This is a genomic window from Actinophytocola sp., from assembly GCF_036002505.1.
Classification (GTDB): domain Bacteria; phylum Actinomycetota; class Actinomycetes; order Mycobacteriales; family Pseudonocardiaceae; genus DASYTH01.
The window spans coordinates 1-57,671 of the sequence record NZ_DASYTH010000292.1 but is presented as its reverse complement, the minus strand read 5'-3'; the positions used below and the strand labels follow the sequence as shown (position 1 = coordinate 57,671).

Annotated in this window: 42 protein-coding genes and 1 pseudogene (1 of these 43 running past the window's edge); 22 read left to right on the top strand and 21 right to left on the bottom strand. The window is 70.0% G+C overall.

The genetic code is table 11. The features are described from left to right. Both VGR06_RS25465 and VGR06_RS25460 read right to left on the bottom strand, forming a co-directional pair. Positions 1 to 4,564 carry the 5' portion of an AAA domain-containing protein gene (locus VGR06_RS25465; RefSeq protein ID WP_327561644.1) on the bottom strand. It extends 938 nt beyond the left edge of the window, so only the first 4,564 of its 5,502 coding nucleotides appear in the window; it begins with the start codon at positions 4,562 to 4,564; the stop codon falls past the left edge of the window. A 218-nt stretch (positions 4,565 to 4,782) separates the two neighbouring features. Continuing rightward, on the bottom strand, positions 4,783 to 7,548 hold the full coding sequence (locus tag VGR06_RS25460) for an RICIN domain-containing protein (protein ID WP_327561643.1): 2,766 nt from the start codon (positions 7,546 to 7,548) through the stop codon (positions 4,783 to 4,785). Between the two features lie 89 nt (positions 7,549 to 7,637). Between VGR06_RS25460 and VGR06_RS44030 the strand changes: the two are divergent. From VGR06_RS44030 to VGR06_RS25450, 3 genes and pseudogenes are all read left to right on the top strand, one after another. Further along, a pseudogene (locus VGR06_RS44030) lies at positions 7,638 to 9,209 on the top strand (glycoside hydrolase family 127 protein); the annotation flags it as partial. A 274-nt stretch (positions 9,210 to 9,483) separates the two neighbouring features. Next, positions 9,484 to 10,164 (top strand): LamG domain-containing protein, encoded by a 681-nt coding sequence (locus tag VGR06_RS44025; RefSeq protein ID WP_414637330.1) that lies wholly within the window; start codon positions 9,484 to 9,486, stop codon positions 10,162 to 10,164. Positions 10,165 to 10,175: 11 nt separating this feature from the next. Further along, positions 10,176 to 11,804, top strand: coding sequence for an NPCBM/NEW2 domain-containing protein (locus VGR06_RS25450; RefSeq protein ID WP_327561641.1), 1,629 nt, complete (start codon positions 10,176 to 10,178; stop codon positions 11,802 to 11,804). A 57-nt stretch (positions 11,805 to 11,861) separates the two neighbouring features. Here VGR06_RS25450 and VGR06_RS25445 read toward each other — a convergent pair whose 3' ends face one another. Beyond that, positions 11,862 to 12,722, bottom strand: coding sequence for a U32 family peptidase (locus VGR06_RS25445; protein ID WP_327561640.1), 861 nt, complete (start codon positions 12,720 to 12,722; stop codon positions 11,862 to 11,864). A 153-nt stretch (positions 12,723 to 12,875) separates the two neighbouring features. On the opposite strand from VGR06_RS25445, the gene VGR06_RS25440 reads away from it, so the two are divergent. The 11 genes from VGR06_RS25440 (at position 12,876) to VGR06_RS25390 (ending at position 29,944) form a co-directional block, all read left to right on the top strand. Continuing rightward, positions 12,876 to 13,637 (top strand): IclR family transcriptional regulator, encoded by a 762-nt coding sequence (locus tag VGR06_RS25440; RefSeq protein ID WP_414637328.1) that lies wholly within the window; start codon positions 12,876 to 12,878, stop codon positions 13,635 to 13,637. Further along, on the top strand, positions 13,634 to 14,746 hold the full coding sequence (locus VGR06_RS25435) for an aldose epimerase family protein (RefSeq protein ID WP_327561638.1): 1,113 nt from the start codon (positions 13,634 to 13,636) through the stop codon (positions 14,744 to 14,746). The genes VGR06_RS25440 and VGR06_RS25435 overlap by 4 nt, the downstream gene beginning before the upstream one ends. A gap of 180 nt (positions 14,747 to 14,926) precedes the next feature. After that, positions 14,927 to 15,937: a LacI family DNA-binding transcriptional regulator gene (locus VGR06_RS25430; protein WP_327561637.1), complete on the top strand. Its 1,011-nt coding sequence runs from the start codon at positions 14,927 to 14,929 to the stop codon at positions 15,935 to 15,937. A gap of 214 nt (positions 15,938 to 16,151) precedes the next feature. Further along, positions 16,152 to 17,411, top strand: a complete 1,260-nt coding sequence (locus tag VGR06_RS25425; RefSeq protein WP_327561636.1) for an ABC transporter substrate-binding protein — start codon at positions 16,152 to 16,154, stop codon at positions 17,409 to 17,411. A 4-nt stretch (positions 17,412 to 17,415) separates the two neighbouring features. Further along, positions 17,416 to 18,378 carry a sugar ABC transporter permease gene (locus tag VGR06_RS25420; RefSeq protein ID WP_327561635.1) on the top strand — a complete coding sequence of 321 codons (963 nt, stop codon included), beginning with the start codon at positions 17,416 to 17,418 and terminating at the stop codon, positions 18,376 to 18,378. A gap of 3 nt (positions 18,379 to 18,381) precedes the next feature. Further along, entirely contained in the window at positions 18,382 to 19,236 is an 855-nt protein-coding gene (locus tag VGR06_RS25415; RefSeq protein ID WP_327561634.1) for a carbohydrate ABC transporter permease, read from the top strand. Continuing rightward, positions 19,233 to 21,560, top strand: a complete 2,328-nt coding sequence (gene yicI, locus VGR06_RS25410; protein WP_327561633.1) for an alpha-xylosidase — start codon at positions 19,233 to 19,235, stop codon at positions 21,558 to 21,560. The genes VGR06_RS25415 and yicI overlap by 4 nt, the downstream gene beginning before the upstream one ends. A gap of 230 nt (positions 21,561 to 21,790) precedes the next feature. After that, entirely contained in the window at positions 21,791 to 24,799 is a 3,009-nt protein-coding gene (locus VGR06_RS25405; protein WP_327561632.1) for a glycoside hydrolase family 3 C-terminal domain-containing protein, read from the top strand. Between the two features lie 17 nt (positions 24,800 to 24,816). After that, positions 24,817 to 25,575: a GH12 family glycosyl hydrolase domain-containing protein gene (locus VGR06_RS25400; protein WP_327561631.1), complete on the top strand. Its 759-nt coding sequence runs from the start codon at positions 24,817 to 24,819 to the stop codon at positions 25,573 to 25,575. Positions 25,576 to 25,595: 20 nt separating this feature from the next. Beyond that, on the top strand, positions 25,596 to 28,445 hold the full coding sequence (locus VGR06_RS25395) for a beta-galactosidase (protein ID WP_327561630.1): 2,850 nt from the start codon (positions 25,596 to 25,598) through the stop codon (positions 28,443 to 28,445). After that, a complete protein-coding gene (locus tag VGR06_RS25390) occupies positions 28,445 to 29,944 on the top strand; it encodes an alpha-L-fucosidase (protein ID WP_327561629.1) in 1,500 nt (499 codons plus the stop codon). The genes VGR06_RS25395 and VGR06_RS25390 overlap by 1 nt, the downstream gene beginning before the upstream one ends. On the opposite strand, the gene VGR06_RS25385 is transcribed toward VGR06_RS25390, so the two are convergent. Then, positions 29,945 to 30,367 (bottom strand): nucleotidyltransferase domain-containing protein, encoded by a 423-nt coding sequence (locus VGR06_RS25385; RefSeq protein ID WP_327561628.1) that lies wholly within the window; start codon positions 30,365 to 30,367, stop codon positions 29,945 to 29,947. Between the two features lie 252 nt (positions 30,368 to 30,619). Here VGR06_RS25385 and VGR06_RS25380 point away from each other — a divergent pair, with 252 nt between their 5' ends. Continuing rightward, positions 30,620 to 31,387, top strand: coding sequence for an esterase/lipase family protein (locus tag VGR06_RS25380; RefSeq protein ID WP_327561627.1), 768 nt, complete (start codon positions 30,620 to 30,622; stop codon positions 31,385 to 31,387). Positions 31,388 to 31,493: 106 nt separating this feature from the next. Here VGR06_RS25380 and VGR06_RS25375 read toward each other — a convergent pair whose 3' ends face one another. Genes VGR06_RS25375 through VGR06_RS25350 form a run of 6 tightly spaced genes read right to left on the bottom strand, consistent with a single transcriptional unit; the run spans position 31,494 to position 37,328 of the window. After that, entirely contained in the window at positions 31,494 to 32,321 is an 828-nt protein-coding gene (locus VGR06_RS25375) for an ABC transporter permease (RefSeq protein ID WP_327561626.1), read from the bottom strand. Continuing rightward, entirely contained in the window at positions 32,318 to 33,250 is a 933-nt protein-coding gene (locus VGR06_RS25370) for an ABC transporter ATP-binding protein (protein WP_327561625.1), read from the bottom strand. The genes VGR06_RS25375 and VGR06_RS25370 overlap by 4 nt, the downstream gene beginning before the upstream one ends. After that, positions 33,247 to 34,380 (bottom strand): hypothetical protein, encoded by a 1,134-nt coding sequence (locus VGR06_RS25365; protein ID WP_327561624.1) that lies wholly within the window; start codon positions 34,378 to 34,380, stop codon positions 33,247 to 33,249. The genes VGR06_RS25370 and VGR06_RS25365 overlap by 4 nt, the downstream gene beginning before the upstream one ends. A 35-nt stretch (positions 34,381 to 34,415) precedes the next feature. Further along, a complete protein-coding gene (locus VGR06_RS25360) occupies positions 34,416 to 34,892 on the bottom strand; it encodes a universal stress protein (protein WP_327561623.1) in 477 nt (158 codons plus the stop codon). Between the two features lie 43 nt (positions 34,893 to 34,935). Beyond that, positions 34,936 to 35,988, bottom strand: coding sequence for a nitronate monooxygenase (locus VGR06_RS25355; protein ID WP_414637329.1), 1,053 nt, complete (start codon positions 35,986 to 35,988; stop codon positions 34,936 to 34,938). 59 nt (positions 35,989 to 36,047) lie between these two features. Next, positions 36,048 to 37,328: a ThuA domain-containing protein gene (locus VGR06_RS25350; protein ID WP_327561621.1), complete on the bottom strand. Its 1,281-nt coding sequence runs from the start codon at positions 37,326 to 37,328 to the stop codon at positions 36,048 to 36,050. A gap of 219 nt (positions 37,329 to 37,547) precedes the next feature. On the opposite strand from VGR06_RS25350, the gene VGR06_RS25345 reads away from it, so the two are divergent. After that, positions 37,548 to 38,162: an EboA domain-containing protein gene (locus VGR06_RS25345; protein ID WP_327561620.1), complete on the top strand. Its 615-nt coding sequence runs from the start codon at positions 37,548 to 37,550 to the stop codon at positions 38,160 to 38,162. 227 nt (positions 38,163 to 38,389) lie between these two features. Here VGR06_RS25345 and VGR06_RS25340 read toward each other — a convergent pair whose 3' ends face one another. Then, the gene (locus VGR06_RS25340; RefSeq protein WP_327561619.1) at positions 38,390 to 38,986 is read right to left on the bottom strand and encodes a hypothetical protein; all 597 of its coding nucleotides are present in this window, start codon (positions 38,984 to 38,986) and stop codon (positions 38,390 to 38,392) included. Positions 38,987 to 39,192: 206 nt separating this feature from the next. Between VGR06_RS25340 and VGR06_RS25335 the strand changes: the two genes are divergently transcribed. Further along, positions 39,193 to 40,170, top strand: coding sequence for an isopenicillin N synthase family dioxygenase (locus VGR06_RS25335; RefSeq protein ID WP_327561618.1), 978 nt, complete (start codon positions 39,193 to 39,195; stop codon positions 40,168 to 40,170). On the opposite strand, the gene VGR06_RS25330 is transcribed toward VGR06_RS25335, so the two are convergent. The 4 genes from VGR06_RS25330 to VGR06_RS25315 all read right to left on the bottom strand — a co-directional run bounded on the left by VGR06_RS25330 (position 40,167) and on the right by VGR06_RS25315 (position 43,887). After that, positions 40,167 to 40,445, bottom strand: coding sequence for a hypothetical protein (locus VGR06_RS25330; protein WP_327561617.1), 279 nt, complete (start codon positions 40,443 to 40,445; stop codon positions 40,167 to 40,169). The genes VGR06_RS25335 and VGR06_RS25330 overlap by 4 nt on opposite strands. A gap of 90 nt (positions 40,446 to 40,535) precedes the next feature. Then, positions 40,536 to 42,047: a DUF4173 domain-containing protein gene (locus tag VGR06_RS25325; protein WP_327561616.1), complete on the bottom strand. Its 1,512-nt coding sequence runs from the start codon at positions 42,045 to 42,047 to the stop codon at positions 40,536 to 40,538. A gap of 95 nt (positions 42,048 to 42,142) precedes the next feature. Further along, on the bottom strand, positions 42,143 to 43,192 hold the full coding sequence (locus tag VGR06_RS25320) for a HAMP domain-containing sensor histidine kinase (RefSeq protein ID WP_327561615.1): 1,050 nt from the start codon (positions 43,190 to 43,192) through the stop codon (positions 42,143 to 42,145). Further along, positions 43,189 to 43,887, bottom strand: coding sequence for a response regulator transcription factor (locus tag VGR06_RS25315; protein ID WP_327561614.1), 699 nt, complete (start codon positions 43,885 to 43,887; stop codon positions 43,189 to 43,191). The genes VGR06_RS25320 and VGR06_RS25315 overlap by 4 nt, the downstream gene beginning before the upstream one ends. Positions 43,888 to 44,107: 220 nt before the next feature. On the opposite strand from VGR06_RS25315, the gene VGR06_RS25310 reads away from it, so the two are divergent. The 4 genes from VGR06_RS25310 to hrpA all read left to right on the top strand — a co-directional run bounded on the left by VGR06_RS25310 (position 44,108) and on the right by hrpA (position 51,068). After that, positions 44,108 to 45,376, top strand: a complete 1,269-nt coding sequence (locus VGR06_RS25310; protein WP_327561613.1) for a pyroglutamyl peptidase — start codon at positions 44,108 to 44,110, stop codon at positions 45,374 to 45,376. Between the two features lie 137 nt (positions 45,377 to 45,513). Continuing rightward, positions 45,514 to 46,047, top strand: coding sequence for a hypothetical protein (locus VGR06_RS25305; protein WP_327561612.1), 534 nt, complete (start codon positions 45,514 to 45,516; stop codon positions 46,045 to 46,047). Positions 46,048 to 46,124: 77 nt separating this feature from the next. Next, positions 46,125 to 47,123: a hypothetical protein gene (locus VGR06_RS25300; RefSeq protein ID WP_327561611.1), complete on the top strand. Its 999-nt coding sequence runs from the start codon at positions 46,125 to 46,127 to the stop codon at positions 47,121 to 47,123. A 75-nt stretch (positions 47,124 to 47,198) separates the two neighbouring features. Beyond that, positions 47,199 to 51,068: an ATP-dependent RNA helicase HrpA gene (gene hrpA, locus VGR06_RS25295; RefSeq protein ID WP_327561610.1), complete on the top strand. Its 3,870-nt coding sequence runs from the start codon at positions 47,199 to 47,201 to the stop codon at positions 51,066 to 51,068. Positions 51,069 to 51,287: 219 nt separating this feature from the next. On the opposite strand, the gene VGR06_RS25290 is transcribed toward hrpA, so the two are convergent. The 6 genes from VGR06_RS25290 to VGR06_RS25265 all read right to left on the bottom strand — a co-directional run bounded on the left by VGR06_RS25290 (position 51,288) and on the right by VGR06_RS25265 (position 56,150). Then, on the bottom strand, positions 51,288 to 52,037 hold the full coding sequence (locus VGR06_RS25290) for a DUF427 domain-containing protein (RefSeq protein WP_327561609.1): 750 nt from the start codon (positions 52,035 to 52,037) through the stop codon (positions 51,288 to 51,290). Positions 52,038 to 52,111: 74 nt separating this feature from the next. After that, complete coding sequence (locus VGR06_RS25285; protein WP_327561608.1) at positions 52,112 to 52,747, bottom strand: DJ-1/PfpI family protein; 636 nt, start codon at positions 52,745 to 52,747, stop codon at positions 52,112 to 52,114. A 24-nt stretch (positions 52,748 to 52,771) separates the two neighbouring features. Beyond that, complete coding sequence (locus VGR06_RS25280; protein WP_327561607.1) at positions 52,772 to 53,698, bottom strand: GlxA family transcriptional regulator; 927 nt, start codon at positions 53,696 to 53,698, stop codon at positions 52,772 to 52,774. Between the two features lie 348 nt (positions 53,699 to 54,046). Further along, positions 54,047 to 55,285, bottom strand: a complete 1,239-nt coding sequence (locus VGR06_RS25275) for an RNA polymerase sigma factor (protein WP_327561650.1) — start codon at positions 55,283 to 55,285, stop codon at positions 54,047 to 54,049. Next, positions 55,285 to 55,647 carry a YciI family protein gene (locus VGR06_RS25270; protein WP_327561606.1) on the bottom strand — a complete coding sequence of 121 codons (363 nt, stop codon included), beginning with the start codon at positions 55,645 to 55,647 and terminating at the stop codon, positions 55,285 to 55,287. Before VGR06_RS25270 ends, VGR06_RS25275 begins: the two co-directional genes overlap by 1 nt. A 68-nt stretch (positions 55,648 to 55,715) precedes the next feature. Further along, entirely contained in the window at positions 55,716 to 56,150 is a 435-nt protein-coding gene (locus VGR06_RS25265; protein ID WP_327561605.1) for an SRPBCC family protein, read from the bottom strand. A 163-nt stretch (positions 56,151 to 56,313) separates the two neighbouring features. On the opposite strand from VGR06_RS25265, the gene mshC reads away from it, so the two are divergent. After that, a complete protein-coding gene (gene mshC / locus VGR06_RS25260; protein WP_327561604.1) occupies positions 56,314 to 57,549 on the top strand; it encodes a cysteine--1-D-myo-inosityl 2-amino-2-deoxy-alpha-D-glucopyranoside ligase in 1,236 nt (411 codons plus the stop codon). The last annotated feature ends 122 nt before the right edge of the window (positions 57,550 to 57,671 follow it).

Sequence of the window (57,671 nt, the reverse complement as noted above, 5' to 3'; positions counted from 1 at the left end):
CGTCTACAGCGTCGGCCGGGGCCGCCGATTCGGTGGGCGCCGGCGTGGTGAGTGCCGGTTCGGTGGCGGGAGCGGTCAGCGGTTGGGACCGGATGGCCGCCGGCTCCGGATCGGGCGGGATCGCCGGTATGTCCTCCGTGGACAGATGGTCGAGCGGGTGGATGTCGAGCTCGGCGAGGGTGGCGAGGAGGTCGTCGAGGACCGCGGGCTGGTCGATGTAGAAGGCCGACTCGCGGATGCGGAAGAACTGCCAGCCGCAGCGCTCGAGGTCGCGCTGGCGGGCGAGTTCCCGTTCGTAGGCTTCGGGTCCCTGCCAGGTGTCGCCGTCGCACTCGATGGCCAGGCGGGACCGGGCGCCGACGACGACCAGGTCGAGGTGGTGGCCGGCGACCGGATACTGGGGGATCACGGTGTAGCCGTGGGAGATGAGGCGGTTCGCCAGGCGCTGCTCGAACAGCGACCGGAACGGTTCGACGAGGTGGTCTTCGGGCACCGGCCCGGGCAGGCCGCGGTCGTCACCGGCGCCGCGGCCGCTGATCACCGAGGAGCAGTGGTCGAGGAGCTGGAAGCGCATGTCCTCGGGGTTGCGCAGGTCGGTGAGCGCGATGGAGTGGAACAGCCACATCTGGTCTTTCGCGCGGGAGGCCGCGACGTTGTACCGCTGCACGAACAGGTCGCGGGTCAGTGCCGCGGTGTGCTCGCTCGGGGTGGCCACCATGGACAGGAACATCACGTCCCGCTCGGCGCCCTGGAAGTCGGCCGAGTCGCCGCACTGCAGCCGCCGCGCCGCCCAGTCCTCCGGCGCGATGCGCTCCAGCAGCTTCCGGGCGATGGCCTTGGCCTGGGCCGGGCCGAGCAACGAGATCACGCCGAAGGTGAGCCCGTCGTAGCGGGGATCGGCGATGCACTTCTCGATCGCGTCGACGACCGCGTCCACCTCCACCGGGTTGATCTTGGTGGCGGACCCGGTCTGGTAGCCGTCCGGCAGGTGCACGGTCACGATCGGCTCGAGCCGGTCGGCACCGTACTGGCGCACCGGGACGAGCCGGATTCCGTCGGGCTCGTAGGCGATCCGGTTGGAGAAGGCGATGATCTCCGGCACGCACCGGCGGTGCTCGGTGAGCGTGAGCAGCCCGTGGTAGCGCATCTTGGCCTCGTCGAAGAGGCTGCGCTGCGGGTCCTGCCAGGACGACCGGTACGGGTCGTCGGCCAGGTACTGCCCGGCCAGGTCGCGCAACTGCTGCTGCTCGATGCCCACGGCGGAGGGGGAGACCTGCTTGTCGTCGCCGATGACCACCATCTTCGGCGCCAAATACTGCAGGAACGTGGCCTCCAGGCCGGCCTGCGACGCCTCGTCCACGATGACCACGTCGAACATGTTCGGGTGGATCTGCAGCTGCTCGGCGATCCGGTAGATCGGCATGATCCACACCGGGACGGCCGGCCGGCAGCGGTCCATGGCCTGGCGGATCTCGGCCCGGCGCTGCCCGGCGTACCGGCCGGTTCCCTTACCCAGCCGGCGAACCAGGTACGCGTAGTGCTCGAGGTTGGCGCGTGCCTGCCCGGTCAGCCGGTCCGGGGAGACCGCGTGACCCCACGCGCGGGTTGCGGACAGCGTCTCCACCTTGCGCCGGATCCGCTCCTCGGTGAGCCCGATCTCGGCCTGCAGCGCGTTGACGTCCGCCACGCCCTGCTCGACCACCCAGGCACCGGTCGACGCCCACGCCCAGGCGTGCTCGAACGCGGCAAGCCGATCCGTCCACTGTGGATCGGCAGCGGTCCGCTCGATCGCCTCCCGGAGGTTCCGGGCCGAAGTGGACAGCCGGGCGCCGAGCTCGTCGCGCCGCACGGCGAGCTGGCGGACCCCGCCGAGGCGCTCGACCCGGCGTAACGCCGCGGCGTAGGCGTCGTGGTCCCGCTCGCGGACTGCGGCCAGCAGGTTGTGCACGCACGGAGCCGCGTCGTCCCAGCGGGCGGCGTCGATCAGGGTCTCTTCGAGCTGCCGCAACGGTTCCGCCGCGGCCTTCGACGCGTCCGTGGCGGCCGCCGCGTCGACCAGGTCGGCGTAGGTGCGCACGGCGTCCAGGTCCGTCCAGTCCGGACGGGGGAGGCGCAGCTCGGCCAGCCAGCGCTGCTCGGTGTCCAGCGCCGCACCGAGCTTCAGCACCCGGTGCAGCGCGTCCAGCTCGGTGATGTGCCACTGCAGGCGCTCGTTCAGAGTGTCCTCAGTGGACACTTGGGCGCTGTCCGGCCAGGAGCGGTCGAGGGCGGCCAGGGTCTTGCTGGCCTCGGCCCAGGTGAGGAACGCGCCGACCTGCCCGGCGGTGGTGGGCGGCAGCCCGTCCACCCGCACCCGGTCGAACAGCGGTTGGGCCTGCTTGACCGGTTTCGGTGCCAGCGCGCCGATCTTCGGGGTGCCATCGGGTGCGGTCTTCAGCGATCCGCCGCCGCTCAGGTGCGCGTAGAGGCCGTGCGCGAGCGGGACGAGCGGGCTCGCGTTGCCGTCGCTGACCTCGACCTCGGTGAGCGGGCCGAGCTGGGCGACCGGCCCGCCGGCCCGCCCGATCAGCTCGGCGATCTGCCCGGCGCGGGACTGCCAGACGCGGGCGCGGCCGGCCCGGACGTCGGCCAGCGCCTCGTCCATCCACGCCTCGCGGCGGTGGGTGAGCTCGTCGGCCTCGTCGGTCAGCCGGTGGATGCGGCGCTGCAGCTCGTCCCGGGTCTCCGGCTCGAGTTGTCGAATCGCTTCGAAGGCGGGGTGGCTGCGCAGCGCCTCGTGCGCGGCCGCCCGGCCGGCCTCCAGCTGCTCGGCGGCCACCAGGTCGGCGAACGCCTCGGGGTTCGGCACGCCGGCCGGGTCGATCAGCCGCTGCCGCGACTCCGGCTCGTCCGCGGCGAGGTCGGCGTCGAGCAGGTGGCCGTGCCATTCGGTGATCTCGGCGTCGGTGAGCGGCGCCGTGCTGCCCGAGCCGACGGCGGCGTGCTCGCGCAGCCAGGCGAAGCGGTCCGCCTCGCTCCGGTGCCGCACGGCGATCGCGGCCAGGGTGCCGCGGTAGCCGGCGTGCTCGTGCGTGCGCACCTCCTGCTCGCGGGCCTCGGCCAGCTCCCGGTGCAGCTCGGCCCGTCTCAGTCGAAGCGCTTCGACAGTCTCGAGGCACTCGTCGATGGTGGCCTGCGCCGCCTCCGGGTCGTGCTCGGTCGCGGCCGCCGCGATCCGCTCCACCGCAACCTTCAGGTCGGACATGTCCTCCCGCGAGGTGCCCACCACCGCGACGGACAGCGGCTTGATCGCGGCCGGCAGCTTGTCCCGGACCTCCCGCAGCGCCCGGTCGGTGTGCGCGGTGACCAGGGCCCGCTTGCCCTGCGCGAGCAGGTGCGAGAGCAACGCCGCCGCGGTGTGCGTCTTGCCGGTTCCCGGCGGCCCCTGCACCAGCGTCTGCGCCCGCGTGTCGACCTGCCGGAGGATGCGCAGCTGCACGTCGTTGACCGGCAGCGGCAGCACGGCGTCGTCGTCCACCATGACCAGCGCGCCCTCGGCCGGCTCCGGCTCCACCTCCGGCCGGTGGTCCGGGTCGACGAGGGTGAGCACCCCGTCCGGCACCGTGCCGTTCTCCGCGAGCTGGGCGACGATCGTCTGGAACGTCTCCACCAGCCCCCGCTGCGAGCGCCGGCGCATGATCACCGCCGGGGCGAACGCGGCCACCGCGACCGGACCGGGCTCCGGCGGCTCATCCTCGTCCCGGTACTCACCCGCGGCGTCCAGGGTGTGCACCAGCCGCCGCACCAGCGAGCCGATCTCCTTGCGCCGCAACGGATGCGTCTCGAGCTGCCGGGCCTGTGCGCGCACGTCGTTGACGTGCTGCGGGTTGCTGACCAGGCCCGGGTCCAGCATGTCCAGTTCCACGTCCGCCGGCTCGCCCGCCTCGACCGGGACGACCGTGAGCCGCCCACTGTCGTCGTCGAAGCGGATCGACACCGGCACCGTGATCAGGTGCCGCCGCACTTGTGGGTGGTTGGGCGGCGCCCACGCCAGGCACCCGACCCCCATCACCAGCTCGAGCTCCTCCGGGTTCCCGGACGCCGTCACATAAGCCGAGAACAACTCCCCGTACCGGGCCCGAATCGGCCGGTCCACCCGCTCCCGGTCCGCCCACGCCCGCCACCCCTCGAGCCACTCCAGGTAGCCGTCCCGGACGACTTCCGGCGCCGGCTGCTCGCCGAGCGTCTCGCGCAGCTCCGGCGGCTTCTCCGGATCGTCAACCGCCCCGGCCAGCCACGGCGCGAGCACGTCGTCCGGCTCCGGCGCCGCCAACCGCGGCACCCGGTCCACGCTGACCAGCGCGTCCTCGGCCTCCGCCTCCCCCCAGTGTGCCGCGCTCACCGCCGGATGCCGCGGCAGCTCCGCCAGCCACACCACCGCCCCGTCCCGCCGGTAACTCTCCACCGTCCGCGGCGGCTGATTCTTCAGCTGCTGAGCCCTCCCCAGGAACTCGAACAACCGCACCGCCCGATCCAGCATCGGTTCCCGAACGCCGACCTCCCCCTCGCGATCCACCTCACTCACGAACGCTCCTCCCGGACGGACACCCCACGAGTGTCCTCTCCCCTCGAATGCCTGAGAAACCCGGTTTACCTGTGGCGCTCGCGGCACGATCCCGCACCGGAATGCCACGACTCGCCGAGGCTGTTCGAGCCACCTCGGCGAGTCGTACGTTCCAGCACGTGAGTCGTACGGTCCGGCAACTGAGTCGTACGTTCCAGCACCGACGACTCAGGCCGCGGTCAGTTGTTGAGGGTGATCACCGCCTGGGTGGTGCCGGGGGTGATGGTGACGGTGCGGGTGCCGGCGTCGAAGGTGCCGCCGGTGACGCTGACCACGGAGGACGTGGCGAACACCGGGAGCTGGACGAGGACCGCGCCGCCGGGGAGGGTTCCGCTGAGGTTGACCGTGATCACGCGGCCGGTGCCGGGGCGGGTGACGGCGAGCGAGACCCCGTAGGTGGAGCGGGAGCCGGAGTCGATGTTCGTCGACGAGGTCAGGTTGTTGACCGCGATGGTCTGGCCGGGGGCGATCCAGGTGTTGGGGATGCCGCGGCCGATGTAGAGCGGGCGGGTGTAGGTGAACGGGCCGGTGCCCGACGCCGCCAATCCTTCGGCGGCGATGGCGCGGACCAGGGCGAGTTGCTGGTGGGCGATCGGCCAGGCGTAGGGGACCGCGCCGAACTGCGGGCCCGCGTGGCTGCCGGCCCAGATGTTCGCCGAGGACGGCCCGCTGCCGTTGGCCTCCCACCATGCGTTCGGTCCGCCGGTGGTGTTCTGGATCTGCCAGGCGTAACTGGTGATCGCCAGGTCGCGGAACGCGGTGCCGTACAGGCCGCCCTCCGAGTACGCCGTGTTGTACGCGGTGGAGAACCCGGAGAACGCGCCGAACGACGGGAACGGAACCCGCCCGGCCAGCCGGTCGAAGCCCCACTGGTACATCCGGTCGAGCTGCCCGGGGTCACCGATGATCCCGGACATCGCGCCGCCCATCAGCATCACGTCCCACTGGTTCTGCCCGGACCATCCGGCCTGCGCCCAGTTCGCGTCGTTGAACGTGTTGCACCGGTTCGCCGAGTTCGGCCGGTTCACCTCGCACGGCAGGAAGTTGAAGCCGTTCGCCGACTGGTTCTGTCCGATGACCCGGTTCAACGCGTCGTGCAGGCTGATGTACGTCTGCTGCGCCCAGGTCGCCTCGGCGGTCTGCCCGATCCGGGTCGCGATGTACTTGTACGCGGACAGGGCGATCAGCGCCGAGTAGTTCGACAGGATCCACTTGCCGGTGGAGTCGTTGTCGAAGTTCGTGCGCAGGGTTCCGTCGGAGTCCAGCTGTGCCACCAGGTTCGTCCGCATCATGGTGCGCAGCGACGGTCCGAACTGGGTCTGGTTGTCGTTGAAGAACTGGGACACGAACGCGGTGTCGTTGGTCTTCTCCAGGTAGATCGCCCACGCCCACGGCGTCTTCCACACGCCGTCCCAGTACCAGTTGGCGCCGAACGACGGGAAGCCTTGGACCTCCGAGGTTCGCCCGTCCAGCAACAGGTTCCGCGCGTCGCTGAAGTCGCCGGTGGAGAACCGGGCCACCAGCTCGCCGGGGATGTCGTGGTTGAGCAGCCAGGCGTAGTTGTTCGCGGCGGAGAACGGCGCCTTGCCCACCTGCATCATCAGGTGGTACGCGGTGCCGGCCTTGTACGCGTTCACCAGCGCGGTGCCCGGGTTCGCCAGCCCTGTGTTGGGCAGTTGCAGGTTGGGCAGCGACAACTGGGCGGTCGCGTTGATCCGACCGTTCCAGAACGCCGCCATCTGGCCGAAAGCGGTGTCGTAACTCGGCGCGGCCGAGGCCAGCGTCGCGGTCGACGGGTAGGCGGCGTTGGTGCCGAACCGGTCGATCGCTGACACGAAGTCATGTGTGCGGGTGGTCCCGGCGGGGACGCTGTCGTTCACCGCGGTCTGCCGGACCAGGTTCGGCCCGGAGGCGTTCGGCGGCACGGTGGCCGTGGCGGTTCCGTTGTTGGTGACCGTGATCCGGGTGTGTGCGAGCACGAACGGGGTGCCGTTGATCACCGCCCGGTTGGCGAAGTTCGTGATCGAGATGGCGACGTTGTTGCGGGTGAACGAGGTGCGCAGAGCCGGCAGGTAACCCGAGTCCTGCGTCCACTGGATGGACTGGGCCGGCGGCGCCTGCCCGGCGGCGAGCCCGAAGGTGAACACGCCGAAGGAGTACATGGCGCCGCAGAAGCTCGTGCCACCGGCGGTGAACGTGGTGGGCACGCCACGGGCGAAGTAGGACCCGGAGAGGTAGGAGAAGGCCGGGTAGAAGTTGCCCTGCCAGCCGATCGCGGACTGGTTGAAGAAACCGAATGCGAACGGGTCGCGCGGGGTCGGGAAGTTCGTGCCGAAGCTGCGCGGCAGGCTGGAGTTGTTGCACGCGTTGGTCGGCATGGTCGGCACCGGCTCGAACCCGCCCGGCGGAGCGTCGGCGGTGAAGTTCGGCAGCCGCCACACCCGGTCGGTCGCGCTGGAGCAGGGCAGCTGCACGAGCTGCGCGCCATTGGTGGCGGGGACGCTGACCGTGACGCACTTGTTGCTGTGCACGGCCTGCAGGTTGAAGGTCTTGTCGGTGCCGGAGATCGCGACCGAGACGAGCCGGAACTGCTGGCTGGTCGCGCCATTGCAGGCGATCTGGATGACCGCGGCGTTGTCGGCCGTGGAACCGCCGGTCACGCCCGCGCACTTCCCGGCGCTGAACGTGCCGACCGTGTACACGTTGGTGGTCCCGGTGACCGGGGTGAACGTGAACGACTGGTTCGTCCCACCGTGGCAGTTCCACTGGATGAGGTTGACGTTGTCGCCGGTCTGCGCGCCGAACACGTCCAGGCAGCGCCCGCCGTTCTGGACGACGGCTGTGGAGGTGAACGTGACCGCGGCCTGCGCCGGGTTGCTTGCTTGAACCACGGTTGCCAGAACCATGGTCAGGGCGGCAAGCAGGGAGAAAATGCGTCTTTGCATCTTTCACCGTCCTGGAAATGTTTCCGGTTGGAGGAAATGTTTCCGGTCACCGTTGTAGTTGAACAATCACCGCTTGCACTCTACCGTCAATGTGCGGAATCCAGAACAATGTTCGACATATCGAACTCAAGGGGGCGACGATGCCCGAATTCACCCGCAGAACCCTCATCCAACTTGCCGGCGTCACCGTGGCCGGCTCCGCCCTACCCCTCGCCGTGCCATCCACCGCGGCCGCCGTGCGCCCGGACATCGGCGTGTCGGTGTTCCCGTTCCCGCTGACCCAGGTGTCCCTTCTGGACAGCCCGTTCCGGGCGAACATGACAAGAACGCTGAGCTACTTGTCCTTTGTGGACGCTGATCGGCTGCTGCACACGTTCCGGCTGAACTACGGCCTATCCTCGACCGCGCAACCGGTCGGCGGCTGGGACGCGCCGGACGTCGAGCTGCGCGGTCACTCCACCGGCCACCTGCTCACCGGGCTCGCCCAGGCCTTCGCCAACACCGGCGACGCGCAGTACAAGACCAAGGGCGACTACATCGTCGGCGTGCTCGCCACCTGCCAGGCCCGGGCGAACACCGCCGGCTTCAACACCGGCTTCCTGTCCGCCTGGCCGGAAAGCATGATCGACCGGGTCGAGGCCGGAACATCGGTGTGGGCGCCGTACTACACCCTGCACAAGATCATGGCTGGCCTGCTCGACATGCACCTGATGGCCGGCAACGCCCAGGCGCTCGACGTGCTCACCCGAATGGCCGCGTGGGTCAAGTTCCGCACCGACCGGCTGTCCGCCACCCAGATCCAGACCATGCTGCGCACCGAGTTCGGCGGCATGAACGAGGTGCTGACCAACCTCTACGCGGTAACGTCGAACGCCGACCACCTCACCATCGCGCGGCGGTTCGACCACGCCCAGATCTTCGACCCGCTGGCCGCCAACCAGGACCGGCTCGCCGGCTTCCACGCCAACACCCAGATCCCGAAGATCATCGGCGCGATCCGCGAGTACCACCAGACCGGCACGGACCGGTACCGCACGATCGCGGTGAACTTCTTCGACATCGTGATCGGCCACCACACCTACGCGATCGGCGGCAACAGCAACGGCGAGTTCTTCCAGCAGCCCGACGCGATCGCCAGCCAGCTCTCCGACAACACCTGCGAGACCTGCAACACCTACAACATGCTCAAGCTCGCCCGGCAGCTCTTCTTCACCAACCCGACCCGAGTGGACTACCTGGACTACTACGAGCGCGGGCTGTACAACCAGATCCTCGGGCAGCAGAACCCCAACTCCAGCCACGGTTTCGTGGCCTACTACCAGCCGCTGCGGCCCGGCGGGATCAAGACCTACAGCAACGACTACAACAACTTCACCTGCGACCACGGCACCGGGATGGAGAGCCACACCAAGTTCGCCGACAGCATCTACTTCTTCGCCGGCGAGACGCTCTACGTCAACCTGCTCATCCCGTCCGTGCTGAACTGGTCCGGCCGTGGCATCACGGTCCGCCAGGACAGCGCTTTCCCGGACACGCCGAGCACCCGGCTGACCGTCACCGGCTCCGGCCACATCGCACTCAAGATCCGGATCCCGTCCTGGGCGCGGCAGGGCACCACGGTTCGGCTCAACGGCGCGGTGCAGAACGTCACCGTCACCCCAAACACGTTCCTCACCCTGGACCGCAACTGGGTCTCCGGCGACACCGTCGAGGTCGCCTTCTCGCCGACCCTCTCCTTCGAGCCCACCCCGGACAACTCCGCCGTGCAGGCGGTCAAGTTCGGCGGAATCGTGCTGGCGGGCGAGTACGGCACCAACAACCTCGGCTCGATGCCGCGGCTGGACACGGCAACCGTGCGTCCCGACCCCGGCCGTGCCGCTGCGGTTCACCGCGACCGCGAGCACCGGCAACGTGTCGCTGATCCCCTTCTTCCGCATGCACGGCCAGCGCTACACGGTCTACTGGCAGACCAACAACGTTCCGCCGCCTCCGGTGTTCATCGCCGAATACCTATTCAACGAGACGTCCGGCACCAGCGCCGCGGACGCCACCGGCAACGGCCGCACCGCCACGCTCTCCGGTGGCACGTCCTGGGTGGCCGGCCGCAGCGGGGGAGCGGTCAGCCTCAACGGAACCGACGGCCACGTCCGGCTGCCGAACGGAATCCTGGCCGGGGTCAACGACTTCACCGCCGCCGGTTGGGTGCGGCTGGGTGCGGTCACCACCTGGTCCCGGATCTTCGACATCGGCAGCGGCACCGGCGCCTACCTGTTCCTCACCCCGCGCAGCAGCGCCGGCACCGCCCGGTTCGCCATCACCACCGGCGGCGCGGGCGCCGAGCAGCAGATCAACGGTCCGGCCGCGTTGCCCGCCAACACCTGGACCCATGTGGCGGTCACGCTCTCCGGCAACCTCGGCGTGCTCTACGTCAACGGAACCGAAGTCGCCCGCAACGCCAACATCACCGCGCGCCCGGGCTCGCTGGGCAGCACCGCCACGAACTACCTCGGTAGGTCGCAGTACTCGAACGACCCGTTCCTCAACGGCCAGTTGGACGACTTCCGGTTCTACAGCCGGATGCTGTCCGCGACCGAGGTCCGCACCATCGCCACCTAGGGAATGTCCACATGAGACACTTTGTCGCGCTGCTCGCCACCGTGCTGATGGCGAGCAGCGTCACCACGATTCTCACCATCACCGCACCGGCTCCGGCCCATGCCTGGGAGAACGGGCTGGCCCGCACCCCGCCGATGGGCTGGAACCAGTGGAACGCGTTCGGCTGCAACGTGACCGACGCGCTCGTCCGGGCGACGGCGGACCGGTTCGTCTCCGCCGGGCTCCGCGACGCCGGCTACACCTACGTCAACATCGACGACTGCTGGATGACCCGGAACCGGGACGCCGCCGGCAACCTGGTGGCCGACCCGGTCAAGTTCCCCAGCGGGATGAAGGCGGTCGCCGACTACGTGCACTCGAAGGGACTCAAGCTCGGCATCTACTCCAGCGCCGGAACCCTGACCTGCGCGGGCTTCCCGGCCAGCCTCAACCACGAGCAGCAGGACGCGAACCTGTGGGCGTCCTGGGGCATCGACTACCTGAAGTACGACAACTGCAACAACCAGGGCGTCGACGCGGTGACCCGGTACACGCGCATGCGCGACGCGATCATCGCCACCGGGCGGCCGATGGTGTACAGCATCACCGAGTGGGGCAGCACCGTGCCGCGGGTCTGGACCTGGGGCGAGCCGGTCGGCAACCTGTGGCGCACCACGGGTGACATCACCGACTCGTTCAGCTCGATGCTGTCGATCTACCGCGCCAACGTGGTCCTCGCGCAGTTCGCCGGCCCGGGTCACTGGAACGACCCGGACATGCTGGAGATCGGCAACGGCCGCATGACCGACACCGAGTACCGCAGCCACTTCACGCTCTGGTCGATGATGGCCGCACCGCTGATCATCGGCACCGACCTGCGCAACGCCAGCGCGGCGACATTGAACATCCTGGGCAACCGCGACGTGATCGCGGTCGACCAGGACACCCGCGGCGTGCAGGCCCGGGAGGTGCGCTCCGCGGGCGGGCAGCACGTGCTGTCCCGGCCACTGTCCAATGGGGACTTCGCGGTGGCGTTGTTCAACGACACCACGTCCGCGCAGACGATCACCACGATTCCCAGCGAGGCCGGGCTGCCGGCGTCGTCCTCCTACCGGCTGTTCGACCTGTGGTCCAAGGCGACGACCACGACCACCGGCACGATCAGCGCGTCGGTCCCGGCGCACGGCACAGTCGTGTTCCGGGTGACGCCGGGCACCCAGGGCGGGTCGACGTTCGTCAGCGACATGACCTGGCAGGCCTCGACCAACGGCTGGGGTCCGGCCGAGCGCGACCGGTCCAACGGCGAGCAGGCCGCCGGCGACGGCCGCACCCTGACCATTGCCGGTACCACCTACGGCAAGGGAATCGGCGCGCACGCGGCCGGCACGGTCGACGTGAACCTCGGCGGGCGGTGCTCGACGTTCATCGCGGACGTCGGTGTGGACGCGGAGGTCGGCACCAACGGCAGCGTGACGTTCTCCGTGCTGGGCGACGGAGTCACCCTGACCACCACCGGCGTGCTGCGCGGAGGCCAAGCGGCGCAACGGTTGTCGGTCAACGTCACCGGCCGCACGGTCCTCCGGCTCGCGGTCGGCAACGGCGGCGACAACATCAACTTCGACCACGCCGACTGGGGCAACGCCCAGGTCACCTGCACGTGAATGCGATGAAAGCGTCCTTCCTCGCGCTGAGCGTGAGGAAGGACGCTTTCATGGCCCCTAGGGCACCGGAAGGGCGAGCCCGGCCGCGCCGGGCGGGGAGCAGACCGCCGTGCTTCCCGACCGGGCCAGCAGGTCCAGCCCGAGCCGGGCGCGGCGCACCCGCTCCCGGGACAGCGCCACGGTGACCTCGTCCAGGTGGGTGCCGGACGGGTACACGTCGGGTGCGTTGCGCAGCCCGAACTTGATGTAGACCGGTGCGGCGATCTCCACCAGCCGCGGCAGTTCGTGGTGGCGCACGAACCCGCCGAGGTTGTCCGGCGACTCCACGTAGATGTCCAGCGGAAGGGCGCATACCGCCCTGATCTCGGCGATCTGCGCCAGGCTCAGGTCGGTGGGCAGGTTGATCGTGTTGGCGCCGAGCCCGGCGACGACCTCGGCGGTGGCGGGATTGGCCACCGGCAGCATCACCGAGACCTTGGCCTGCATCTCCGCCGGCAGGTCACCGGCGGTGCGGAGCCGGCCGAAGGTGGCCAGGACACCGAGGTCGGACACCAGCACGCTGCGCACCCCGAGATCGGCCGCTCTGCGGATCTCGTCGACCGCGGCGTCGTGCTGGTCCTTGCCCCAGGCACACGGGGCGAGGACGGCGCCGGCGGGGGAGCGGGCCATCGCCGACAGTCCCCATGCGGCCGGCGGCCGGGCGAACAGGCTCAGCTCGACGCCCTGGTCGGCGGCGATCTTCACCATCTCGCCGATCTCGGCGTCGGTCAGCAGCCCGACCCCGGTGCCCTGGGACACCCGGGTGACCGGCACATCCAGCCGATCCGCCTCCGTCAGTACTGCATCCAGGCACTTCGGACCCTCAACGCTGGGGATCTCGACCCGGTAGTGCGCGCCATCCCGGAAATGTTGCGCCACGGGGCCTCCCTCTCGGTTCGAAATATCGGATAGTGTTCGAAGCCGACATTAGTCGAAGGCCCCTAGGGATGCCACGCCTCGTTTTGACAGGTCAGGCCGTGCGTCCCTAGGCTCCGTTCGACATTCCGTACCGTATTCGACGAGGTGACGTCATTGGGTCGCGCCGTGCCGGCGGTCGGCCGGGCTTTGGACATCCTGGAGCTGCTCCTCGACACCCCGGAGATCTCCGCACCGGAGATCACCGAGCGGCTCGGCCTGCCCCGGACCACCGTGCATGAGCTGGTCACCACCCTCGCCGACCGGTCCTACCTGACGCCGATTCCCGGCCAGCCGACCCGCTACCGTCTGGGGCTGCGGCTGTTCCTGCTCGGCAGCAGCTTCGCCGAGCGGCTCGACCTCGCCCGCGAGGCGCAGGACGTGGCCCACGAGATCGCCGCGGCGTGTGACGAGACCGTGCACGTCGCCCTGCTCGAAGGCACCGACGTGGTGTACATCGCCAAGGTGGACAGCACCCACCCGGTGCGGATGGTGTCCGCGGTCGGGCGCCGGCTGCCGGCGCACTGCACCGGCGTGGGCAAGATGCTGCTCTCCGCGCTCTCCCCGGAGGCGCTGGACGCGCGTTACCCGCGGGACAAGGAACTGATCGCGATGACGCCGCACAGCATCAGCTCGCCGTCCCGGCTGCGCGCGCACCTGGCCGAGGTGCGTAAGAGCGGCGTGTCCTACGACGACTGCGAGTCCAACGACGCGGTGCACTGCGTGGCCGCGCCGGTCTACCAGCGGACCGGAACCATGGTGGCGGCGATGAGCATCTCGGTGCCCAACATCCGCTGGGACGAGACCCGCCGCGCGGAGTGGACCGAGTTGGTCCGGCGCGGCGCTCGGCAGCTCTCGCAGCGCCTCGGGCACTCTTGAGCGCGGCCGTCGACCCGTCGGGCCCGCCGCGGGTCGAGCAGGACGTCTTCGGGACGACCCCCGACGGGGTCACGATCGACCGGTACACGCTGACCAACGGCCACGGCGTGCGGGTGCGGATCCTCACCTACGGCGGCATCATCCAGACCGTCGAGGTTCCCGACCGGGACGGCCGGATCGCCAACGTGGCGCTCGGATTCAGCAACCTCACCGGCTACCTCACGGACAACTCGCCATATTTCGGTGCCATCATCGGCCGGTACGGCAACCGCATCGCCGCCGGGCGGTTCACCCTGGACGGCGTCAGCTACGAGCTCGCCACGAACAACAACGGGGTCAACCACCTGCACGGCGGCGACCTCGGCTTCGACAAACGGGTCTGGGCCGCCGCCGAGATCCACGAGGACGCAACGGCCGGCCTGCGGCTGCGTTACGTCAGCCCGAGCGGCGAGGAGTCCTACCCCGGCACGCTCACCATCACGGTGGACTACCGGCTCACCCCGGACAACACCATCCGCATCGACTACCGGGCGACCACCGACGCGCCGACCATCGTCAACCTCACCAACCACAGTTACTTCAACCTGGCCGGCGACGGAACCGGCGACATCAACGGCCACGAGCTGACCATCAACGCCAGCCGCTACACCCCGGTCGACGCGGCGCTCATCCCCACCGGCTCAGTGGACCCGGTCGCCGGCACCCCCATGGACTTCCGCCGCCCCACCGCCATCGGCGAACGGATCCGCGACGGCGCCTTCGAGCAACTGGTGTTCGGCCGCGGCTACGACCACAACTACGTCCTCGACCGGCGCGACCCCACCCTCCGCGAGCTGGAGTTCGCCGCGCGGGTGACCGAGGAGCGCAGCGGCCGCGTCCTCACCGTCCACACCACCGAGCCCGGAATACAGTTCTACTCCGGCAACTTCCTCGACTCCACCCTCACCGGCACCAGCGGCAAGCTCTACCGCGCAGGCGACGGCTTCGCCCTGGAGACCCAACACTTCCCCGACTCGCCCAATCACCCTGACTTCCCATCGACGGTCCTGCGACCCGGCCAGACCTACCACTCCGCGACCACCTACCAACTGCACCTCAGGGGACCGTGACGGCACCCAGCCACAATCCGTTAATTTCGGAGGCGGGCTGGTCGAAGCGCTTCGACCACGGGGTGCCACCCGCTCGAATGATGCCGGGTGCGAAGCATTGCCGTGCAGGCTTGTCGCTCGTACAGTGACCTGTCGAAGCGATTCGACTTCGAAGCGGTTCGACAGTGGGCTGGTGACATCGTGGTCAAGATCGACGACGTGGCCCGGCATGCCGGGGTGGCGCCGAGCACGGTCTCCTACGTGCTCAGCGGCAAGCGGACGATCTCCGAACAGACCCGCGAACGGGTGATGCGCAGCGTCCGCACGCTGGGGTACCACCCGCACGCCGGCGCCCGGGCGCTGGCCAGCAACCGGTCCAATGTGGTCGCGCTCGTCGTCCCGCTGCGCAGCGGCATCCACGTCCCGGTGATCATGCAGTTCGCCACGTCGGTGGTCACCGAGGCCCGGACCTTCGACCACGACGTGCTGTTGCTGACCCAGGACGAGGGCGTCGCCGGGCTGCAGCGGGTGGCCGGCACCTCGCTCGTGGACGCGATCATCGTGATGGACGTCGAGCTGCACGACAACCGGCTCCCGGCGCTCCGCGCGCTCAAGCGGCCGGCGGTGCTCATCGGTGTACCGGAGGACGCCTCCGGACTCACCTGCATCGACCTGGACTTCACCGCTGCCGGCGCGGTCTGCCTCAACCACCTCGCCGGCAACGGGCACCGCCGGGTCGCGCTGATCGGCTCGCCGCCGGAGGTCTACAAGCGGGAGACCGGCTTCGCCACCCGGCTGCTCGGCGGGTTCAGGCAGGCCGCGGGCCAGCGCCGGGTCAAGGTCAGCGCGTACCCGTGCGAGCCCACCGAGGCGGCGGCCAAGGCCGTCGTGGAGAAGCTGATGGCCGAACGGCCGCGGGTGACCGGCGTGGTCATCCACAACGAGTCGATCATCGGGCACGTGCTGAACGCGTTCGCGCACAAGGGCGCCCAGGTGCCGGACGACATCTCGGTGGTGGCCATCTGCCCAGACGAGCAGGCCGAGCAGGCCCGCCCGTCGCTCACCTCGGTCGCCATCCCAGCCGACGAGCTCGGCCGCAGCGCCGTCCGGATGCTGATGGGCGAGCTGGCCCGGGGCGAGCACGTCTCGAGCACCACCCTCCTCCCACCCAAGCTGACCGAACGGCAGAGCACGGCCATGCTGGTGGGCTAACTCGACAACCGCAGATCCGCAAGCGCACTCACGTGCGTGCTGTCGAAGCGCTTCGACAGTGTGACCGCTTGGAGGAACAATGAGGTTCAGGGCAGGAACTGTGTTGGTAGATACCAATCCGACCGAAAGTAGGAGTCGCCGCAGGTCCCGCCCTTGCGTTGGTCGGCCTACTTTCGGTCTCCTTGGTAAGGGTGCGGGCCTGCTGGCAGCGTTCGTGGCGTCGGTGATGCTGGCCGCCTGCGGCAACGACAGCGGCTCGGCGGGCAACAGCGGCCCGCGTGAGTTCAAGCTCTGGTACTACGAGGGCCCGGACAGCGCCATGGGCAAGGCCTGGGCCGCGGCGGTCAAGGAGTTCCAGAGCAGCCACCCCAACGTGACGGTGAAGTTCGAGGAGAAGGGCTTCGAGCAGATCCAGAAGACCGCGCAGATGATCCTCAACTCCAACGACGCGCCGGATCTCATGGAGTACAACAAGGGCAACGCCACCACCGGCCTGCTGTCCAAGCAGGGCCTGCTCACCGACCTGACCGACGAGGTGACCAAGCGCGGCTGGGACAAGCAGCTCAGCCCGAACCTGCAGACCACGGCCAAGTACGACCAGCGCGGGGTGATGGGCGGTGACCGCTGGTTCGGGGTGCCCAACTACGCCGAGTACGTCCTGGTGTTCTACAACAAGGACCTGTTCGCGAAGAACAACGTCAAGGTGCCGACCACGATGGACGAGCTGACCGCGGCGCTGGACACGTTCAAGAAGGCCGGCGTCGCCCCGCTCTCCGTCGGCGGCGCGGAGTACCCGGCGCACCAGGTGCTCTACGAGCTGGCGCTGTCCAAGGCGAACCGCGACTGGGTGGACCGCTACCAGCGCTACACCGGCAAGGTCGACTTCCACGACAGCGTCTGGTCCTACGCGGCCAACACGTTCGTCGACTGGGTGAACAAGGGCTACATCGACAAGCAGTCCACCAGCATCAAGGCCGAGGACATGGGCCTCGCGTTCATCGCCGGCAAGTTCCCCATGATGATCTCCGGCACCTGGTGGTTCGGCCGGCTGCAGAGCCAGATCAAGAACTTCCAGTGGGGCGCGTTCCTGTGGCCCGCCAAGATGAGCGCCGGCTCCAGCGGCAACATCTGGGTGGTGCCCAAGGGTTCCAAGAACAAGGACCTCGCCTACGACTTCATCAACATCACCATGCAGCAGCAGAACCAGGCCGTGCTCGGCAACTCCGGCGGGGTGCCGGTGGCCGCCGATCCGGCCGCGGTCACCGACCCGCCGACCAAGACCCTGATCGAGGACTTCAACACGCTGGTCAAGCGGGACGGATTGGCCTTCTACCCGGACTGGCCCGCGCCCGGCTACTACGACGTGCTGGTGTCCGCCACCCAGAAGCTGATCAGCGGAAGCGCCTCACCGGACCAGTTCCTCGACGAGATCGCCAAGCCGTACCAGGAGAATGCCGCAAACCTTGGTGGATAGCGCGATGGGAACTCCGGTGCAGGCGGCGCCGACTCCGGTCGCCTCGACGCCGCGACCGGCGGCCCGGCCGGCCCACAACCGCCGGCCGGGCCGCAACCTCGGCTACCTGCCCTACCTGATCCCGGGCGTCGTGCTGTTCGTCGCCATCGTCGCGGTGCCGCTGGTGATCAACGTCGGGATCAGCTTCACCCGCTGGCAGGGCGCCGGCACACCGGTCTGGGTCGGTCTGGACCAGTACCGGAAACTGTTCACCGACGAGACTTTCTGGGCCTCGACGCGGCACAACCTGGCGCTGATCGTGGCCATGGCGATCATCCCGACGTTTCTCGGGCTGATCCTGGCCAACGCCCTGTTCGACGTGATCGGCAAGCGGTTCGGCCAGCGCACCGCGAGCGCCCTGCGGGCCTCGTTCTACCTGCCGCAGGTGCTGCCCGCCGTGGTGGCCGGCGTGGTGTGGGGCTGGATCCTGCACCCGGAATACGGCGCGGCCAACACGGTGCTGCGCTTCGTCGGGCTGGACTCCTGGGCGCACAACTGGTTGGGCGACGAGAACACCGCGCTGCTGTCGGTGATGGGCGTGCTGGTCTGGATCCAGCTCGGCTACCCGGTGGTGATCTTCATGGCCGGCCTGCAGCGGGTGGACCCCGAGCTGTACGAGTCGGCGGAGCTCGACGGCGCGTCCTGGTGGCGGCGGCTGTGGTCGATCAGCGTGCCGCAGATCCGGCCGGAGATCTTCGTGGTGTTGCTGACCTGCACGATCGCCGCGTTGAAGACCTTCGACAAGATCTTCGTGCTGACCCGCGGCGGCCCGGGCGGCGCGACCAACGTGCCGTCCTACTTCTCCTTCCAGAACTTCTTCGAGAAAGCCAACGTCGGTTACGGCGCCGCCATCGCCACCGTGCTCACCGCGATCATCATGGGCCTCACGTTCCTGTTCCTCCGCGCGCAGAGCAGGGAGCAGGGCTGAGGCATGACCACCATCGCCACCCGCACCCCGCGGCGCCGCCGAGATCCCGTCCGGCACATCGTGCTGGCCGTCCTGGTGGTCATCGCGGTGCTCACCCTCATCCCGTTCGCGCTGGTCGCGGTGAACGCGCTGAAGTCGCCGTCCGACTACGCCCAGCGCGGCCCGTTGCGGCTGCCGGAAACCGTGTATTTCAAGGGGATCGTCGATTTCTGGGTGCGCGTGGACTTCGGCGAGAAGCTGTGGAACAGCACGGTGATCAGCGCCTCGGTGGCCGTGCTGGCGGTGCTGGTGTCGATCGTCACCGCCTACGCGCTCGGCATCGGCCGGATCAAGGGCCGGATGTGGATCATTGCGATCTTCCTGCTGGCCAACCTGATGCCGCAGGAGGCCCTGGTCTACCCGCTGTACTTCCTGGCCAAGCAGGTCGACCTGTACGACACCCGGCTCGCCGTGATCATCATCTTCACCGCCATCCAGAGCGCGTTCGGCACCTACCTGCTGTCCTCGGTGCTGTCCGCGTTCCCGCGGGAGATCCTCGAAGCGGCCAGAGTGGACGGTGCGAGCCGGTGGCAGGTGCTGTGGCGGGTCGTGGTGCCGATGAGCTGGCCGACCCTGTCGGTGCTGCTGGTGTTCTTCTTCATCTGGACCTGGAACGAGTTCTTCATTCCGCTGGTGATGCTGATCTCCAACGAGAACCAGACCGTTCCGGTGGCATTGGGTGTGCTGCAAGGCCAACGGCTGATGGATGCCACCACGCAGAGCGCTTCGGCGCTGCTCGGCATCCTGCCCGCCGTGGTGTTCTTCCTGATTTTCCAGCGCACGTTGACCCGTGGAATCGCGGTGGGAGCGGTCAAATGAAGTTCACGGACGGACGGTGGCGAATGCGGCCCGGGGTTCACCCCGCCTATGCCCACGAGGTGCTCGACGTGGACTTAGGCCTGGGCACGCTGACCGTCTACGCCCCGGCCTACCACGTCCGCGACCGGGTGGATCTGCAGCAGGGCCCGGTGTTCACGGTGGACTTCTCGGCGCCGATGCCGGACGTCATCGGTGTCTCGGTCACCCATTTCGCCGGCGAGGTGACCCGGCCGCCCCGGTTCGAGCTGCTGGCCGAGGCCACCCCGCAGGACGCGGTGCTCGCCGGCGGCCCGGACGCCGCGGTGCTGACCTCCGGCGCGCTCTCCGCCCGGGTCCGCCGCGACGGCGGCTGGCAGGTGGATTTCCTTGCCGGGGACCGGGTTCTCACCACGAGCGGGCCGGAGGACCTGGCGTTCATCACCACGGACGCGGGCGAGCACCACGTGCGGGAGCGGCTCAGCCTCGGCCTCGGCGCCGCGGTGTACGGGCTGGGGGAGCGGTTCGGTCCATTGGTGCGCAACGGCCAGTCGGTGGACATCTGGAACGCCGACGGCGGCACGTGCAGCGAGCAGGCATACAAGAACGTGCCGTTCTGCCTGACCAATGCCGGCTACGGGGTATTCGTCGACCACCCGGGGAACGTCTCCTTCGAGGTCGCCTCCGAAGACGTCACCAAAATTCAGTTCAGCGCGGAGACCCAGGCGCTGCGGTACTTCCTCATCTACGGCCCGACACCGAAGGAGATCCTGCGAAAGTACACCGCGCTCACCGGCCGGCCGGCCCTTCCGCCGGCCTGGTCCTTCGGCCTGTGGTTGTCGACTTCCTGGAACACCTCCTACGACGAGCAGACGGTCACCGAGTTCGTCGACGGCATGGCCGAGCGCGACCTCCCGCTGTCGGTCTTCCATTTCGACTGCTTCTGGATGCGCGAGATCAGCTGGTGCGACTTCGAGTGGGACCCGCGCACGTTTCCCGACCCCCGCGGCATGCTGGCCCGGCTGAAAGCCAAGGGCCTCAAGGTATGCGTCTGGATCAACCCGTACATCGCGCAGCGCTCGCCGCTGTTCGCCGAAGGGAAGGCACACGGTTACCTGCTCACCCGGCCCAACGGCGACGTCTGGCAGTGGGACCTGTGGCAGCCCGGCATGGCGGTGGTGGACTTCACCAATCCGGACGCCCGAGAATGGTACGCGTCCAAACTGGACGCCCTGCTGGACATGGGAGTGGACTGCTTCAAGTCCGATTTCGGCGAGCGCATTCCCACCGATGTCCGGTATTTCGACGGCTCCGATCCCGAGCTCATGCACAACTACTACACCTACCTGTACAACCGGACGGTTTTCGAGCTGCTCCGCAAACGCCGGGGTGACGGTGAGGCCGTGGTGTTCGCCCGGTCGGCCACGGTCGGCTCCCAGCAGTTTCCGGTGCACTGGGGCGGCGACAACTCCTCGACCTACGAGTCGATGGCGGAGAGCCTGCGGGGCGGGCTGTCGCTCTGCATGTCCGGCTTCGGCTTCTGGAGCCACGACATCGGCGGCTTCGAGGGCACCCCGACCGCGGCGCTGTTCAAACGGTGGGTCCCGTTCGGACTCCTGTCCTCGCACAGCCGGCTGCACGGCAACCGCTCCTACCGGGTGCCCTGGCTGTTCGACGAGGAAGCGGTGGAGGTGTTGCGGCGCTTCACCAAGCTCAAGATCGGCCTGATGCCGTACCTCTACCAGGCGGCGCGCGTGGCGCACCTGCAGGGGATTCCGATGATGCGCGCCATGGTCGTGGAGTTTCCGGACGATCCGGCCTGCACCTACCTGGACCGCCAGTACCTGCTCGGCGACGACCTGCTGGTGGCCCCGGTCTTCACCGCGGACGGCGCGGTCGACTACTACGTGCCGCCCGGCGTATGGACGCACCTGCTTACCGGGCAACGGGTTTCCGGACCGGGCTGGGTGCGCGAGACGCACGGGTTCGACAGCGTCCCGCTGCTGGTCCGCCCCGGCGCGGTGGTTCCCTTCGGCGCGGCGGAGGACCGGCCCGGCTACGACTACGCCGACCGGGTGACGTTGCAGGCCTATGAGATCGCCGACGACGCGACCGTCACCACGGTGATCCCGACCGTGGCCGGCGAGGTCGCGTGCACGTTCCAGACAAGGCGGGAGGGCCCGGTCGTGCGGGTCTGGGCGGACCACCCCCCGATGGGCTGGCGATTCCTGCTGGTGGGCATCGAATCCGTGGTGTCCGTCGCCGGCGGCACGGCAGCCCGCCACGAGCACGGCACCCTCATCCACGCCCACGGCCCGGAACTGATCATAAGACTCCCCGAGGAGTGATGATGAAACCCGTGGTTGGCCGCGTTTTTCGGTTCAGCCGTTGTCTTCCCGCTCCGCGCGGGCTTAACATCGCCGTTACGTCGTTGAACCGCTTCGATTGGGGCGGTCCCCCGATGGCGATCTCCTTCTGCAGGTAGCTGGACCACCAACATAATCAGACCTCCGATACCGGCTCGCGATAGTCGAAGCGCTTCGACAATTCCGTTCGACCGGCCCGATGGAGTGCGCCCATGAGGAACCGAAGTGCCACCAACCGTTCTCGCCGGCTCGGCGTTCTCGCCGTCTCCGTGGTGCTGATGTCCGCCCTCACCGGACCGGTCGCCGCCGCGGAGAAGCGTGCGGAGTATCCGTTCCGCGATCCCGACGTGCCGCTGTCCGTGCGGGTCGACGACCTGCTCAAGCGGCTCACGCTGGCCGAGAAGGTCTCGCTGCTGCACCAGTTCCAGCCCGCCATCCCGCGCCTGGGCATCCCGGAGTTCAAGACCGGCACCGAGGCGCTGCACGGCCTGGCCTGGACCACAGACCGCAACAACAACGGCGCGGTGGTGACCGCGAACGCCACGGTCTTCCCGCAGTCCGTGGGCCTGGCGTCGACCTGGGACCCGACGCTGATCCGGCAGGTCGGCGCCGCCGTCGGCGACGAAGCCCGGGCCTACAACGCGGAAAACCCGGGGGTGTGGGGCGTGCAGGTGTGGGCTCCGGTGGTGAACCTGCTGCGGGACCCGCGGTGGGGCCGCAACGAGGAGGGCTACTCCGAGGACGCGCTGCTGACCGGCGCGATCTCCACCGCCTACGGCAAAGGCCTCTCCGGTGACCACCCGACGTACCTCAAGACCGCCCCGGTGCTCAAGCACTACCTGGCCAACAACAACGAGATCCATCGCGACACCACGTCCTCCAACCTGCCGCCGCGGGTGAAGAAGGAGTACGACGAGCTGGCGTTCAAGCCGGCCATCTCCTCGAACGCGGCGACCGGCGTGATGGGCTCGTACAACCTGGTCAACGGCCGGCCGAACACGGTCAGCCCGGACCTCGACGACGCCGTGCGCTCGTGGACGAACAAGACCCTGTACAACGTCAGCGACGCGTTCGCGCCGTACAACCTGACCGGCTCGGAGCAGTACTACGCCACCAACCCCGAGGGCTTCGCCGCCACGCTCAAGGCCGGGCTGGACAGCTTCACCGTGGACAACCAGAACTCCCAGCCCACCATCGACACCATCAACTCCGCGCTGGCGCAGGGCCTGCTCACCGAGGCCGACGTCAACACCGCGGTGCGGCACGTGCTGAGCATCCGGTTCCGGCTCGGCGACTTCGACCCCGACGGCGGACCGTACGCCAAGATCGGCAAGGACGTGGTGAACTCCCCGGCGCACCAGGCACTTGCCCGCAAGGCCGCGGCGGAATCCGTGGTGCTGTTGAAGAACAACGGCAACCTCCCGCTGGACGCCGCCCGCACCCGCAACGTCGCGGTGATCGGGCCGCTGTCCGACACGCTCTACACCGACTGGTATTCGGGCGCGTTGCCGTACCGGGTCACCCCGCTGGACGGGATCAAGGCGCGGCTCGGCAGCGGCGCGACCGTGGCGAACACCGAGGCGGTGGACCGGATCGCGCTGCGCGAGGCCAGCACCGGCCGGTACCTGACCGCGGGGTCCGGTGTGGACGGTGCCGTGCTCAAGGCGGCCGGCGCGAGCGCGGGCGCCACCGAGCAGTTCGACGCGTTCGACTGGGGCCAGGGCGTGCTGACCCTGCGCAGCGCCGCCAACGGGAAGTACGTGGAGCGTCAGGACTTCGGCGCCACCAGCCCGTTCGTGAACCGCGCCGCGCAGCCGCACGACTGGTTCGTCCAGCAGCAGTTCAAGCTCGAGGACGCCGGCGACGGCGCCGTGGTCGTGCACTACGTCGGCTTCGAGACCCCCAACGACTGGGAGGGCCCGAACAACTACCTGACCGTGGCCGCGGACGGCACGCTCACGCTCGGCTCCCCGGACGCGGCCGGTGCGGCCCGGTTCCGCAAGGAGACGATCAGCACCGGCGTGAACGACGCCGTGCGCACCGCTACCGGGGCCGACGCCGCGGTCGTGGTGGTCGGCAGCATGCCGTTCATCAACGGCCGGGAGGACCACGACCGGACCACGATGGCGTTGGCGGAGAGCCAGTCCGCGCTGATCAAGGCGGTGAAGCAGGCCAACCCGAACACGATCGTGGTGGTGGAGAACAGCTACCCGACCACGCTCACCTGGGAGCAGCAGAACATCCCGGCCATCCTGTGGACGTCCCACGCCGGCCAGGAGACCGGCCACGCCGTCGCCGACGTGCTGTTCGGCGACGCGAACCCGGCCGGGCGGCTCACCCAGACCTGGTACCGCTCGGAGGCCGACCTGCCCAGCATCCTGGACTACGACATCATCAAGTCGAACCGTACGTACCAGTACTTCCAGGGTGATCCGCTCTACGCGTTCGGCCACGGCCTGTCCTACACCTCGTTCCGCTACAGCGACCTGCGGGTCGATTCGCCGATCGTCCGTCCGAACGGGACGGTCGAGGTCAGCGTCAGGGTGACCAACACCGGGCGCCGGGCGGGCGACGAGGTGGTGCAGCTGTACACTCACCAGCGCACCTCCCGGGACAAGCAGCCGGTGCTGCAGCTGCGCGGGTTCCAGCGGGTCTCCCTGCAGCCCGGCCAGACCCGGACGGTCCGGATCTCCCTTGCCGCGTCGGATCTCGCGCACTGGGACGTGACCCGGGGTCGCTGGGTGGTCGAGTCCGCCGTGCACGACGTCCTGGTCGGTGCCTCGGCCGCGGACATCCGGCAGCGCGGGACGGTGCGGGTCGACGGCGAGCAGATCCCGTCGCGCAACCTCGCCCGGGACACCCGCGCGATCGACTTCGACGACTACGCCGGCGTGGACCTGGTGGATGAGAGCAAGGTCCGCGGTGACGCCGTCGGCGGGTCCGCCGGTGACTGGATCTCCTTCGCCGACACCGATCTGCGCGCCGGTGCACGGAACGCCACGGTCCGGGTCGCCCGGGCGGCGGCGGGCGCGGCGTCGGTTCAGATCCGTCTGGACGACCCGGTGAACGGCCGGCTGGTGGGCACCGTTCCGGTGCCGAGCACGGGCGACAAGTACGCCTACACCACCAGCACCGCGGCGCTGACCGGCGCGAGTGGACGGCACACGGTGTACCTCGTGTTCACCGGCGACCTACGGATCAGCACCTTCTCGCTGCGATAACTTCAAAGGCGGAACCCATGTTGCGCAAGACATCCCTGCTCGCAGCGGTGTGCACCGCGGCGGTTCTTGCGGTGGCGCCCGGCACGCCGGCACAGGCCACGACGAACTGTACGGCGTTCGGCACCATCACCCTCGGCAAGTACTACCTGAACAACAACCTCTGGGGGCAGAGCTCCGGCTCCGGTTCCCAGTGCATCTCCGACACCCGCACCGGTTCCACCATCGGCTGGAACACCACGTACAACTGGGCCAACAACCCCAGCCAGGTGAAGTCCTACGACAGCAGCGTTCTGGGCTGGCACTGGGGCTGGAAGACCAGTGGGACCGAGCTCCCGGTGCGGCTCAACGCCGGCCGGGACATCTTCACCGACGTGCGCTACCGGGTGTCCGCCTCGGGAACGTTCAACGTCGCGTATGACCTGTGGCTGCACGACATCCCCAATCCGGACTGGCCGAACAACCCGACCGACGAGGTGATGATCTGGACCTACCGGGCCGGCGGCGCCGGCCCGCTGGGTACCTTCCAGGGCACGGTCAACCTCGCCGGCACGAGTTGGGATCTCTACCGCGGCAACATCGGCTGGAACGTCTTCTCGTTCATCCGGCGGTCCAACACCACCGCGGCCACCCTGCACCTGCAGGACTTCCTGGGCAACCTGGTCAGCCGCGGCTGGATGGCCAACACCAAGTACCTGTCCAGCATCGAGCACGGCACCGAGGTGTTCGTCGCCAACGGCCGGCTGGACGTCGACTCCTACACGGCTGACATCCGATGATCCGCCGAATACTCGTCGCGATGCTGACGGTCGCGACGCTGGTGGCCGTGCCCCGGGCGACGGCCGATCCGCCCGGGCCGGCCCACCAGGTGGGCTACGACCACTACTCGCTGACCGTCGACGGCAAGCGGATCTTCTTGTGGAGCGGGGAGTTCCACTACTTCCGGCTGCCCAGCCCGGAGCTCTGGCGCGACGTGCTGGAGAAGATCCGCTCGGCCGGCTTCAACGGGATCTCGCTCTACTTCGACTGGGCCTACCACTCGCCGGCGCCCGGGGTGTACGACTTCACCGGGGTGCGGGACGTGGACCGGTTGCTGCGACTGGCCGAGGAGCTCGGCCTGTACGTGGTGGCCCGGCCGGGCCCGTACATCAACGCGGAGGTCACCGGCGGCGGCTTTCCCGCGTGGCTCAAGCAGGTTCCGGGCCGGGGCCGGTCCAGCGATCCCGGATACACCGCGGCGTACCGGGACTGGCTCGGCCACATCAACCCGATCATCGCGCGGCACCAGGTCACCCGTGGCGGCTCGGTGCTCCTCTACAACGTGGAGAACGAGTACGCGGTCAACACCTCCGTGGAGTACATGACCGACCTGCAGAACCAGGCGCGGGCGGCCGGGATCACCGTGCCGATCACGCACAACGCCTGCTGCGACGCGGCTTCCTGGTCCTCCAGTTGGGGTTCCGGCCCGGGTGCGGTGCAGATCCCCGGAGTGGACGACTATCCGCAGTCCTTCGAGTGCCAGACTCCGGGCACCTGGGGGCCGTGGGGCGAGGGCGTCACCGAGCGGCTGCGCGACGACGCTCCGGTCTACGCCGCGGAGTACCAGGGCGGTGCGATCGACCTCAACCGCGCGGGGTACGACGCCTGCCGGGCGCTGACCGGGCCCAGCTACATGAAGTTCTTCCACAAGAACAACCTGATCACCAGTGGCGCCACCGCGCACAGCTTCTACATGGCCTTCGGCGGCACCAACTGGGGCTGGCTGGGACAGCCCAACGACGTCTACACCTCCTACGACTACGGTGCCGCGATCACCGAGTCGCGCCAGCTCACCGCGAAGTACGACGAGTTCAAGCGGCAGGGCTACTTCGTCACGAGCGTGGCGCCGCTGACGAAGACCGACTCGGCCGCCGCGCCGGTGCCGGCGAACCCATTGGTGGCCGCCAGCGCCCGGGCCAACCCGGACACCCGGACCCAGTTCGTCCTGGTGCGGCACACCGACCGGGCCGCGTCGACCGATGATATGTCCACTCTGGACTGGTCGGCGCCCGACGGCCGGTACTCGGTGCCAGTGCGGGTGAACGGCCGGGACGCCAAGGTCCTGGTGGCCGGCTACAACCTCGGCGGCCAGCGGCTGGTGTGGTCCAGTTCGGAGATCATGACCCACGCGTTCATCGGCGGGCGGGACATCGCGCTGCTCTACGGCCGGTCCGGCGAGTCCGGCTCGACCGTGCTGCGTTATTCGGACCGGCCCACGGTGCGCGTGCTCGACGGCGCGGTGTCCTCGTCGTACAACCCGGCGAACGGCGACCTCCGGCTCGACTATGTCCACAGTGGACTCGCTCGGGTGGAGATCACCGGCGGCGGGCGCCGGCCGGTGCTGCTGCTACTCGGCACCGACGAGACCGCGGCGCGGTTCTGGCGGCTGGACACCAACGCCGGGCCGGTGCTGGTCAACGGCACGGCGCTGGCCCGGTCGGCCCGGGTCGACGGGAACACCGTGCGGTTGCGGGCCGACACCGAGGCCGACGGCGAGGTCGAGGTGTTCGGGCCGGCGTCGGCGCGGCGGCTGGTCGTCGGTGTCGAAGCGGTTCGAACCCGCACGACCGCGAGCGGCTCGCTCGTCGGCCGGGTGCGCGGACCCGACCCCGTTTCGCTGCCGGAGCTGACCGGCTGGCGGGTCCGGGCAGAGGCGCCGGAGTCCCAGCCGGGCTTCGATGACTCGCACTGGACCGTGGCGGACAAGACCAGCTCGACCAGCCCGCTGCCGCCGAAAACGCTGCCGGTGCTCTATGCGGGCGACTACGGCTTCGACTACGGCCACGTCTGGTACCGCGGGCGTTTCACCGCCACCGGTGCCGAGACCACGGTGTCGCTCAACGCGATCACCGGCAAGAACGGGGTCTACCAGGTGTGGCTCAACGGCCGCTACCTCGGCCAGGCGGCCGGCGGCACCCAGGCCGACACCGACCCCGACAACCCCACGCCCAACCCCGATCCGGGGCGTGGCGACTTCACGATCCCGGCCGGCCTGCTCACCCCCGGGTCGAGCGCGGTGCTCTCGGTGCTGGTCGAGAACATGGGCCACAACGACGACTGGATCGCCAACGACATGCGGTTCAAGCAGCCGCGCGGGCTGATCGGCGCGTCGGTAACCGGATCCTCGGTGCCCATCGCCTGGCGGATCCAGGGCACCCGGGGCGGCCGCGACCTGGTCGACACCGAGCGCGGACCGCTGAACAACGGCGGCCTGTTCGGTGAGCGTGCCGGCTGGTACCTGCCCGAGGCGCCGGATCGCTCCTGGACTCGGATCGCTTCGCCGGCCGCGGGTTCGCTCGTCCCCGGGATCACCTGGTACCGCGACACGTTCCGGCTCGACCTGCCGCGCGACCAGGACGTGTCGGTGGGCCTGCGGTTCGGCGGCGACACCACCCGGCCGTACCGCGTGCTGATCTTCTTGAACGGCTGGAACATCGGTAAGTACGTCAACGACCTCGGCCCGCAGCGCGATTTCGTGCTCCCCGCCGGAATGCTGCACGAGCACGGCGAGAACACGCTCGCGCTGGCCGTGGTCTCGGCCGGTGCCGCGGGCGGGCCCGGCCCGGTGAGCCTCATGGCCCTGGGCAACCAGCGAGGAGGTGCCCGGTGATGGACGGGTTGACCCGACGAGACTTCCTGGCGGCAGCGGGTGTCGCGTCCGCGGCGGCGATCTCCCTACCGGCGTCCGCCGCCGCGACGCGATCACCCGCCGATCGCGGCAACCGCTACGAGCTGCAGAAGCGCTTCGTCGACTGGCGCTTCGGCATGTTCATCCACTTCAACATGGGCACCTTCCACGACATGGAATGGGTCAACCCCAATCAGGACCCCCTGTCGTTCAACCCCACGGCGCTCGACTGCGGCCAGTGGGCCGACGCCGCCCAGGCCGCGGGCATGCGCTTCGCCGTGCTCACCGCCAAGCACCACGACGGCTTCTGCCTCTGGCCCACCGCGTACACGCCGTACAACGTGATGAGCAGCGGCCACCGCCACGACGTGGTCCGCGCCTACGTCGAAGCGTTTCGATCGCGCGGCATCACGCCCTGCCTCTACTTCTCCATCTGGGACCGCACCAACGGCGTCGGCCCGCCGGTCTGGGACGAGGACGCGCCCATCGACCTCGACCTGGTCAAAGGCCAGCTCACCGAGCTCCTCACCAACTACGGCCGCATCCCGCTGCTGATCTTCGACGGCTGGGCCTGGCACCCCCGCCTGGGCCACCGAACGATCCCGTTCGGCGAGATCCGCGCCCACGTGGCCGCCCTCCAACCCGACTGCCTCCTCCTCGACCTCAACGGCCTCATCAACCACTGGGACTCCGACCTGGTCTTCGTCGAAGAACCCAAAGGTGGCGTGTTCTGCCCACCCGGCAACACCCTCGCCGCCAGCCAAGGCCAAACCATCTCCCCGGCCGGCTGGTTCTGGCACCCCTCAACCCCGTCGGCCGTCCTCACCCCCGACCAGATCGTCGACGGCCACCTGTCCGTCCTCGAACCCCGCTACTGCACCTTCATCCTCAACTGCCCGCCCAACCCCCAGGGCCTCCTCGACGCCAGCATCGTCGAAACGCTTCGACAAGTCGGCACCCGCTGGCACCCCGACCGCACCCGGCCCGCCCTTCCCGGCCAACCGGACGTCCTGCGCTACCCGCTGACCTCCGTCTCCGCGACGGCCACCACCGGAAACGCCGCGGCCCTCATCGACGGCCACAGCGACTTCGGCTGGAACGGTCAGGCCGACCAGACCCTCTGGCAGTCCGCCGGCCCGCTGCCGCAGTCGATCACGCTCGACCTCGGCCGGGTGCACGCCGGCATCGACACGCTCACCTATCTACCCCGCCAGGACACCGCCACGAACTACGCCTACGACTACCTGACCGACGGCAACATCACCGGCTACCGGATCGCGACCAGCCGCGACGGCACCCGCTTCCAGGAGGTCTCCCACGGCTCCTGGGCCGGCGACCACACCCTCAAACGAGCCCGCTTCCACCCCACTCACGCCCGCTTCGTCCGCCTCGAGATCCGGTCCACCGTGGCCGGAGCCCCGGCGATCGCCAGCGAGCTCGCCTGCGGCGGAACCGACTCACCCCCGAGACCGCTCCACTGATCACCCGACCCCACACGCCACCAGCAACGCCCCCAGCGCCCCGCTCGGATCATGGAGAATCCGCGCGCCATCCGTGACCACCTTCCGCGTGCCCGGATCCACCGGATCGACGCATGCCCAGCTCGGGCCTCCGACCCCGAACTCCACCTCCAACCCCGACGGAGTCCGGAACCGCCGCTCGGTGATCACCCCCCACCGCCGCGTCCGCACCAACTCGCCCAACCCCAACCCGGCACCCCACCCGTCCTCCGCCAGGTACGCACCCCGCTCCGTGGTCAGCAGCACCAGATCCACATCCGAATCAGCCCGCGCCGCACCCCGCGCATACGACCCCACCAGCAACAGCCCGACCACATCCGCGCGGCCCCCGACCCACCGCGCAACCCACTCGACAACCCCCGCCGCCTCGGCCGCCCGCGCCAAGAACTCACCGCCCGCCTCAGCCGCCCAGCGTCCACTCCAGCTCGTCCACCGCGGCCACCCGCACCTTCACCACGAACGCGAAATCCCACTCGCCATCTACGTGTGTGCGCCCCCCACCACTCCCGGGGGCGGCCCCGCTTCCATTCTACCGGGAGGGGGTCGGATCAAGATCGAGATCGGGGTGGTTGTCCACAGCGTAGGGGGTGTGGATGGACGGGTGGGTGATGATGGGGTGTGCGGTGGTGGCAGGGGTTGAGTCCACGGCGGCGGGTGCTGGTTGCCGGGGTGATGGGGCTGGTGCTCGTCACGGTGGTGCTGGTCGGAGTGCGGGTGCTGGGCGGTGGCGAGGCGCGGGCGGGGGTGCCGGCGCAGGACCGGCCGGGGACGGTGGTGCTGGTGCCGGGGTACGGGGGGAGCCAGGACGGGCTGCGGGTGCTGGCGGAGCAGATTCGGAGCTCCGGCCGGGAGGTGCGGATCGTGACGTTGCCCGGGAACGGGACGGGGGACCTGCTGGCACAGGTGGCAGTGGTGGACCGGGACGTGGACGACGCGCTGGCGCGTGGGGCGCCGTCGGTTGACGTGATCGGGTATTCGGCCGGTGGGCTGGTGGCACGGTTGTGGGTGGCGCGGGAGGGCGGCGAGCACCGGGCGCGGCGGGTGATCACGTTGGGGTCGCCGCTGCATGGCACACGGCTGGCTGCGAGCGGGGGAGTGGTGGTGCCGGACGCGTGCCCGGTGGCGTGCCAGCAGCTGGCGCCGGGGAGTGCGCTGCTGGCCTCCGTCGAGCGGGCGCCGGTGCCGGTGCCGTGGTTGTCGATCTGGACGGAGAACGACCAGACCGTGGTACCGCCGGACTCCGCGCGGTTGGAAGGCGCGGAGAACGTTGTGCTGCAACAGGTTTGCCCGGGAGTCCACATTGAACACGGTGAGTTGCCGACCAGCGCCCTGGTCACCCAGATCGTGCGGAACGCGTTGGTGCAGAGCCGAATGACCCGCGGAACGGAAGGCGTGCGCTGCTAGGTGGGGAAGCAACGTCACGGTCATGCCGTAGAGGGCAAGGAACGTCACGTTCACTCCCGCGAAGGAAAGCAACGTCACGTTGCTTTCCGGCACCGGGCCGGGACGACTAACTCGTCACGTCCTTCGTGGAGAAGTTCGCCCAGGCCGCGCCGAAGAAGACCACGATGTAGCCGGCCTGGAGCAGCAGGCCCTTGTTGATGCTGTGCCAGAAGATGGGGTCGCGGAAGAAGTCGATCCAGGCCAGCCAGTAGTTCGTCGGCAGGTACGGCTTGATCGGCGCGGCGGCGTCGAGCGTTTCCAGCACCGAGCTGGTGATCAGCACGGCCAGCGCGCCCAGCGCCGCGCCGAGCCCGGAGTCGGTCAGCGTCGAGAAGAACAGCGCGATCACGCCGAAGCCGAGCATCGACACCACGATGTAGCCGATCGTGCCGAGCAGCCGCATCGCCAACGCACCCGGCCCCAGCGTCGCCCCGGACAGCGACGTGATCGCCCCCGGCTGCCCGACCGCTTCCGCCCCGGTGCCGAACAGCGCGACGCCGGTCGCCAGCGCCGTGATCACCACCAGCGCGATGGCCAGCACGATGAACGCCCCCAGGGCGATCAGCTTCGCTACCAGCAACCGGCTTCGGCCCACCGGCCGGCTCAGCAGGTACCGCAGCGTTCCCGACGCCGACTCGCCGGCCACCGAATCCCCGGCCAGCACCGCCACCGCCAGCGGCAGAAACACCGGCAGCACCAACGCCAGCGCCGCCGCCGGATACAGCGACCCGTTGCGCAACACCGCGTTCAGGAACGCCCCACCCTGCCCCCGCGGCGGCGGAAAATCAGCCGTGGCAAGGAAAATCGCGACCAGCGTCGGCAGCGCGCACAGCAGGAACACACTCAGCCACATCCGTGGCCGCAACACCAGCTTCCGCAACTCCACCCCGATCACAGCGCACCCCCGCCGTGGGGGTTGATCCGGTCGACGCGGTCGGAGCCGGTGCTGGTGACGTCGAGGACGACCTGTTCCAGGGTGCGGCGTTCGGGGGTGAACCCGGTGATGCGCATGCCGGCGTTGACGAGGAGGGTGTTGAGGGCCGCGGGGTCGGGGTGGCGGACGACGAGGTGGTCCCCGTCGCGGAGTTCGAGCTGGCCGTCGAGGAGGGCGACGGCCGCGGCGGCGTCGGGGGTGTCGATGAGGACGCGGCCGGTGGGGGTGCGCAGGTCGGTCAGCTCCTGCTCGAGGACGAGGCGGCCGCGGTCGACGATGCCGACGCGGGTGCAGAGTTGCTCGACTTCGGCGAGGAGGTGGCTGGAGAGGAAGACCGTGGTGCCGGCGCGGTTGAGGTGGATGAGGAGCTCGCGGACTTCGCGGATTCCTTGCGGGTCAAGGGCGTTGGTGGGCTCGTCGAGGATCAGCAGGCGGGGTTTGCGGAGCAGCGCGCCGGCGAGGCCGAGGCGCTGGCGCATGCCGAGGGAATAGGCGCGGACCGGGCGGCGGTCGATGCCGGCGAGGCCGACGCGTTCCAGTGCCTCGTCGACGCGGTGCCGGCGGGTGCGGCGGTCGCTGCCGGGGCCGGCGGCGTCGAGTAGGGCGAGGTTTCTGCGGCCGGACAGGTGCGGGTAGGCGGCCGGGCCTTCGACCAGGGCGCCGACCTCGGGCAGGACCTCGGCGACGCGCTTCGGCACCGGGCGGCCGAGCACCTCGATCTCGCCACTGGTGGCGTACACCAGGCCGAGGAGCATCCGGACCAGGGTGGTCTTCCCCGATCCGTTCGGGCCGAGGAAGCCGTAGCGGTCGCCCTCGCGGACGTGCAGGTCGACCGAGTCCACGGCGAGAACTCGGTCGAAGCGCTTCGACAGCCGGCGGGTGACGATCATGGGCCGCTCCGGGGGGCGGTGGACAGTTCGGCAGCGGCACGCTCCAGCACCGCCGGGTCGACGAGCCCGGCGAGCAGGTAGGACCGGCGGGCGACGGTCGAGCGCTCGACGATCACCGAAACAGGCGGGATGCTCAGCCGCACGCCGGTGCCGCCGGGAAGGCTGAGCTCGGTGCCGCCGCCCTTGCGCGCTGCCTCGGTGGCCGAGCCGCCGATGTTCCGGGGCAACGGGAGCACCACGAACGCGGACAACCCGCTGCCGTACAACCCGGCGCCGGGCACGCCGGCCAGCCCGGAGGTCGACAGGGACCGCCCGGCCAGCCGATCGGGGAAGAACACCGGGGCGCCGACCCCCAACTCGCGCACGATGTCCGGTGCCGTGGTGACCGAGAACCCGCCGTCCGCCGGTCTGGTGGGCACGAGGATCTCCGGTGCCGGGGCGTCGAGGCTGAGGTCGACGAAGCGGGTCACCAGCATCGGCCGGTCGGTGCCGCGCGCGGTCACCTCGACCTGCAGCGGCAGCCCGCTTTCCGGATCGGCCCAGATGTCGACCTGGCCGATCGAGGTGTCCGGGTCGGCCGGCCGCACCCGCAGGCCCGCGGCGCTCAGGCCGGCGACGCGCTTCGACGGCAGCGTGCTCACCGGGTCGTTCGGCGCGGCGGCGAGCACCCGGCGGGCGAGGTCGGGCGGCAGCAGGTCGCCGGCCCGGGGGAGCCGGACCGGTTGCGCGCCGATCAGCTCGGTGAGCAGGTTGGCGCCGTAGTCCCAGACGTACTCGCCGTTCGTCGTGCCGTACACGTCGCGCTCGGCGCCCGCGGTCAGCACGTCGAAGCGCCACGACGACGGCGAGGCGTACCAGGACCGGACCCGGGTGGTGCCGTTCAGCAGCGAGGTGACCTGGTCCAGGTTGGGCAGGTCGGGAATGCCGAGCGTCCCGTTGCCCTCGGCGTAGCCCTGGTACGGCAGCGAGCCCGAGCGCAGGATCGCCTCCCGAAGTCGAAGCGGTTCGACACCGCCGACCCGGACCGGGCGCGCGGACACCACGAGCGGCACCGTGATCAGCACCGCGGCCACGGCGAGCACCAGTGCCCACCGGCGTCGCCGGTCGCCCCGCACCACGGTTGCGGCCATTGCTCATTTCTACGCCGCGCCCGGTGTGGACGCGGTCAGTCCGCGCGCACCACGAGCGTCGGGCAGGGTGCGTGCTGCAGCACGCCCCGGGTGGTGGTGCCCACGAGCAGTTCGGCGATGCGCCCGTGCCGGTGGGCGCCGAGCACGACGACCGCCGCTGCGCGCTCCCTGGCCAGGGCGACCAGGGTCCCGGCGACGGAGCGCTCGTCGGCCACGGTCAGGGCCTCGGCCCGCAGGCCGCCGTCGTTCGCGAGCTGGGCGCCCCAGCGGGCAAGCTGTTGCGCCTCACGGTAGGCCGCCTCGTCCGCCTCGGCGGCGGTGCGGATGTCGACGCTGCTCAGCGGCAACTCGAGCCCCCGGGCGGGAATGAGCGCGAGGTCGAACGCACGGCCCGGCTCCCAGACGGTGACCACCAGAGCCGGGCGGGAGCTGAACAGCGCCGCCGACTCGCGCACCGCCCGCTCCGCCGCCGGCGTGCCGTCGAACCCGATCAGCACGAGATCATCAGCCATCGTGCCCACCACCGTACGCGCGAGGTCGCCGCCCGCAACCCGGTCAACCCGGATGGCGTCGAAGCGCTTCGACAAGCGCCGACCGGGCGTCCGCGGCGAGCGCCCGGGTGAGCTCGCCGGCGGGGATCTCCCGGGCGAACACATGGCCCTGCCCGGCCCACAGGCTCATGGCCTCCGCGTCACCGGCCCGGGCCGCCGCGGCGCGCAGCGCCTTCGTCATGTGGTGCACGTGCGGGTAGGCGACCGGCGCGCCCTCGGAATGATCCAGCACGAAGCGGTTCACCAGGCCCCGTGCCGCGCGGCCGCTGAACGCCCGGGTCACCGCCGTACCGGGAAAGACCGGGTTGGTGAGCGCCGCCTTGTACAGCGGGTTCGCGCCGCTCTCCGGGCACGCCACGAACACCGTGCCCAGTTGCGCCGCGGCGGCCCCCGCCACCAGCACCGCGGCCACGTCCCGGCCGCGGGCCAGCCCGCCGGCCGCGATCAGCGGCAGCCCGGTCACGGCGCAAACCCTGCGCAGCAGCGGAAGGAGGCCGAGGTCGTCGATCCGGGCGGTGTTGGTGAACGTGCCCCGGTGCCCCCCGGCCTCGAAGCCCTGAACACACAGCACGTCCGCGCCCGCCTCCGTGGCCAGCCGCGCCTCGGCCGCCGAGGTCACGGTGACGACCACCGTGGACACGAAGCGCTTGAGGTTCGCGATCGTGGCCGGGCTCGGGCAGCCGAAGGTGAAGCTCACCACCGGCACCCGGGCCTCCCGCACCACGGCCAGCTTGCCGGCCCAGCCGTCGTCGTCGGCCATCGCCTTGCCGAGCTCCGCACCGTAGAGCGCGGCCTCGGCCTCCAGCCGGTCGCGGTACCGCGCTAGGGCCTCCTGGTCCGCGGCGGGATCGCCCGGCACGAACAGGTTCACCCCGAACGGCCGGCCGGTCAGCCGCCGCACCGCCCTGATCTGGTCTCGAAGCGCTTCGACGGTGAGGTAGCCGGCAGCCAGGAACCCCAGCCCACCCGCCTCGGACACCGCCGCGGCCAGCGCCGGCGTGGACACCCCGCCCGCCATCGGGGCCTGCACGATCGGAACGGTCAGCGACTCCAGCACGGTCACCGTGCCATGGTCCGCCACTCAAGCCACTGGCAGCCACCCGGGGCTTCGCCGCCTCACGGGAGCTCCTTGAGGCGAACGTCGCGAAATGAGACCTCGTCGCCCGGGCCGTGGTTCTGGATGCCGATGTGGCCGGACGTGAGCGAGCGGGCCGGATCGGTGTTGGTGAAGTCGTTGATGCGGATACCGTTCAGGAACACCTGCAGGTGTTCGTTTTCGACGACGAGCTCGAAGGTGTTCCACTCGCCGGGCGGGTTCAGGGCGGCGTCCCGCGCCGGGATGTCCGCGGACTTGAAGCCGTAGATGGCGCCGGTGGTCTTGTCGGCCGCGTCAGTGGCGTCGATCTGCACCTCGTAGCCGTTGTTCACCGCGGTGGAGGGATCGGAACCGGGCGGGAAACCGACGAACACGCCGGAGTTGTCATCACCGGCCTGCCGCCAGCCCAGCTTCAGCGAGTAGGACCGGAATTCCTTTGCGCTGTACCAGAACAACCCCAGACCGTCGAAAGAGGACAGCGTGCCGTCCCGATTCGTGAAACCGCCCGGCCCGGCCTGGGACCAGCCCGCTGCCGAGCCGTCGTAGAGCATGGTGTAACCGGTCTCGGGCCGGCAGTCGGCCTTCGCCCGGCCCGCCGCGTAGCGGATTCCGCCCAATAGCAAGGCGCGGAAAGCCGGCTCGGCATAGCTCGCCGGCGTGTGTCCGTTTCCGGTGTAGAACGAGCGGCCACCCTGAAAGGCTTTGCACCAGGTGTATGGGTGGTCGGAGCCCACGGTGGCCAGAACGTGGGCGCTGGACCGGACGTCGGTGCGGTAGCCGTACGGCTCATCCGTCCGCACCCAGGTCGGGTCGAGATGGGCAGTGGCCGCGTGTGTTCGATCCTCCACCCGCTCGGTGATCTGCTGCAGCCCGGGTGCTCGGGCAACGTAGGACCCCACGAGTTCGCCGTAGAACGGCCAGTCGTACTCCGTGTCGGCCGCCGAGTGCACGCCCACGTACCCACCCCCGCCCCGGATGTAGGACTCGAACGCGCTCAGCTGGGAGCCGGACAGCACGTCCCCGGCCGTGTTGAGGAACACCACGGCTTCGAACCGGGCCAGGCTGGCCGCGCTGAACACCTCCGCGTCCTCGGTGGCGACGACCGTGAATCCCGCCGCGGCACCCAGATCTCGGATGGCCTGGATGCCGGCCGGGATCGAGTCGTGCCGGAACCCCGCGGTCCTGGAGAACACCAGCACGTCGAACGGCGTGTCGGCGGTGCGCGCCACCGGGCCGGCGGTACAGCCCTGGAGCACCAGCACACCCAGGACGGCACCGACCGCACGTCGTGTCCGTCGCACCCGAGTTTCCTATCAGATCGGCGGGGGGTGCCGATCCGGCGATCGGGGTAACGGGCACCCCCGGTCGCGAGCCGGTGTCGTGCCGGACCGCCGGCGCAATACCTCTTCCGGGCCTGTCCGGACACCGGTGCACGCCGGCATGCTGGATCTCATGCCGTTGCAGGACTCTGTGGTCGTCCGGGCCGGGTCGGTGCGTGCCGCGCACGCGGGGGTGCCCGTATGAAGATCGAGTCGGTGCGAATGGCGGTGAGCCGGGCGCTGGATCCCGCCGGCACGGCGTGGTTCGCCGAGGCGCGGCAGCAGGTCGCCGGCGACCGCGCGGCGCTGGCCCGGCTCTTTCCCGCGGTGGGACGCAAATGCGGGCGCGGCCAGCTGTGGACCGACGACCCCGAGCTGATCGGCTGGACGGTGGACGACGCCGTGCGCACGCTGCTGCTGGTCGGCGCCAGCCTGGAGGACGTCACCGCGGTCTACAACTACGGGGACGCGGCCGAGCGCCGGGCCGTGCTGCGTGCGCTGCCGTTGCTCAACCTCGGCCCGGGCGCCGTGCCGCTGGTGCTGGATGCCCTGCGCGGCAACGACACCCGGTTGATCGCCGCGGCGATGGGGAGGTACGCGGCCGAGCACCTGCCGATCGACGCGTGGCGGCAGGCGGTGCTCAAGTGCGTGCTCCTGGGTATCCCGCTGGCCTGGGTGGCCGAGCTGGAGAAACGCAAGGACGCCGAGCTGATCCGGATGATGCGGACCTTCGCCGAGGAGCGGATCGCCGCGGGCCGGCCGGTGCCGCCGGACGTCCAGATGATCGTTCCGGAGCTGCGCGCGGACCGGGGCTGAACGGCTAGCGCGTATTCGAAAGTGCGCTGAGGTCGGCAAGTCTTTGGCGAGGGCGGCCGCCGCACGGTGACAAGGACAGGGCGAGGAACGAGCCCTGTCCGCAGGCATCGTCAAAGGAACACCTACGACACATGACCACCCACCCGGCACGCAACCACCCCGGCAACCTGACCCCGAGGCCTTCGCCGAAGGCGACCGGCGGCCTTGCCCGAGTTATGAAACACAGCCTACGCGGCACCCAGCTCGCGGAAGCTGTTGATCACTTCGGTGATGGTCGGCTCGGCCTCGGTCCGCTTCGATGGCAGGGTCCAGGCCACGACCTGGTAGAAGCCGTTCTTGCCGGCCACCATCGTGTACCAGAACACGATCTTGATGCCCTCGGCCTTGCCGGAGATCTCGTACTGCACCGCCTGCAGCCCGCCGATGGTGAGGTTGCGCGGCTCGCTGACCGCCGCGTCGTCGAGCGCGTGCTGCGCCCCCTCGAGCATCGCGGCGGAGAATGCGTCGAAGTCCTCGAAGTCGTCGCGGTCCAGGGTGACCACGACGACGTACTGCTCGCGGCGCAGGTCGCCGAGCTGGATCACGGCCAGCTCCTCCCGGAAGGAGGGCGGCACGTCCTTCCACGACGCCGGCACGGTGAGCTGGCTCTTCTTGTCGCTCGCCGTCACCACCGTGGTCTGGCCCTGGTTGACTCCGCTCTGCCCGGAGCCGCCGCCCGCGGGCGGCGCCGCGGCCGAGCCGTGCGAGCGGGTCTCGGCGACGGCGCCCCAGATGGCCGCGCCGACCACGAGTGCCATCACCACGCCGAAGGCCACCCACAGCATGCGTCCGCGCCGGCTGCGGGGCGGCGGAGGCGGCGCGATCGGCGGTTGGTAGGGCGGCGGAGCTTGATAGGGGCCCGAGGCCGGCCACTGGCCCGACTGCGCCTCACGGGACCACGGATTCGGTGGCTCCCCGGGAAAAGACATCGCCGCTACCCCCATCACGCACGCCGACCGGCCATCACCGAGCCTACCGGCAGGATGGGCCCGTGAGAGAGTTTCCGGTCATCGACGTCGGCCCGTTGGTCGCCGGCACGCCCGGCCGGCACGCGGTGGCCGCCGAGATCGGTCACGCGTGCCGGGAGAACGGCTTCTTCTACGTCGTCGGGCACGGCGTGGACGCCGAGTTGCAGCGCCGGCTGGAACGGCTCAGCCGCGCGTTCTTCGACCAGGACGTGGACCGCAAGCTGGAGATCCGGATGGCCCGGGGCGGGCGGGCCTGGCGCGGGTACTTCCCGCCCGGCGCTGAGCTCACCTCCGGCCGGCCGGACCTCAAGGAGGGCCTGTACTTCGGCGCCGAGTTGCCCGCGGCGCACCCGAAGGTCCGGGCCGGAACGCCGCTGCACGGACCGAACCTGTTCCCGGCGCATCCCGCCGGGCTGCGCGAGGCGGTGCTGGACTATCTGACCGCGCTGACCGCGCTCGGGCACCGCCTGATGGCCGGCATCGCGCTGAGCCTCGATCTGCCCGAGTCGTACTTCGCCGAGCGGTACACCGCGGACCCGCTGATCCTGTTCCGGATCTTCAACTATCCGCCGGCGGCCGAGCCGGACGGATCGTGGGGCGTGGGTGAGCACACCGATTACGGCCTGCTCACCATTCTCAAGCAGGACGGCAACGGCGGCCTGCAGGTGCGCGGCCGGTCCGGGTGGCTCGACGCCGTTCCGCTGCCGGACTCGTTCGTCTGCAACATCGGTGACATGCTCGACCGGCTCACCGGCGGCCGGTACCGCTCGACCCCGCACCGGGTGCGGCCGTCGACCGGGCGGCACCGGCTGTCCTGGCCATTCTTCTTCGACCCGAACTTCGACGCCGACGTCACGCCGGTGGCCCGGGCCGAGCTCGCCGACGATCGCGAGCAGCGGTGGGACCGGGCCAGCGTGCACGACTTCCGCGGCACCTACGGCGACTACCTGCTGGCCAAGGTCGGCAAGGCGTTCCCCGGCCTCGGCCGGGACGTACTCTAGGCCGCGATCCGTTCGTCCATAGTGGACAGAAGCGCGTACCCGGCGGCCGTCGCCACCACGGCGCCGTCGCGCGCGCCGGTGACCCGGCCGATGGCCACGAACCCGCGGCGCTCCAGCAGGTCCAGTGCCTCGCACTCCCACTGCGGCACCCGCCCGGCGCCCGACCCGTCCGGTGCCGCCCACCGGTATCCGGCCGGTGCGCCCCACAGTCCATTGTGGAACAGAACCATTCCGCCGGCCGCGTGTCTCAGGGCGCTCAACTCGTCTTTCGTCATGACTCCCACCTCCGCCTCACACACGAGGAGCGTCCCTGTTCGGTTCATCACCCCGGTGCTACTGGTTCGGAGCAACGAGCGGCCCGGTTCTTACCGAAAATCAGGAAAACAATCCGCGGCGGGTGGGCGGAGGTAGGTCCGGTCGAGCAGGTCGCGGGCCGTGGCGCGGCCGAGGTTCCACCCCGACCACGGGTCCGGCCCGGACAGGCGCTCGCGCAGGGCGGTGAGGACGCACGAGCGGACCGGGTCGGGCAGCCGCGCCAGGTCGGGCACGGCGTCCGCCGAGAGGGTGGCCAGATACCCGGCGTCGATCGTGCCGGTGTCGGCGTAGCGGGTGACGTCGTGCCCCGCGACGTACGCCTCCGGGTTGACCACGGCCAGGCCCAGCAGGGTGGCCAGGGCGCTACCCACGATCGCCCTGGGCAGCCACGGCGCGCGCAGCCGCACCCCGGCCGCCAGCACCATGAGGTACACGACCCCGAGCCACAGTTCGCAGGTCGCGACCAGCAGCCGGAGCACGGTGAAGCCGTAGGCCTGCTGGTAGGCCCACATCCGCACCAGGGCGGAGGCGACGACCACCAGCGTCAGCCCGGCCAGCCCGCCGAGCACCACGCGCAGCCAGGTCCGGTCCGCCCGGGTGGCCCGGGGCGCCTTGCCGGCCACCACGGCGATCACCACCAGCGCGAGCACGGTCACCGCGGCGAGCTGCCAGAAGCCGCGGCGCGCGTACTCGGCCGCGGTCAGCCCGGCGGTGCGCAGGACGTAGTTGCGGCCGCCGAACAGCACGGTGAGTTGCACCAGTACGAACGCGGCGAACAGCGCCAGCAGCACGCCGGCGGGCAGCGCCCACTCCAGCCGGCGCACCGTTTTCGGTCGGGTACCCCCTATGTCGAGGTCGGGTGGGGCGGCCGCGAGATAGCACGCGCCGAGCGTGACAGCCGCGGCCACCCCGAACACGAGCATCCACCGCACGATCGAGGATGCGTCCAACGTGGGTAGAACCATCCCCAGCACGTGGGCGAACGCCGCGTCCGCGCCGGCGAACAGCGCACCGAACACGACGACCAGCGCCACGGTGAGGGTCACCGAGCGGCCCAGCCGGACCGCGTTGGCCGGCCGCCGCAGGACCGCCAGACCGTGTGCCGCCCACGGCAGCCCGCGCAGCGCCGCCACCGGTCCGGCGGCGAGCGCGGCCAGCACACCCCCGGCCGTGCGCCCGCCGGCCAGCCCCAGCGACCCGGCCGCGCACGCACCGACCACGCACAGCGCGAACAGCCACTCCGACGCCCGCACCGTGCCCACCGCCAGCAGCGCGAGCGCGGTCCCGGACCACAGCCAGCGGGCCAGCGACGGCTCCGCGGGCCGGGGCTGCCCGCGCCGCACGGCCAGCATCGCCACGGTGACCGCGATCCCGGCCAGCAACCACCCGAGGCCTGGCCGGTCCACCGGAACCAGGCTCGCCGCGACCACTCCGACCGCACCCGCCCCACCCAGCACGACCGGCGCGGCAGGCGTGCCGGGGCCGGGCCACATGGTGCGCAACGGCGGCGATATCGGTGACAGCACAAGCGGTGGCGCACTCGGCGTGACGGTGCCGGGCATCGTGGCTCCTTCGAGGTTCTGGCAGATAGGGGAAGGAACGTGACATTGCTTCCCTCTAGCGCAGCAATGTGACATTGCTTTCCGGTGTGACCAGCTCAGGCCGCGGGGAGCGTGAGGCGGATACGGCAACCCGAGCCATCTCGTCCACTGTGGACGGTGTCCGGATCGACCGCCGCGATCGTGCCGCCGTGCAGGTCGACCACCCAGCGGGCGATGGCCAGCCCCAGCCCGGTGCCGCCGCCGCTGGCCCGTTCGCCGCGAGCGAACCGCTGGAACACCAGGTGCCGTTCTTCGCGCGAAATCCCCGGCCCCTCGTCCCGCACCTCGATCACGAGGTGGTCGTCGGCGTCCCGAGCCAGCACCTGCACCCGGCCGTCCGGCGGCCCGTGCGTGACGGCGTTGTCCAGCAAGGAAACCAGCACCTGATGCAGCCGCGCCCGGTCGGCGAACGCCACCGCGTCCGGCGGTTGCACCTTGGCCGACATCCGTACCGGCCGCCCGGCGGCCGCGGCGTTCACCTCGGCCTCGGCCATCACCTCGTCCAGCAATCCGGACACGGCAAAGGTTTCGCGCCGCAGCGTCAGCGCGCCCGCGTCGATCCGGGACAGGTCAAGCAGATCGGTGACCAAACTGGACAGTCGCTCGCTCTGCGCCAGGGCGGTCCGGAGGGTGGCGGGATCCGGCGAGGTCACCCCGTCGACCAGGTTCTCCAGCACCGCGCGCAACGCGGAGATCGGCGTGCGCAGCTCGTGCGACACGTTGGCGATCAGCTCGCGGCGCTGCCGGTCCGCCGCGGCCAGGTCCGCGCTCATCTGGTTGAACGCCACGGCAAGCTGGCCGACCTCGTCCCGCGACGTGGCCCGCACCCGCCGGGTGTAGTCGCCGCGCGCCATCGCCTGCGCCGCCGCGGTCATCTCGCGCAGCGGCCGGGTCATGCCGTGCGCCAGCACCTGCGAGGTGAGCAGCGCCAACCACAGGGCGATGAACGAGGTCCGCGGCGGCAGCCAGCCGATCTGCCAGCGGAAGAACCCGAACGCCACGCCACCGGAGGCCACCAGCAGGATGCCGAGCTTGAGCTTGATCGACCGGACCGGGTCCAGCGGCCGGGGCAACGCGTTCCACAGCCGCACCGCGATGCCGCTCATGACGTCACCCCGGTGTCGTTGACCTCCAGCGCGTAGCCGACGCCGTGCACCGTGCGGATGAGGTCCGCGCCCAGCTTGCGGCGCAAGGCTTTCACGTGGCTGTCGACCGTGCGGGTGCCCGCCGCTTCGCCCCACCCCCAGATCTCGGCCAGCAACCGCTCGCGCGGCTGCACGGCCCGGGGGCGATTCGCCAGGTGCACCAGCAGGTCGAACTCCGTCGGGGTGAGATGGACCTCCGCTCCGGCCAGCCGGACCCGCCGCTCCGCCGGGTTGACCTCCAACTCACCCAGCACGATCGGCGCCGCACTGTCCGCTCGCGCCCGCTCCACCCGGCGCAGCAGCGCGTGCACCCGCGCCGCCAGCTCCCGGATGGAGAACGGCTTCGTCAGGTAGTCGTCCGCCCCGACCCCGAGCCCCACCAGCACGTCGGTCTCGTCGTCCCGCGCGGTCAGCATGAGCACCGGCACCGGCCGCTCCGCCTGGATCCGCCGGCACACCTCCAGGCCGTCGAACCCGGGCAACATCACGTCCAGCACGACCACGTCCGGCCGGGTCGCCCCAGCCGCCGCCACCGCCCCCGGCCCGTCCCGGGCGATGTCGACCGCGAACCCCTCCGCCCGCAACCGCGCGGCCACCGACTCGGCGATCGTCGGCTCGTCCTCGACGACCAGGACCCGCCGCTCCCGTTCCCGCATGCCGCCGACTCTAGGCAGCGGCGGGTGCAGGCCGTGGGTGCATGTTGTGAAGGTCCGGTGAGGGTTCCCCCGGCCAACCGCACCTCAGGGGACCGTGACGTCACCCAGCCACAATCAATCTGCCAATCGCACCGTCAGCTGGAACGCAACAACAGCAGTGGAACCCGGAGAGGCGGGACTGCAAGGATGGCTGAGGCGTCGAGTGCGAAGGAGCTTTCCGATGCGACCCCCGATCCGCGCCCTGCTCACCACGACCCTGACCACGCTGGCGTGCGTCTTCGCCGTGCCCACCGCAGTTGCCGCGCCGGTGTCGAACTGCTTCGACGCCACCGCACCGCTCACCGTGGAGGAACTGCGCCTCGACCGCCCGGTACCCCAGCAGATCCTGGACATCACCGGGTTCAACCGCTTCGACCAGGCCTTCCGGATCGCCCTCTGCGCTGCACCCGCACCCCGCGCGGCCACCGCCGCCGTGGCCGCGACCGGCTCGCTGCTGTGGAACACCGCCGTGGACCGCGCCCAGGGCCGCATCCCCGCCACCGGCCTGGACCGCACCGACGACCGCCCGCTCTACTGGACCCGCCTCAGCCTCAGCCGCTCCCTCCGCCAGTGGACCCCGGCCTTCCCACTCTCCCCAGCCGACCGCGACGCCCTGCTGGCCACGCTCGAACGCACCTCCCGCGGTCAGGACTCCATCCGGTTCCCCGCCGGCCGCGGCCTCCACCGCATCCTGTTGAGCGGCTTCGACCCCTTCGTCCTCGACGTCGACATCCGCCGCAGCAACCCCTCCGGCGCCACCGCGCTGGCGTTGGACGGCACCCTCATCGAAACGCCCGCCGGTCCCGCCCGCATCGAAACCGCGACCTTCCCGGTCAACTGGGACCCCTTCGCCACCGGCATCGTGGAACAGACGTTCCTACCCCACCTGCTTCCGGGCCGCCGCAAGGTCGACATGTTCACCACGGTGAGCCAGGGCCGCCCCGAACGCTTCGACATCGAGCGCTACAACGGCCGCTGGCGCGGCGGCTTCCCCGACAACCTCAACCTCTCCCGCACCGGCCCGATCCCCATCCCCGCCGGCATCCCCACGGTGCTCCCGGCCCCCGAATTCGTCCCCACCACCCTCCCCTTCGCGGACATCGTCGCCGCCAACACCGGCCGCTTCCCCGTGTTCGACCACACCTCCGTCGTCGAGATCCCCGCCGGCCAAACCACCCCGGTCACCCAACCCAACGGCCCCACCCCCGGCTCCACCGCCCGCCAAGGCGGCGGCGGCGACTACCTCTCCAACGAAATCTCCTATCGCACCACCCTCCTCCGCGACGCGGTACACGCCAACGTCCCCGGCGGCCACGTCCACACCCCGGTCCTGACCTTCGCCCCCGACAACACCACGGAGATCACCGATCCCACCTTCATCCAAAACCGCACCGACATCATCAACCAGGTCCGCTCCATAGTGATCGTCGCCGCCGGCACCCTCCGGTAACCGCACTCGCCGTGATACCCGTTGAGGCAGCCTAGCTCGCCCTTTTGTCTGCACGTTTGATGGGTATCATCCATGCTCTCGATCCCACCTCACTTTAGGAGCCCGATTTGGTCGGGTGTGAGGGAGGGAATAGGATCATGGCGACGGAATTCAATGAAAAGGCGCCGAACTGGCCACGAGATGATCGGTCGCTGGCACGCCTGCAAAGGCATATCGAGCTCGGTGAGCTGGGCGAACTCCCCGCCGGGGCGCTCCGCGGCAACCCGCGCTACCTGGTGACGTACATGCATTCCGAGACCGGAGGAAAGATTCGCTCGGCGACCATCGTGTCGATCACCAACCAGGCTCGCGGTGTCAACCGGGTGTCCGTGTCCTTCTTCAAGGGATTCACGAGTGGCAGCTCACCTGTCGGTGTGGCCTCGTTCGCCATCCCGCCCGAGTTCACCGTGGATTTCGGCTCCCGCGACCTGCCCACCGAGCTCGTCGTCGTCAACGCGCTGCCGAGTCCCGAACTGACCTTCGACGAGGGCCGTGCGATCGTCAGTTCGGAGTTGCCGGAGATCGGCGTGAGCGCACGCGTCTACTACACCTCGGGCGACCGTGACGAGGAACTGCTGTCCATCACCGACTCGGGCGTGGTGGTGTACACCGAGGCCAACCACGGAGACTGACGCACCGAAACGTCGAGTATCGACGCGGCGATCCACTATTTGGATGAGTAAGTCGGATGCCACTTCGAGGACAACAAATGGCCTCTCAGTCGCCAGATAGTGGACAGAAATACGTCGATTCGGCATGGCGTATCGACGCCGAGAGCCGCCGGTGCACCCTCGGCGCACGCCTCGATATCGAGGAGGCGCGCGCCGGGGCCGACGGGCGTGCCCCGGACTGGGTGAAGTGTGCGAAGAATCGCCTGAAGAACGTTGACGACGTGCTGAAGGCTCGCCCCAGCCGGTCACAACGATGGAACGGCACCGACGTCGAGCGCGCCTGGGTTAACCTGCACGAGGCCTACACCATCCTCGTCGATCTGGCAGACCCGCAGGATCTGCGGGGCGAGCTGCCAAGCGTGCATGCCCTGGCGAAGCGCGTGCTCAAGCCGGACGACCCCGAGCTGGTACACCTTGCCGAGGTCATCAACAAGCCGGTCCTGGACGCCGCCGACCGGAATACCGTCGTGAACACGATGCGATCGGCCTACCGCGCGAACGCCGAACAACACCGGCGGGTGCGCAGTTTCCGCAACATCCTGCTGGTAACCGCGGCCGTGCTGATGGTGTTCGCGCTCCTGTTCGGCACCGTCGGTTTCCTCACACCCGAAACCCTGAACCTGTGTTTCGGCCAGAACTGCCCCACCGGGCGCTCGGTGCCGACCCGCCCTGACGTGTTCATCGTCGAGCTGCTCGGCGTATTCGGCACGATGATCGTCGGCGCGCTCGCCATACGCCGGATGCGTGGCACCTCCACCCCCTACGCGGTGCCGCTGGCGTCGCTGCTGGTGAAACTACCCACCGGAGCCCTGACCGCGGTAGGCGGCATCGTGCTGCTCAAAGCCGGTTTCGCCACCGGAGTGGGGGACCTCGAACCCGCGCAGATCGTGGCGTACGCGGTGCTGTTCGGCGCCTCGCAGCAGGCCCTCACCCAACTCCTCGACCGACAGGCGCAGACCGTTCTGAACAGCGTCGGCTCCGTCGGGCAGGACGGCGCCAAGCCGAAGGACCCGAACGGTCAGACGGACGGCGCCTGATCCGATGGGTCGCTGCCGCGGAGCGTCGTGGCTCGGCGATTTCGGGTGGACGGGAGGCGTTAGCCTGGGTGGGGTATGGACGGCAGATCTTCGCTCGCCGGGTTGCGCGGGCGGCTTCCTGAGCTGATGTTGCGTGACCGGCGTCGCGTGCAGCGTCGGCTGGATGGCGTTGGCAAGATCAAGGACGGGGGGCGGCGGGAGGCCGCGACCGCCCAGATCGCGGCGGAGGTTGACGCGGCTGTTGAGCGGGTGGGGAAGCGGCGGGCGGGCGTGCCGGCGATCTCGTACCCGGCGGAGTTGCCGATCACGGGGCGCCGCGACGAGATCATCGAGGCGATTCGACACCACCAGGTGGTGATCGTCGCGGGGGAGACGGGGTCGGGGAAGACGACGCAGCTGCCGAAGATGTGCCTGGAGCTGGGGCGGGGGGTGCTGGGGACGATCGGGCACACGCAGCCGCGGCGGATCGCGGCGCGGACGGTGGCGGAGCGGGTCGCGGAGGAGCTGGACGTGCCGCTGGGGGGTGCGGTCGGGTGGAAGGTGCGGTTCACCGACCGGGCGAGTGACGAGACGCTGGTCAAGGTGATGACCGACGGGATCCTGCTGGCCGAGATCCAGTCGGACCGGCAGCTGCACCAGTACGACACGCTGATCATCGACGAGGCGCACGAGCGCAGCCTGAACATCGACTTCATTCTGGGGTACCTGAAGCGGTTGCTGCCCAGGCGGCCGGAGCTCAAAGTGATCATCACGTCGGCCACGATCGATCCGGATCGGTTCTCGCGGCATTTCGGGGATGCGCCGATCGTGGAGGTGTCGGGGCGGACCTACCCGGTGGAGGTGCGGTACCGGCCGTTGGTGGACCCGGACGAGCCGGACGCCGACTCCGACCGCGACCAGACGCAGGCCATCCTGGACGCGGTGGACGAGCTCGCCGCCGAGCCGCCGGGGGACGTCCTGGTGTTCCTGTCCGGTGAGCGGGAGATCCGGGACACCGCGGACGCGCTGCGCGGCCGGAACCTGACCAACACGGAGATCCTTCCGTTGTACGCCAGGCTCTCCACGGCCGAGCAGCACCGCGTTTTCCAGCCGCATCGCGGGCGCAGGATCGTGCTGGCCACCAACGTGGCCGAGACCTCGCTGACCGTGCCCGGGATCAAGTACGTGATCGACCCCGGAACCGCCCGGATCTCCCGCTACAGCAACAGGTTGAAGGTCCAGCGGTTGCCGATCGAACCGGTCTCGCAGGCGAGCGCGAACCAGCGGGCCGGGCGCTGCGGGCGCACCTCGGACGGGATCTGCGTCCGGCTGTACACAGAGGACGACTACCTGAGCCGGCCGGAGTTCACCGACCCGGAGATCCTGCGCACCAACCTGGCCTCGGTGATCCTGCAGATGGTGGCCGCGGATCTCGGTGACGTCGCGGCGTTTCCGTTCATCGACCCGCCCGACCGCCGGCAGGTCACCGACGGCGTCAACCTTCTCCACGAGCTTGGCGCGCTCGACTCGGGCGAGAAGCTCACCCCGATCGGGCGCCGGCTGGCCCAGCTCCCGATCGACCCGCGGCTCGGCCGGATGGTGCTGGAGGCCGGGCAGAACGGCGCCGTGCACGAGGTCACGGTGATCGCCTCCGCACTGTCCATTCAGGACCCACGGGAGCGCCCGGTCGAGCACCAGCAGGCCGCCGACCAGAAGCACGCCCGGTTCGCCGACAAGACCTCCGACTTCCTCAGCCTGCTCAGCCTGTGGAACTACCTGTCGGAGCAACAGAAGGATCTCTCCTCGAACCGGTTCCGCAAGCTGTGCCAGGCGGAGTTCCTGAACTATCTGCGGGTGCGTGAGTGGCAGGACCTCTACAGCCAGCTCCGCCAGGTGGCCAAGGGCCTCGACGTCACGCTGAACAAGGAGCCCGCCGAGCCGCAGCGGGTGCACACCTCGCTCCTGGCCGGCCTGCTGTCGCATGTCGGCATGAAGGATCCGGAGACCCGGGAGTTCATCGGCGCGCGCAACTCCCGGTTCGCGATCTTCCCGGGTTCCGCGCTGTTCCGGAACACCCCACGCTGGGTGATGGCCGCCGAGCTGGTCGAGACGTCCCGGTTGTGGGGCCGGGTCGCGGCGCGGGTCGAGCCGGAGTGGATCGAGCCCCTCGCCGGGCACCTGGTGAAGCGCAACTACTCCGAGCCGCACTGGTCCAAGGACCGCGGCGCCGTGCTGGCCAAGGAACGGGTCACGCTCTACGGCCTGCCGATCGTGGTCGACCGCACGGTCAACTACGGGCGGATCGACCCGGTGCTGTCCCGCGAGCTGTTCATCCGGCACGCCCTGGTCGAGGGCGACTGGCACACCCGGCACCCGTTCTTCCACCGCAACCGCGAGCTGATCGGCGAGGTGGAGGAGCTCGAGCACCGCGCCCGGCGCCGCGACATCCTGGTCGACGAGGACACCCTGTTCGACTTCTACGACCGCCGGATCGCCCCGGAAGTGGTGTCCGCCCAGCACTTCGACACCTGGTGGAAGCAAGTCCGGACGACCCAGCCGGACCTGCTCACGTTCGAGCGGGAACTGCTGATCAGCGACGATGCCCGCGAGTTCCGCCCGCAGGACTACCCGGACGCGTTGCAGCAGAACGGTTTGCGGCTACCCCTGTCGTACCGGTTCGAACCGGGGGAGCGCGACGACGGGGTGACCGTCAACGTGCCGCTCGCGGTGCTGAACCAGGTCGGCGGCGACGGCCTGCCCTGGCAGGTGCCGGGCCTGCGCACCGAGCTCGTCACCGCGCTGATCCGCTCGCTGCCCAAACCGTTGCGCCGCAACTTCGTTCCGGTGCCGGACTTCGCCCGCAAGGTGCTCGACAACCTCGGGGACGCGACAGCCACGCTCGACTCGGTCGCGCACGAGCTGCAGCGGCTGACCGCGATACCGGTGCCGCGCGAGGCCTGGCAACTCGAGGCCGTGCCCGAGCACCTCAAGGCCACGTTCCGGGTGGTGGACGAGGCCGGCCGGGCCCTCGCCGAGGGCAAGGACCTGGCGGCACTCAAACGGCAGCTCAAAGCCGAACTGCGCGCCACACTGTCCACAGTGGTGCATGGCATCGAGCGAACCGGGCTGCGGGACTGGGATTTCGACGAGCTGCCGCGCACGGTCGAGCGGTCGGTGTCCGGGCTCACGGTGACCGCCTACCCGGCGCTGGTGGACGAGGGGGACAGCGTCGCGATCCGGTTGCTGGACACCGAACCCGAGCAGCGCACCCAGATGTGGCGCGGCACCAGGAAGTTGGCGCTGCTGACCGTCCCGTCCCCGGTCAAGCAGCTGATCCGCCGGCTCCCCAACGACGCCAAGCTGACCCTGTCCAACAACCCGCACAACGGCGTGGGCGACCTGCTCGACGACTGCGTCAACTGCGCCGCCGACAAGCTGATCACCGACGCCGGCGGCCCAGCCTGGGGCCGCGCCGGGTTCACCACGGTTCGGGACACCGTGCGCGCGGGCCTCGCCGACACGTCGTACGAGGTGATCACCACCGTGCGCCGGGTGCTGGCCGCCCGGCAGGACACCGAATCCCGGCTCGCGACCATGACCGGCCCGGTGTTCGCCGCGGCCCACGCCGATATGCGGGCTCAACTGAACGCCCTGGTGTACCGGGGTTTCATCACGGCCACCGGCTACCAGCGGCTCGCCGACCTGGTCCGCTACGTCAATGGCATCGCCCGCCGCCTGGAGAAGCTGCCCGAGCGCCCGGACCGCGACGCCGCGTGGATGCGCTCCGTCCACGAGATAACCCGGGACTACCAGCAACTCCGTGCCCGGCTCCCACACAGCGTGGAACTCCGCCGGATCCGCTGGATGATCGAGGAGCTGCGAATCAGCTACTTCGCCCAGACCCTGGGCACGCCGTATCCGGTGTCGGAGAAGCGGATCCGGCGCGCCCTCGACGAGCTCGCCTGACGCGTGTTTCGAAGGTGCGCTGAGGTCGGCAACTCTTTGGCGAGGGCGGCCGCCGCACGATGCCAAGGGCAGGGTGAGGAACGAGCCCTGTCCGCAGGCATCGTCCCTGGACCACCTGCGACATCCGACCACCCACCCCGGCCCGCAACCACCCCGGCAACCGGACCCGAGGCCGGCGCCGAAGGCGCTCGGCGGCCTTGCCCGAGTTAGAAAACACAGCTAGAACTTGGACTTGGGCCGCTCCTGCAGCTCGCCGTCCAGGTAGATGTCCACCTTCTCGTTGTAGAACGAGGCCAGCCCGGTGATCTTCTGGCTCTCCGGCAGTGGTGTCCGGTAGAACCAGACCAGGTCCTGGTGCTCGACGTCGCCGATGGCCACGTTCCAGTACGACGCGGTTCCCTTGTAGGGGCAGGAGGTCTGGGTGTCCGACGGCCGCATCAGGTCCATCCGGATGTCGGAGAACGGAAGGTAGTACCGCGGCGGCAGCCCGGTCTCGAACAGGATCCGCGCCGAGGTCGAGTCGGCCACCCGCACCCCGTCCACCTCGACTACCACATGCCGTGAGCTGGCCAGGATGTCGATCCGGGTGTACGGGTCGCGCGGGTGGACGTAGACCGGCTCGTCCTCCTCCAGCCACTCGTCCATGGCCGTCCACTCGAGACGGACGAGGTCGCGCAGCTCCGGGATGGGCGAGTCACGGTAGCGGAGCGCAGCGCCCGCGGCCGTGTGCCCGTCGATCACCACGTCGTACCCGGTGCCGTCGCCGCGGCTGGGCGAGTGTTTGACCTCGCCGTTCGCCTCCAACTTGGCCAGCACGTCCTCGGCCGGCAGGTAATAGGTGGGGTAGTACGGCTTCTCCCACACCAGCACCGGCCGGGTCGTGTCCACCACGGCCCGGCCGGCGAGGTACGCCCGCACCCGCTTCGCGCTGGTCTCGATCTTGATCCGGCCCCGCTTCACCTCGGTCATGCTGTCCCCTCCAGCTCGGGAAAGTTGGTGCGTCTCCCGCACGAGTCGACAGCACGACGCTACTCCGGCGGCGGCTACCGCGCGTCCGACAGGATGCGGAGCAGTCCCGCGGTGACCTCGGCCGGCGCGGTGGTGGGGGAGCCCGCGTGGTACGGCGGCTGCGGGTCGTACTCGATGGCGAGCTGGATCGCCTGCGCCACCCGGTCTCCGGCGATGGTGCCGGCCAGGGTGAGGCCCATGTCGATGCCGGCGGAGACCCCGGCGGCAGTCACGTACTTGCCGTCGAACACCACCCGTTCGCCAACCGGTTCCGCGCCGAGCTCGGCCAACCGGTCGGTGGCGCTCCAGTGCGTGGTGGCCCGGCGTCCAGCCAGCAGCCCGGCGGCGGCGAGGATCAGCGAGCCGGTGCACACCGACGTGGTCCACGTGCTGGTGGCGTCGGCGGCGCGCAGCCATTCAGGCAGCGGGCCGTCGGACAGCTGCTCGCGCGCGCCCGGACCGCCCGGCACCACGACGATGTCGGGCGCCGGCACGTCGGTCAGCGCCGCGGCGGCGACCATCGCCAGGCTGCCCCGGTCGTCGCGCACCGGCCCGGCCCGCTCGGCCACGATCGCGGTCTCCGCCTCGGGCAGCAGGCTCAGCACCTGGTACGGCCCGACCGCATCCAGCGCGGTGAACCGCTCGAACAGCACGATCGCGATCTGCATCATGGATCTCCTTGCGGTTGAGGGAAATCAGAAACGGCGGCGGTACTCGGCCGGACCGACACCGACCGTGCGCAGGAACGCGCGGCGCATCGCCTCGGGGGTGCCGTACCCGCACCGCTGGGCGATCTCGGCCACGCCGTCCCCGGTGTCCTCCAGCAGCCGGCGTGCGGTCTCCAGCCGCACGCTGCCGACGTACTTCCCCGGCGTCACCCCGACCTCCGCGGTGAACGCCCGGGCAAATTGGCGTGGCGAAAGGTTTGCCCGCTGGGCAAGCGCTTCGACGGACAGATCCACCCCGGGGTTGTCCGCCACCCACCGCTGCACGTCGCGGATCGGCTCCCGATGCGCGAGCTGGGCGGCGAGTTGCTCGCTGAACTGCGTCTGGTTGCCCGGCCGGCGCAGGAACATCACCAGGTACCGGGCGATGGTCAGGGCCCGGTCCCGGCCGAGGTCCTCCTCGACCACCGCGAGTGCCGCGTCAATGCCGGCGGTGACGCCCGCGGAGGTGATGAACCGACCGTCCCGCACGAAGATCGGCTCCGGATCCACCGTGACGTTCGGAAAGCGCGATGCCAGCGACGCGCACGCGGCCCAGTGCGTGGTGACCCGCCGGCCGTCCAGCGCTCCCGCCTCGGCGAGCACGAACGCCCCGGTGCACACCGACACCACGCGCCGAGCCGTCGAAGCGCTTCGACGAACGAGCTCGACCAACTCGGGGTCCGGCTTCCGGGTGCTCGGCCCACCCGGCACCACCAACGTGTGCGGCGTCGAAGCGCTTCGAAGGTCGCGATCCGGCACCAGCGCCAGCCCGCTGGACGTGCGCACCGGCACCCCGCCCACGCTCGCCGTGCTGATCTCGTAGTGCTCCGCCCCGGCGAACACCTCGAGCGGCCCGGTGACGTCCAGGCTCTGCACACCGTCGAACAGGCAGATCAGCACGGATCGGCTCGCCACGCTCCCGATCCTGTCGCCCGCCGCTCATGGCCGCAATGACGAGCTTCCCACCATTCCTGCCACATGGCGCAACCAACATGATCACCACCTGGGGTCGGAAGTGCCCGATTTTCAGCACTTCGGTCCCGAAACGGCGATGGGTGTGGCTCCGTGTCTTGAAGGACTCCATTTAGGACGCTCAAGGACAGGAAGGGTCCCTTCGTGACGTCAGGTCCTGCCACCCGCTCGCCACAGCAGCACCACCAGCCACACGCTCCCCGAACCCCAGGGGTAGGCGAGCCCGCGTCTGGCAACCACACCGCCAACAGCCGCACCCGGAAACCCAGCCTCATCCCTTTGAGACACGCGCTAAGCCAGCCGGGATGCCCGGTTCAGCAGGTAGCTCCGCTCCGGTGCGCTGGCGGTCGCGCGTGCGGCCAGCTCGTAGTGCCGGCGCGCGGCGACCGGATCGCCGGCCATCTCCAGCAGGTGCGCGCGCACCGCGGCCAGCCGGTGGTGGTGCGCCAGCCGCGGGTCGTCGTCCAGCTCGTCGAGCACGGCGAGCCCAGCCGGCGCGCCGTCGGCCATGCCCACCGCGACGGCCCGGTTCAGCGTCACCACCGGGCTCGGCGCGATCCGGGCCAGAATCCCGTACAGGCTCACGATCTGCGTCCAATCGGTGTCCTCGGCCTCGTGCGCCTCGCCGTGCACGGCCGCGATCGCCGCCTGAAGCTGGTACGGCCCGACCGGATGATCCCGCAGCGACGCGTCGATCAGCGCCGTGCCCTCGGCGATCAGCCCGGTGTCCCACCGGGTCCGGTCCTGCTCGGCCAGTGGAACCAGCGCCCCGTTGGTGTCCACCCGGGCGGCCCGCCGCGCGTCGGTGAGCAGCATCAGCGCGAGCAACCCGGCGACCTCACCCTCCGCAGGCACCTGAGCGTTCAGCTGCCGGCACAATCGAATCGCTTCGACGGTCAGATCGGCCCGGTGCAGCAGCGGCCCGCTGCTCGCCGTGTACCCCTCGTTGAAGATCAGGTAGAGCACCTCGAGCACGGCCACCAGCCGGACCGGGAACTCGGACGGCCCGGGCAGCGCGAATGACAGCCCGGTGTCCGCGATTCGCTTCTTCGCCCGCCCGATCCGTCGGGCCATCGTGGTCTCCGGCACCAGGTAAGCGCGGGCGATCTCCGCGGTGGTCAGCCCGCCGACCGCCCGCAGGGTCAGCGGCACCTGCGCCGGGCGCGGCAACTCGGGATGGCAGCACAGGAACAGCAGCGCGAGGCTGTCGTCCCGGGCCGCCGCGGCCGAGTCCGGCCCCGGGGTGCACAGCTCCTCGGTCGGCACCCAGTCCGCCGCGGCCGCCTCCTTGGGCCGCCGCGCGGTCTCCCGCCGCTGCCAGTCGACGAGCCGCCGGGCCGCCACCGTGATCAACCAGCCACGCGGGTTCGCCGGCACGCCTTCTCCGGGCCATTGCTGGGAGGCCGCCAGCAGAGCCTCCTGCACCGCGTCCTCCGCCGCCCCGAAGTCCCCGTGCCCGCGTCGCAACATCGCGCCAAGGGCCTGCGGCGCGAGCTCGCGCAGCAGGCCCTCGACCGGACCAGGTCCAATCACATCTCCTGGCCGCCCATGTCCAGCAGCGCGCGCACCTCGACCGCGTTGAACCGGGCGTCCGGGATCCGCAGCGCGATCTCCACCGCCCGGGCCTGGCTACCGCACTCCACGATGTAGTAGCCGGCGAGGTGCTCCTTCGACTCGGCGAACGGCCCGTCCACCACCTCGGGGCTGCCAGACCGCACCCGCACCGTCTGCGCCGTGCTGAAGTCGGCCAGCGGCGCGCCGTCCACCAACTCCCCGGAGTCCATGATCTCCTTGCTGAACACGGCGTACTCGGCCATCAGACCGTCCCGTTCGGACTCCGGCAGGACCGCCCAGTTCGCTGGGTTGCTGTAGATCGACAACAGGTACTTCATCGAACTCTCCTCGTGCTCGCGGCACCCGCTCGGCGCCTTCCACCAACCAGTCGAACGGCACCGTGCGATCAGGACAGCTGCCGGGCGAGATCCCGAAGATCCTTGCGGATGTTGGCCCGCACCATCAGCCCGAGCAGCGGTCCGGCGATCCGGTAGTAACCGCCGGCCCCGCCCTGGATCTGGATGCTGGCCAGCGTGCCGTCCGGGTGCGCGTTGAACCGGTAGGTCACGTGCATCGGGAACGGGCCGGCCACCGACTTCATGTCCAGCAGCGACGGCGGCTCGTAGCTCTGCACCCGCAGCACGTAGTCGATCCGCTTGCCGAGGAAGTACGCGGTGCGGGTGACCTCGGCGCCGGCCCCGAACCCACCGCCGGGGGCCGGCGTGGTCAGCTCGGCCTGCTTGATGCCCTGCGTCCACTCGTGATCGTGCCGCCAGTCCATCGCATACTCGGCCACCCGCTCGAGTGACACCGGAATCACCCGTTCGGCCCGTACGTCCATCGCCCTGCGCTCCTTCCGGGAACGACACATGTCTACTGGAGAAAGTCGAACGGGCAGCCGCACGCGCGACAGCGAGGATCATCCCCAAATCGAGTGGTTAGTCATGGGATCGCGGTGTGGGACGGGCTGCCGGGGTCGTCACCTCGGCGTTTACCGTTGAGACATGCAGAGCTGGCAATCCCACCCGGTCCCGCGCCTGGCCGGGACCCCGCGGCCACTGCGGTTGTACGACACCGCCACCCGGGAGATCCGCCCCACCGCCCCGGGCGCGACCGCGACCATGTACGTCTGCGGCATCACCCCGTACGACGCCACCCACCTCGGCCACGCCGCCACCTACCTCGCCTTCGACCTGGTGCACCGGCAGTGGCTGGACAACGGGCACGCGGTCCACTACGTGCAGAACGTCACGGATGTGGACGACCCGCTGCTCGAGCGCGCCGACCGCGACCAGACCGACTGGCTGGTGCTGGCCATGCGGGAGACGGCGCTGTTCCGGGAGGACATGGAGGCACTGCGGGTGCTGCCGCCGCGGGACTACATCGGCGCGGTCGAGGCCGTCCCGGAGATCACCGAGGTGGTTGCCAAGCTGCTCGCCGACGGCATCGCCTATCGGGTGAATGATGACTACCCGGACGTGTACTACGCGCACGAGGCGATCGGCACGTTCGGCTCGGTGTCCCACTACGACGAGCCGACCATGCGCGCGCTGTTCGCCGAGCGCGGCGGCGACCCGGACCGCCCGGGCAAGCGCCACCCGCTGGACGCGCTGCTCTGGCGGGTCGCCCGGCCGGGGGAGCCGAGCTGGGACGGCGAGCTGGGCTCCGGTCGCCCGGGCTGGCACGTGGAGTGCAGCGTGATCGCGCTGAACCGGCTGGGCATGGGCTTCGACGTGCAGGGCGGTGGCTCCGACCTGATCTTCCCGCACCACGAGTTCAGCGCCGCCCACGCCGAGGCGCTCACCGGCCAGCACCCGTTCGCCCGGCACTACGTGCACGCCGGCATGATCGGCCTGGACGGCGAGAAGATGTCCAAGTCCCGCGGCAACCTGGTGTTCGTCTCCCGCCTGCGCGGCGACGGCGTCGACCCGATGGCCGTCCGGCTCGCCCTGCTCTCCGCCCACTACCGCACCGACCGCACCTGGACCGAGGACCTCCTCGACGCCGGCGAGGACCGCCTCGCCCGCTGGCGCTCCGCCGTCTCGCTCCCCGCGGGACCCGACGCCGCGGACACGGTCGCCCGCCTGCGCACCCACCTGGCCGACGACCTCGACACCCCGAAGGCGCTTCTCGCCGTGGACGCCTGGACCACCGAGGCGCTCACCGCGGGCGGCCACGATCACGCGGCGCCACAACTGGTCCGCACCGCCGTGGACGCCCTGCTCGGCATCGCCTGGTAAGGAGGGCGTGTTCAGAAGTGGTGGGTTGTGATTGGGCCTGTGGTTGGGGGTGGGTGCGCAGGGCCCGTCGGGGTGGTGCGGTCGTGTTGGCGGGTGGCGGTTTCGGCTGTGGCTGGGTTTAG

Excerpts from the sequence above, each read along its gene's own strand:
- VGR06_RS25460 (WP_327561643.1), bottom strand. The coding sequence starts at position 7,548 with ATGCAAAGACGCATTTTCTCCCTGCTTGCCGCCCTGACCATGGTTCTG.
- VGR06_RS44025 (WP_414637330.1), top strand. The coding sequence starts at position 9,484 with ATGCACGGCCAGCGCTACACGGTCTACTGGCAGACCAACAACGTTCCG.
- VGR06_RS25450 (WP_327561641.1), top strand. The coding sequence starts at position 10,176 with ATGAGACACTTTGTCGCGCTGCTCGCCACCGTGCTGATGGCGAGCAGC.
- VGR06_RS25420 (WP_327561635.1), top strand. The coding sequence starts at position 17,416 with ATGGGAACTCCGGTGCAGGCGGCGCCGACTCCGGTCGCCTCGACGCCG.
- VGR06_RS25415 (WP_327561634.1), top strand. The coding sequence starts at position 18,382 with ATGACCACCATCGCCACCCGCACCCCGCGGCGCCGCCGAGATCCCGTC.
- yicI (WP_327561633.1), top strand. The coding sequence starts at position 19,233 with ATGAAGTTCACGGACGGACGGTGGCGAATGCGGCCCGGGGTTCACCCC.
- VGR06_RS25405 (WP_327561632.1), top strand. The coding sequence starts at position 21,791 with ATGAGGAACCGAAGTGCCACCAACCGTTCTCGCCGGCTCGGCGTTCTC.
- VGR06_RS25400 (WP_327561631.1), top strand. The coding sequence starts at position 24,817 with ATGTTGCGCAAGACATCCCTGCTCGCAGCGGTGTGCACCGCGGCGGTT.
- VGR06_RS25395 (WP_327561630.1), top strand. The coding sequence starts at position 25,596 with ATGCTGACGGTCGCGACGCTGGTGGCCGTGCCCCGGGCGACGGCCGAT.
- VGR06_RS25390 (WP_327561629.1), top strand. The coding sequence starts at position 28,445 with ATGGACGGGTTGACCCGACGAGACTTCCTGGCGGCAGCGGGTGTCGCG.
- VGR06_RS25370 (WP_327561625.1), bottom strand. The coding sequence starts at position 33,250 with ATGATCGTCACCCGCCGGCTGTCGAAGCGCTTCGACCGAGTTCTCGCC.
- VGR06_RS25365 (WP_327561624.1), bottom strand. The coding sequence starts at position 34,380 with ATGGCCGCAACCGTGGTGCGGGGCGACCGGCGACGCCGGTGGGCACTG.
- VGR06_RS25360 (WP_327561623.1), bottom strand. The coding sequence starts at position 34,892 with ATGGCTGATGATCTCGTGCTGATCGGGTTCGACGGCACGCCGGCGGCG.
- VGR06_RS25345 (WP_327561620.1), top strand. The coding sequence starts at position 37,548 with ATGAAGATCGAGTCGGTGCGAATGGCGGTGAGCCGGGCGCTGGATCCC.
- VGR06_RS25340 (WP_327561619.1), bottom strand. The coding sequence starts at position 38,986 with ATGCTGTGGGTGGCCTTCGGCGTGGTGATGGCACTCGTGGTCGGCGCG.
- VGR06_RS25330 (WP_327561617.1), bottom strand. The coding sequence starts at position 40,445 with ATGACGAAAGACGAGTTGAGCGCCCTGAGACACGCGGCCGGCGGAATG.
- VGR06_RS25325 (WP_327561616.1), bottom strand. The coding sequence starts at position 42,047 with ATGCCCGGCACCGTCACGCCGAGTGCGCCACCGCTTGTGCTGTCACCG.
- VGR06_RS25320 (WP_327561615.1), bottom strand. The coding sequence starts at position 43,192 with ATGAGCGGCATCGCGGTGCGGCTGTGGAACGCGTTGCCCCGGCCGCTG.
- VGR06_RS25315 (WP_327561614.1), bottom strand. The coding sequence starts at position 43,887 with ATGCGGGAACGGGAGCGGCGGGTCCTGGTCGTCGAGGACGAGCCGACG.
- VGR06_RS25310 (WP_327561613.1), top strand. The coding sequence starts at position 44,108 with ATGCGACCCCCGATCCGCGCCCTGCTCACCACGACCCTGACCACGCTG.
- VGR06_RS25305 (WP_327561612.1), top strand. The coding sequence starts at position 45,514 with ATGGCGACGGAATTCAATGAAAAGGCGCCGAACTGGCCACGAGATGAT.
- VGR06_RS25300 (WP_327561611.1), top strand. The coding sequence starts at position 46,125 with ATGGCCTCTCAGTCGCCAGATAGTGGACAGAAATACGTCGATTCGGCA.
- hrpA (WP_327561610.1), top strand. The coding sequence starts at position 47,199 with ATGGACGGCAGATCTTCGCTCGCCGGGTTGCGCGGGCGGCTTCCTGAG.
- VGR06_RS25290 (WP_327561609.1), bottom strand. The coding sequence starts at position 52,037 with ATGACCGAGGTGAAGCGGGGCCGGATCAAGATCGAGACCAGCGCGAAG.
- VGR06_RS25285 (WP_327561608.1), bottom strand. The coding sequence starts at position 52,747 with ATGATGCAGATCGCGATCGTGCTGTTCGAGCGGTTCACCGCGCTGGAT.
- VGR06_RS25270 (WP_327561606.1), bottom strand. The coding sequence starts at position 55,647 with ATGAAGTACCTGTTGTCGATCTACAGCAACCCAGCGAACTGGGCGGTC.
- VGR06_RS25265 (WP_327561605.1), bottom strand. The coding sequence starts at position 56,150 with ATGGACGTACGGGCCGAACGGGTGATTCCGGTGTCACTCGAGCGGGTG.
- mshC (WP_327561604.1), top strand. The coding sequence starts at position 56,314 with ATGCAGAGCTGGCAATCCCACCCGGTCCCGCGCCTGGCCGGGACCCCG.